49 protein-coding genes and 1 tRNA gene (2 of these 50 cut by a window edge) are annotated in these 57,671 nt (G+C 65.0%); 19 read left to right on the forward strand and 31 right to left on the reverse strand.

What is annotated here, in order from left to right; genetic code table 11:
• The 5 genes from ASC83_RS18830 to ASC83_RS18850 all read right to left on the reverse strand — a co-directional run.
• Positions 1-671: the 5' portion of a TRAP transporter large permease gene (locus ASC83_RS18830; protein WP_056066169.1), read on the reverse strand. It extends 622 nt beyond the left edge of the window; only the first 671 of its 1,293 coding nucleotides appear in the window; it begins with the start codon at positions 669-671; the stop codon falls past the left edge of the window.
• A 52-nt stretch (positions 672-723) separates the two neighbouring features.
• Positions 724-1,212 (reverse strand): TRAP transporter small permease, encoded by a 489-nt coding sequence (locus tag ASC83_RS18835; RefSeq protein WP_056066172.1) that lies wholly within the window; start codon positions 1,210-1,212, stop codon positions 724-726.
• Positions 1,213-1,301: 89 nt separating this feature from the next.
• Positions 1,302-2,279: a TRAP transporter substrate-binding protein gene (locus ASC83_RS18840; protein WP_056066174.1), complete on the reverse strand. Its 978-nt coding sequence runs from the start codon at positions 2,277-2,279 to the stop codon at positions 1,302-1,304.
• 41 nt (positions 2,280-2,320) lie between these two features.
• On the reverse strand, positions 2,321-3,202 hold the full coding sequence (locus tag ASC83_RS18845; protein ID WP_056066177.1) for an SMP-30/gluconolactonase/LRE family protein: 882 nt from the start codon (positions 3,200-3,202) through the stop codon (positions 2,321-2,323).
• An 8-nt stretch (positions 3,203-3,210) separates the two neighbouring features.
• A complete protein-coding gene (locus ASC83_RS18850) occupies positions 3,211-4,029 on the reverse strand; it encodes an NAD(P)-dependent oxidoreductase (RefSeq protein ID WP_056066180.1) in 819 nt (272 codons plus the stop codon).
• Between the two features lie 122 nt (positions 4,030-4,151).
• Here ASC83_RS18850 and ASC83_RS18855 point away from each other — a divergent pair, with 122 nt between their 5' ends.
• The 8 genes from ASC83_RS18855 (at position 4,152) to ASC83_RS24030 (ending at position 14,831) form a co-directional block, all read left to right on the forward strand.
• Positions 4,152-4,880 carry a FadR/GntR family transcriptional regulator gene (locus ASC83_RS18855; protein ID WP_056066183.1) on the forward strand — a complete coding sequence of 243 codons (729 nt, stop codon included), beginning with the start codon at positions 4,152-4,154 and terminating at the stop codon, positions 4,878-4,880.
• Positions 4,881-5,183: 303 nt separating this feature from the next.
• Entirely contained in the window at positions 5,184-6,623 is a 1,440-nt protein-coding gene (locus ASC83_RS18860) for an aldehyde dehydrogenase family protein (RefSeq protein WP_056066186.1), read from the forward strand.
• Positions 6,624-6,867: 244 nt separating this feature from the next.
• Positions 6,868-7,224 (forward strand): DUF2946 family protein, encoded by a 357-nt coding sequence (locus ASC83_RS18865; protein WP_056066189.1) that lies wholly within the window; start codon positions 6,868-6,870, stop codon positions 7,222-7,224.
• Positions 7,225-7,359: 135 nt separating this feature from the next.
• Positions 7,360-9,573, forward strand: coding sequence for a TonB-dependent siderophore receptor (locus tag ASC83_RS18870; RefSeq protein WP_056066564.1), 2,214 nt, complete (start codon positions 7,360-7,362; stop codon positions 9,571-9,573).
• 19 nt (positions 9,574-9,592) lie between these two features.
• Entirely contained in the window at positions 9,593-11,149 is a 1,557-nt protein-coding gene (locus ASC83_RS18875; RefSeq protein ID WP_056066192.1) for a PepSY-associated TM helix domain-containing protein, read from the forward strand.
• A 59-nt stretch (positions 11,150-11,208) separates the two neighbouring features.
• Entirely contained in the window at positions 11,209-12,999 is a 1,791-nt protein-coding gene (locus ASC83_RS18880) for an ATP-binding protein (protein ID WP_056066194.1), read from the forward strand.
• A 570-nt stretch (positions 13,000-13,569) separates the two neighbouring features.
• Positions 13,570-14,124: a pesticin C-terminus-like muramidase gene (locus tag ASC83_RS18885; protein ID WP_056066200.1), complete on the forward strand. Its 555-nt coding sequence runs from the start codon at positions 13,570-13,572 to the stop codon at positions 14,122-14,124.
• Positions 14,121-14,831 carry a hypothetical protein gene (locus tag ASC83_RS24030; RefSeq protein WP_156379563.1) on the forward strand — a complete coding sequence of 237 codons (711 nt, stop codon included), beginning with the start codon at positions 14,121-14,123 and terminating at the stop codon, positions 14,829-14,831. Before ASC83_RS18885 ends, ASC83_RS24030 begins: the two co-directional genes overlap by 4 nt.
• 115 nt (positions 14,832-14,946) lie before the next feature.
• Here ASC83_RS24030 and ASC83_RS18895 read toward each other — a convergent pair whose 3' ends face one another.
• Positions 14,947-16,584 (reverse strand): iron ABC transporter permease, encoded by a 1,638-nt coding sequence (locus ASC83_RS18895; protein ID WP_056066567.1) that lies wholly within the window; start codon positions 16,582-16,584, stop codon positions 14,947-14,949.
• A gap of 121 nt (positions 16,585-16,705) precedes the next feature.
• Here ASC83_RS18895 and ASC83_RS18900 point away from each other — a divergent pair, with 121 nt between their 5' ends.
• Positions 16,706-17,770, forward strand: coding sequence for an ABC transporter ATP-binding protein (locus tag ASC83_RS18900; RefSeq protein ID WP_056066206.1), 1,065 nt, complete (start codon positions 16,706-16,708; stop codon positions 17,768-17,770).
• 84 nt (positions 17,771-17,854) lie between these two features.
• Here ASC83_RS18900 and ASC83_RS18905 read toward each other — a convergent pair whose 3' ends face one another.
• The 7 genes from ASC83_RS18905 to ASC83_RS18935 all read right to left on the reverse strand — a co-directional run bounded on the left by ASC83_RS18905 (position 17,855) and on the right by ASC83_RS18935 (position 23,943).
• Positions 17,855-19,087, reverse strand: coding sequence for a Yip1 family protein (locus tag ASC83_RS18905; protein ID WP_056066209.1), 1,233 nt, complete (start codon positions 19,085-19,087; stop codon positions 17,855-17,857).
• Positions 19,088-19,273: 186 nt separating this feature from the next.
• Complete coding sequence (locus tag ASC83_RS18910) at positions 19,274-20,011, reverse strand: 1-acyl-sn-glycerol-3-phosphate acyltransferase (protein ID WP_056066211.1); 738 nt, start codon at positions 20,009-20,011, stop codon at positions 19,274-19,276.
• Between the two features lie 33 nt (positions 20,012-20,044).
• Positions 20,045-21,340, reverse strand: a complete 1,296-nt coding sequence (locus tag ASC83_RS18915; RefSeq protein ID WP_056066214.1) for a dihydroorotase — start codon at positions 21,338-21,340, stop codon at positions 20,045-20,047.
• Positions 21,341-21,419: 79 nt separating this feature from the next.
• Positions 21,420-22,382, reverse strand: coding sequence for an aspartate carbamoyltransferase catalytic subunit (locus tag ASC83_RS18920; protein WP_056066217.1), 963 nt, complete (start codon positions 22,380-22,382; stop codon positions 21,420-21,422).
• A gap of 12 nt (positions 22,383-22,394) precedes the next feature.
• Positions 22,395-22,919 carry a bifunctional pyr operon transcriptional regulator/uracil phosphoribosyltransferase PyrR gene (gene pyrR / locus ASC83_RS18925; RefSeq protein WP_056066220.1) on the reverse strand — a complete coding sequence of 175 codons (525 nt, stop codon included), beginning with the start codon at positions 22,917-22,919 and terminating at the stop codon, positions 22,395-22,397.
• Positions 22,916-23,347 carry a Holliday junction resolvase RuvX gene (gene ruvX / locus ASC83_RS18930; RefSeq protein ID WP_015015582.1) on the reverse strand — a complete coding sequence of 144 codons (432 nt, stop codon included), beginning with the start codon at positions 23,345-23,347 and terminating at the stop codon, positions 22,916-22,918. Before ruvX ends, pyrR begins: the two co-directional genes overlap by 4 nt.
• Positions 23,344-23,943 carry a YqgE/AlgH family protein gene (locus ASC83_RS18935; protein ID WP_015015583.1) on the reverse strand — a complete coding sequence of 200 codons (600 nt, stop codon included), beginning with the start codon at positions 23,941-23,943 and terminating at the stop codon, positions 23,344-23,346. Before ASC83_RS18935 ends, ruvX begins: the two co-directional genes overlap by 4 nt.
• A gap of 21 nt (positions 23,944-23,964) precedes the next feature.
• Here ASC83_RS18935 and ASC83_RS18940 point away from each other — a divergent pair, with 21 nt between their 5' ends.
• Positions 23,965-25,449, forward strand: coding sequence for a deoxyribodipyrimidine photo-lyase (locus ASC83_RS18940; RefSeq protein WP_056066222.1), 1,485 nt, complete (start codon positions 23,965-23,967; stop codon positions 25,447-25,449).
• A 39-nt stretch (positions 25,450-25,488) separates the two neighbouring features.
• Here the strand turns inward: ASC83_RS18940 and ASC83_RS18945 are convergent, their stop codons facing one another.
• From ASC83_RS18945 to ASC83_RS23685, 7 genes are all read right to left on the reverse strand, one after another.
• Positions 25,489-26,661 (reverse strand): PilT/PilU family type 4a pilus ATPase, encoded by a 1,173-nt coding sequence (locus ASC83_RS18945; RefSeq protein WP_056066225.1) that lies wholly within the window; start codon positions 26,659-26,661, stop codon positions 25,489-25,491.
• 111 nt (positions 26,662-26,772) lie between these two features.
• Positions 26,773-33,015, reverse strand: coding sequence for an Hpt domain-containing protein (locus tag ASC83_RS18950; protein ID WP_056066227.1), 6,243 nt, complete (start codon positions 33,013-33,015; stop codon positions 26,773-26,775).
• A gap of 51 nt (positions 33,016-33,066) precedes the next feature.
• On the reverse strand, positions 33,067-35,355 hold the full coding sequence (locus ASC83_RS18955) for a methyl-accepting chemotaxis protein (RefSeq protein ID WP_056066230.1): 2,289 nt from the start codon (positions 35,353-35,355) through the stop codon (positions 33,067-33,069).
• 21 nt (positions 35,356-35,376) lie between these two features.
• The gene (locus ASC83_RS18960) at positions 35,377-35,904 is read right to left on the reverse strand and encodes a chemotaxis protein CheW (RefSeq protein WP_056066233.1); all 528 of its coding nucleotides are present in this window, start codon (positions 35,902-35,904) and stop codon (positions 35,377-35,379) included.
• A gap of 15 nt (positions 35,905-35,919) precedes the next feature.
• Entirely contained in the window at positions 35,920-36,285 is a 366-nt protein-coding gene (locus ASC83_RS18965; RefSeq protein ID WP_005796104.1) for a PleD family two-component system response regulator, read from the reverse strand.
• On the reverse strand, positions 36,285-36,683 hold the full coding sequence (locus tag ASC83_RS18970; RefSeq protein WP_005796099.1) for a PleD family two-component system response regulator: 399 nt from the start codon (positions 36,681-36,683) through the stop codon (positions 36,285-36,287). The genes ASC83_RS18965 and ASC83_RS18970 overlap by 1 nt, the downstream gene beginning before the upstream one ends.
• A gap of 59 nt (positions 36,684-36,742) precedes the next feature.
• A complete protein-coding gene (locus ASC83_RS23685; RefSeq protein WP_165836572.1) occupies positions 36,743-36,895 on the reverse strand; it encodes a rubredoxin in 153 nt (50 codons plus the stop codon).
• A 115-nt stretch (positions 36,896-37,010) separates the two neighbouring features.
• On the opposite strand from ASC83_RS23685, the gene ASC83_RS18975 reads away from it, so the two are divergent.
• Both ASC83_RS18975 and hemL read left to right on the forward strand, forming a co-directional pair.
• Positions 37,011-37,970: a bifunctional hydroxymethylpyrimidine kinase/phosphomethylpyrimidine kinase gene (locus ASC83_RS18975; protein WP_056066236.1), complete on the forward strand. Its 960-nt coding sequence runs from the start codon at positions 37,011-37,013 to the stop codon at positions 37,968-37,970.
• Positions 37,954-39,264 carry a glutamate-1-semialdehyde 2,1-aminomutase gene (hemL, locus tag ASC83_RS18980; protein WP_056066239.1) on the forward strand — a complete coding sequence of 437 codons (1,311 nt, stop codon included), beginning with the start codon at positions 37,954-37,956 and terminating at the stop codon, positions 39,262-39,264. Before ASC83_RS18975 ends, hemL begins: the two co-directional genes overlap by 17 nt.
• A gap of 100 nt (positions 39,265-39,364) precedes the next feature.
• On the opposite strand, the gene ASC83_RS18985 is transcribed toward hemL, so the two are convergent.
• Positions 39,365-40,144, reverse strand: coding sequence for an IclR family transcriptional regulator C-terminal domain-containing protein (locus tag ASC83_RS18985; protein WP_056066242.1), 780 nt, complete (start codon positions 40,142-40,144; stop codon positions 39,365-39,367).
• 259 nt (positions 40,145-40,403) lie between these two features.
• On the opposite strand from ASC83_RS18985, the gene pobA reads away from it, so the two are divergent.
• Positions 40,404-41,588, forward strand: a complete 1,185-nt coding sequence (gene pobA, locus ASC83_RS18990) for a 4-hydroxybenzoate 3-monooxygenase (protein ID WP_056066244.1) — start codon at positions 40,404-40,406, stop codon at positions 41,586-41,588.
• Positions 41,589-41,631: 43 nt separating this feature from the next.
• On the opposite strand, the gene ASC83_RS18995 is transcribed toward pobA, so the two are convergent.
• From ASC83_RS18995 to ASC83_RS19015, 5 genes are all read right to left on the reverse strand, one after another.
• Positions 41,632-42,138 (reverse strand): c-type cytochrome, encoded by a 507-nt coding sequence (locus ASC83_RS18995; protein ID WP_056066249.1) that lies wholly within the window; start codon positions 42,136-42,138, stop codon positions 41,632-41,634.
• Between the two features lie 41 nt (positions 42,139-42,179).
• Positions 42,180-43,781 (reverse strand): bifunctional phosphoribosylaminoimidazolecarboxamide formyltransferase/IMP cyclohydrolase, encoded by a 1,602-nt coding sequence (gene purH, locus ASC83_RS19000; RefSeq protein ID WP_056066252.1) that lies wholly within the window; start codon positions 43,779-43,781, stop codon positions 42,180-42,182.
• A 95-nt stretch (positions 43,782-43,876) separates the two neighbouring features.
• Positions 43,877-44,110: a Fis family transcriptional regulator gene (locus tag ASC83_RS19005; RefSeq protein WP_056066255.1), complete on the reverse strand. Its 234-nt coding sequence runs from the start codon at positions 44,108-44,110 to the stop codon at positions 43,877-43,879.
• On the reverse strand, positions 44,107-45,153 hold the full coding sequence (gene dusB, locus ASC83_RS19010; protein ID WP_056066258.1) for a tRNA dihydrouridine synthase DusB: 1,047 nt from the start codon (positions 45,151-45,153) through the stop codon (positions 44,107-44,109). Before dusB ends, ASC83_RS19005 begins: the two co-directional genes overlap by 4 nt.
• 210 nt (positions 45,154-45,363) lie before the next feature.
• Positions 45,364-45,948 carry a M15 family metallopeptidase gene (locus tag ASC83_RS19015; RefSeq protein ID WP_056066261.1) on the reverse strand — a complete coding sequence of 195 codons (585 nt, stop codon included), beginning with the start codon at positions 45,946-45,948 and terminating at the stop codon, positions 45,364-45,366.
• A 151-nt stretch (positions 45,949-46,099) separates the two neighbouring features.
• Between ASC83_RS19015 and ASC83_RS19020 the strand changes: the two genes are divergently transcribed.
• On the forward strand, positions 46,100-46,582 hold the full coding sequence (locus ASC83_RS19020; protein WP_056066264.1) for a YqaA family protein: 483 nt from the start codon (positions 46,100-46,102) through the stop codon (positions 46,580-46,582).
• 22 nt (positions 46,583-46,604) lie between these two features.
• Here the strand turns inward: ASC83_RS19020 and ASC83_RS19025 are convergent, their stop codons facing one another.
• The 5 genes from ASC83_RS19025 to ASC83_RS19045 form a co-directional block, all read right to left on the reverse strand.
• Positions 46,605-48,245, reverse strand: coding sequence for a bifunctional aminoglycoside phosphotransferase/ATP-binding protein (locus ASC83_RS19025; RefSeq protein ID WP_056066268.1), 1,641 nt, complete (start codon positions 48,243-48,245; stop codon positions 46,605-46,607).
• Positions 48,246-48,412: 167 nt separating this feature from the next.
• Positions 48,413-49,654, reverse strand: a complete 1,242-nt coding sequence (locus tag ASC83_RS19030) for a diguanylate cyclase (RefSeq protein ID WP_056066271.1) — start codon at positions 49,652-49,654, stop codon at positions 48,413-48,415.
• A gap of 153 nt (positions 49,655-49,807) precedes the next feature.
• The gene (gene rarD, locus ASC83_RS19035) at positions 49,808-50,686 is read right to left on the reverse strand and encodes an EamA family transporter RarD (RefSeq protein WP_056066275.1); all 879 of its coding nucleotides are present in this window, start codon (positions 50,684-50,686) and stop codon (positions 49,808-49,810) included.
• A 153-nt stretch (positions 50,687-50,839) separates the two neighbouring features.
• Positions 50,840-51,934 (reverse strand): redox-regulated ATPase YchF, encoded by a 1,095-nt coding sequence (gene ychF / locus ASC83_RS19040; protein ID WP_056066277.1) that lies wholly within the window; start codon positions 51,932-51,934, stop codon positions 50,840-50,842.
• Between the two features lie 85 nt (positions 51,935-52,019).
• A complete protein-coding gene (locus ASC83_RS19045) occupies positions 52,020-52,892 on the reverse strand; it encodes an MOSC domain-containing protein (protein WP_056066280.1) in 873 nt (290 codons plus the stop codon).
• Between the two features lie 92 nt (positions 52,893-52,984).
• On the opposite strand from ASC83_RS19045, the gene ASC83_RS19050 reads away from it, so the two are divergent.
• The 5 genes from ASC83_RS19050 to ASC83_RS19070 form a co-directional block, all read left to right on the forward strand.
• Complete coding sequence (locus ASC83_RS19050; protein WP_056066284.1) at positions 52,985-54,127, forward strand: FAD-dependent monooxygenase; 1,143 nt, start codon at positions 52,985-52,987, stop codon at positions 54,125-54,127.
• A gap of 28 nt (positions 54,128-54,155) precedes the next feature.
• Positions 54,156-54,884, forward strand: a complete 729-nt coding sequence (locus tag ASC83_RS19055) for a DsbC family protein (protein ID WP_056066287.1) — start codon at positions 54,156-54,158, stop codon at positions 54,882-54,884.
• 56 nt (positions 54,885-54,940) lie between these two features.
• A complete protein-coding gene (locus ASC83_RS19060; protein WP_056066290.1) occupies positions 54,941-56,752 on the forward strand; it encodes a M61 family metallopeptidase in 1,812 nt (603 codons plus the stop codon).
• 73 nt (positions 56,753-56,825) lie between these two features.
• Positions 56,826-57,605 (forward strand): enoyl-CoA hydratase, encoded by a 780-nt coding sequence (locus tag ASC83_RS19065; protein ID WP_056066293.1) that lies wholly within the window; start codon positions 56,826-56,828, stop codon positions 57,603-57,605.
• A 25-nt stretch (positions 57,606-57,630) separates the two neighbouring features.
• A tRNA-Met gene (locus ASC83_RS19070) sits at positions 57,631-57,671 on the forward strand (it continues 36 nt past the right edge of the window).

Genomic DNA, 57,671 nt, shown 5'->3' on the forward strand with positions numbered 1-57,671 from the left:
ACCACGGCGAGGCCTGGTACCGAGGCGCGGAACGAGATCCACACAATCTCCCAGCCCGGGAAAGTGCCTGCGGGGTAGCCGCGCTTGACAGCCACGAAGTAGGCGGCAGCCAGGTTGCAAATGGTCAGCAACAGGGCCGGCACGATGCCTGCAAGGATCAGCGCCGCAATGCTTACCTTGCCCCCAGCCGCCAGCGTGAAGATGATGAGGTTGTGCGAGGTGGGCATGAGCGCGCCCACGAGCGAGGCGTGGGTGGTCACGTTCACCGCGTAGTCAGCGTGGTAGCCCTCCTTCTTCATCTGCGGGATGAGCACGGCGCCCATGGCCGACACGTCGGCCACCGGCGATCCCGAGACACCGCCAAACAGCGTGCAGGCCAGCACATTGCTCATGCCCAGGCCGCCACGCACATGGCCCGCCACGCTCTTGGCGAAGTTGACGATGCGGTCGGCGATGCCGCCGTACATCATGATCTCGCCGGCAAAGATGAAGAACGGGATGGCCAGGAACGAGAACGGGTTCATGCCCGAAATCATTTGCTGGAAACCCACGGCCAGGGGCAGGCCTTCGTACAGGATGGTGGCCAGCGAGGACAGGCCGATCGAGAAGGCCACGGGCACGCCCAGCAGCAGCAGCAGCGTGAAGCTCACGCACAGGATGGTCAACGCCATGATGGTGGAATCTTTGTAGGGACGTTAGGGGGCGGAGGGACAGTGAGGCCGCTCAATGCCAGGCGGGCTCTACTTCCGTGCCACGCAGGATGGCGACGATGTGTTCCAGCGAGAACATGGCCACCAGCACGCCAGCCATGGCGGGCGGCACGTACTTGAAGGCTTCGGAGATGCCCAGCGTGGGGATCTTGTACGGTGCCACCGATTCGGCCAGCACGCCGCAGTTCCAGGCCATGACGATGCCGAACAGCAGCACCAGCGCGTGGATCAGCAGCTCGAGCTTGGTGCGCAACCAATCGGGCGCCAGCACCAGGAACGATTCGAGACCGATGTGGCCCGCATCACGCACGCCCACAGCCATGCCCAGCATGGTCACGTAAAGCACCAGCAACACGGCGCCGCTCTCGGCCCAGGTGGGTGTGTCATTGAAGATATAGCGGCCGATGACCTGGTAGAGCACGGCGCAAACCAGCAGGACCAGCCCTCCCACCCCGAGCTTCAGGCAGGCGCGCGCAATGAAAGCGCAGAGTCGCGTGTACATAGTGGACATTCAAAAACAACAACAACTGGGAACGGGCAGGCGGCGGGCTGTTCCCGGTCCCGCCTGCCCTGGAGGCTCTGGCTTCTGGCTTACTGCACCGCGTCGATGCGCTTGACCATGTCCTGCAGCTTGGGGTCCTTGAGGAACTTGTCGTACACCGGCTTCATGGCAGCCTTGAAGGCCACCTTGTCGATATCCACCACCTGCGCGCCGCCAGCCTTCACCGTGGCCAGGGATTTCTCTTCGCGCTCGTCCCAGATCTTGCGCATGTAGCCCACCGACTCCTTGGCGGCGGCGCGGATGGCCTTCTGGTCGTCAGCGCTCAAGGTGTCCCACACCCGCTTGCTGAACAAGAGGATCTCAGGCGCCATGGAATGCTCGGTCTTGTTGAAGTATTTGGCGACTTCGAAGTGGCGCGAGCTTTCGTAGCTGGGGTAGTTGTTTTCTGCAGCGTCCACCAGGCCGGTCTTGAGCGCGGTGTAGACCTCGCCGAACGGCATGGGGGTGGCGTTGGCGCCCATGGCTTCGAGCAGGGACACCCACAGGTCGCTCTGCTGCACGCGCACCTTCAGGCCCTTGACGTCGGCCAGGGTCTTGATGGGCTTCTTGACGGTGTAGATCGAGCGCGCGCCGCTGTCATAGAACGCCAGGCCCACGAAGCCCTGCGATTCGCAGTCCTTCAGGATCTCGTCGCCAATGGCGCCGTCCAGCACCTTGCGCATGTGCTCCTTGTCGCGGAACAGGAAGGGCATGGTGGGCACCATGGTGGCGGGGCAGATGTTGTTCATGGGCGCGACGTTCACGCGCGTCATGGCAATCGCCCCCAGCTTGGTCTGCTCGATGGTGTCCTTCTCGATGCCAAGCGACCCCTTGGCGTAGACCTTGATGCTGTGCTTGCCGCCGGTGGCCTTGGACAGCGTCTCACCCATGTGGCGCACGGCCAGCACGGTGGGGTAATCCTCGGGGTGGATGTCCGACGAGCGGAACTCGGTGGCCTGCGCGGCCAGGCTGCCGAGCAGGATGCCAGCGGCGATGGCCACGCGGCCAAAGAGGTGTGGAACGTTCATGGTGCTTTGTCTCCGGGGTTGAATCGGTTGGGGTGCCGCGCTCAGGCGGGCGGGTACGGGGCCTCTGCGAGCCCTTGGGTGCCCGGGCGGGTCACGAAGACCGCGCCGCCGTGGGCCACATCGTTGCCCTGCGGCTGGCCGGGGCGGATGGAGGTGATGAAAAGCAGGTCCATGTCGGGCCCACCAAAACTGCACATCGAGGGCTTGCTGACCGGCACGGCCAGCGAGCGGTCCAGCACGCCCGATGGGGTGAAGCGATGCACCATGCCAGCGTCGTTGGCGCAGATCCAGTAGCAACCATCGGTGTCGATGGCCGCACCGTCCGGCCGGCCGGGCAGTTCGCGCATATCCACCAACAGACGGCACGGCCCCAGGCTGCCGTCTTCGTGCAGGTCCAGCGACCATATCTTTTGCACGCTGGGGTGGCTGTCGCTGAGGTACATGGTGGCGCCATCGGGGCTGAACGCCAGGCCGTTCTGGGTGACCAGGCCTTCGATCAGCGGCGCCGAGAGGCCGCGCGCGTCCTGCCGGTACAGGCCGCCAGCGGGTTGCGCCAGCGACATGTCGCGCACCATGGTGCCGGCCCAGAAGCGCCCCTGGCGGTCACAGCGCCCGTCGTTGAAGCGCATGCCAGCTTGCGGGTGCTGCACGGCAGAGATGAGGGTGCAGACCAGAGTGCCGTCATCGGCAGGCTGCAGGTGGAAGATGCCCGTGTCCATGCCAGCGATGAGCCCGCCGCTGGCATGCAGCGCAATGCAGGCCAGCCGCTCCGGCGTCGCCCAGCTCATCAGTTGCCGGTCGGCCCAGCGCAGGCGGCGCAGCGCGCGGCCTTCGATGTCCACCCAGTACAGCGCCTGCTCGACCGTGCTCCACAGGGGGCTTTCGCCCACCTGGTCCTGGTGGTGAGGCAACAGGAGTTCCATGGCCCCACTCACTCGAACGGACCGGTGCGCACAAAAGGCCCGCCCTGGTAGATCACGGCCGGGTCCGTCAGGTCGGGCTGCGGGTCTGCAGCCTCCACCTTGGCGCGGAAGGGCTCGGAGCTGTCCTGCGGGCGGTAGCCGATGTGGCGGGCGAGTGTGTTGTCCCACCAGGTGGTGGTGTTGTCGCCTATGCCATAGATGATGCTGTGGCCCACCACCGGCGCTGTGAGGCTGGCCACGACCAGGCGCTCCAGGTCGTCGTAGCTCATCCAGGTGGCCAGCATGCGGCGGTTGCGCGGCTCGGGGAAGGAGGAGCCGATGCGCAGGCACACGGTTTCGATGCCGTAGCGGTCAAAGTAGAAGCGCGAAAGGTCCTCGCCAAACGCCTTGGACAGGCCATACAGGCCATCGGGCCGCGCCGGGTCGCGCAGGCCCACCACTTCGTCCTGGCGGTAAAAGCCGGTCACGTGGTTGGAACTGGCAAACACAACGCGCTTGACGCCTTGCTTGCGAACGGCCTCATAGAGGTTGTAGGCGCCAATGATGTTGGCCTGCAGGATGGGGTCCCAGGGCTGCTCGGTGGACACGCCGCCCAGGTGCACCACAGCGTCCACGCCCTCCAGCAGCGGCAGCATGGCGCTGGCGTCTTCCAAGCGCGCGGGGCGCAGTTCTTCGCCCGGCGCCTCGCTGCCCAGGTCGGCGATGTCGGACAGGCGCAAGGTGGTGCAGTACGCCTTCAGGCGCGTGCGCAATTCACGCCCCAGTCCGCCAGCGGCCCCGGTCAATAACAAGCGTTGAAAACGGATCGGTGTCGGGTGACAGGGCATGGCTTTTGCGGAGGTTCTTGGTACAGTGGCGTTACACGCAGTTGAACGTCATCAGTTGTCATACAACGAGGAGGCAATGTACTCCTTTCAACCCGTCCAACACATAGGGATAACACCGAGACATGAGCATCGACATCGCCCCACGCCGCAAGCCCCGCACCCTGGCCCTGGAGCTGGTGGACTCCCTGGGTGACCGCATCCGCGACGGGCGCTTGGCACTGGGCGACAAGCTGCCCACAGAGGCCGCGATCATGGCCGAGTTCAACGTCAGCCGCACGGTGGTGCGCGAGGCCATTTCCAAGCTGCAGGCGTCGGGCCTGGTGGAGACACGGCATGGCATCGGCACGTTTGTGCTGGGCCTTGGGCAGGCCCCGGGCTTCAAGATCACGCCCGACCAGTTCAGCACCCTGCGTGACGTGATTGCGGTGCTGGAACTGCGCATCGGCGTAGAAACCGAGGCCGCCGCACTGGCCGCGCAGCGCCGCACGCCCGCCAACCTCAAGACCATGCGCGAGGCGCTGGACACCGTGGCGGCGGCCGTGGACGCCGGGCGCGACGCGGTGGCGGCGGACTTCCAGTTCCATCTGGAGATCGCCCGCGCCACGCAGAACAGCCACTTCGCCGAGCTGATGGGCACACTGGGCAGCATGATCATTCCGCGCGCGCGGCTGGATTCGGTCGAAGCCCCCAACGACGAACGCAGACAGTACCTGCGCCGGGTCAATGGCGAGCACGAGAGCATCTACGACGCCATCGTGGGCCAGGACCCCGACGCAGCCCGTGCAGCCATGCGCACCCACCTGGCCAACAGCCGTGAACGCCGCCGGCGTGCACAGGCCGAGGCTGGCTGAAGGCCAGGGGTCGTGTCGATGCGCCCCACCCCATGCGCCGACCTGTCGCCCTGCGGGTCCGAGGCACCCTGCGGGCTCAGCCGGCAGGAAGTGATCCCATGAGTAGTTACCCGGGGTGCCCAAAAATGCACTGATGTTGTACGATGACATACAACAACAAATCCGCAGCGGCCATGCCATGGCGTGCGGCCTTGCCTGAATGGGCAGCCCCTGTAGCGGCCAGCGCTCCTGGCCACGCAGCCCCGCCACCGGGGCTGTGATTCGAATTTCTTCAACCACCCACCCTTTCACACCACCACCGCCATGCACGCAAACCTGATCGCCGGCAACTGGACCGAAGGCGTCCGCACGTACCAGAACACCAACCCCTCCGACACGCGCGACGTGATCGGCGACTACGCCGTGGCCAGCCGCGAGCAGGCACTCGACGCCGTCGCTGCAGCGCACGCGGCCTTCCCGGCCTGGAGCCTGTCCACGCCCCAGCAGCGCTTCGACATCCTGGACGCGGTGGGCAACGAGATCATTGCCCGCAAGGCCGAGCTGGGCGACCTGCTGGCCCGCGAGGAAGGCAAGACCCTGCCCGAAGCCATTGGCGAAGTGGGCCGCGCGGCCGCCATCTTCAAGTTCTTTGCGGGCGAGGCGCTGCGCCCCGGTGGCGAGATGATCCCGTCCGTGCGCCCCGGCGTGGGCATCGAGATCACCCGCGAGCCGCTGGGCACCATCGGCATCATCACGCCGTGGAACTTCCCCATCGCCATCCCGGCCTGGAAGATCGCCCCGGCCCTGGCCTACGGCAACACGGTGGTCTTCAAGCCCGCCGAGGTGGTGCCGGGCTCTGCCTGGGCGCTGGCCGACATCCTGCACCGAGCGGGCCTGCCCGCTGGTGTGTTCAACCTGGTGATGGGCCGGGGTTCGGACGTGGGCGCCGTGCTGCTGGAAGACGAGCGCATTGCGGGCGTGAGCTTTACCGGCTCGGTCGGCACCGGTCAGCGCGTGGCAGCGGCCTGCGTGCCACGTGGCGCCAAGGTGCAGCTGGAGATGGGCGGCAAGAACCCGTTTGTGGTGCTGGACGACGCGGACCTGAACGTGGCCGTGGGCGCGGCCATCAACAGCGGCTTCTTCTCCACCGGCCAGCGCTGCACCGCCAGCAGCCGCGTGATCGTGACCGAAGGCATCCACGACCGCTTCGTGGCCGCCATGGTCGAGAAGATGAAGACCCTGAAGGTGGATGACGCGCGCAAGACCGGCACCGACATCGGCCCCGTGGTGGACGACCGCCAGCTCGCACAAGACCTGGAATACATCGGCATCGGCCAGCAGGAAGGCGCCAAGCTGGCATTTGGCGGTGAAGCACTGGAGAAGAACGCCGACGGCGCCCCAGGCTACTACCTGCGCCCCGCCCTGTTCACCGAGACCACGCCCGGCATGCGCATCAACCGCGAAGAGATCTTCGGCCCCGTGGTGAGCGTGTTGCGCGCCAAGAACTACGAAGAGGCGCTGGCCCTGGCCAATGACACGCCCTTCGGCCTGGCCAGCGGCATTGCCACCACCAGCCTCAAGCACGCCACACACTTCAAGCGCCACGCCCAGGCCGGCATGGTGATGGTGAACCTGCCCACAGCGGGCGTGGACTACCACGTGCCGTTCGGCGGCCGCAAGAGCAGCAGCTACGGCCCGCGTGAGCAAGGGCGTTACGCGGCAGAGTTCTACACCACGGTGAAGACCGCATACACGCAGGCCTGAGACGGGCGCGACACAAGCCTGCGCCCGCGACGGCACTCCAGCCCCGGAGTGGCGATGCCAAGCGCCTGCACCGCGCCGGCGCGCACCGGCACTGCACAGGTCGTTCGCCAACGGTTTTTCAGGCAAATCGACCGCAATCGCTAGTGAATCATGCGCTGATAGCTATTATTTGTATAGCAACAATAATCCACCGGCTCTGCGCCGCTGATTCCGGCCACGACGGCAGCCGCTATCATCGCGCCCCATGACCGCCCTCCGAACCTTCTCTGCGCTGCGCCTGTGGGTGCTCGCATGGTTCGTGGCGTCGATGGGGGTGGCCATTGCGTCGCCACTGGTGCACCCCCAGGCCTTTGAGGTGATCTGCTCGGGCGCGGGCGCCATCAAGCTGCTGGTGCAGACCGACGATGGCACCGTTGAAATGGGCGCGATGGGCATGGACTGCCCGCTGTGCTCCACCCCCAGCGCCCCGCCCCCCACACCGGTCGCCGCCGTGCTGCCGCCCCACCCCCTGGCCCATGCGCTGCAGCCCGTCGAGGCCGCCCGCATTGCGGCCGTCACTGCAGCCCCCCTGCCCGCACGCGGGCCCCCATCGCGCTCTTGATCTGAAGCTTGTTGGCAGTGCCCGGTACCTGGTGGTCGGGTGCTGCCTCGTTCCCGCTGGTTTCCAGATGGCGCAGCCCTGCGTGCACCCCACGCGGGCGTGGCTGCGCTGTCGCTTCAAGACAAGAGCGTTTTCATGTCCCGTATTTCCTTTGCTTCGCGCAGCGCTGCGGCCTTGCCGCGCCTGCCCCTTTCCCCTCTGTGCCTTGGCGTACTTGCCACCTGCGCACTGTCGTCTGTCGCAGCCCATGCACAGACCAACACCCCACCCACAATGCAGGCCGTGGATGTGGTCGATGCCGCCGCATCGCCCAACGGCAAACTCAACCTGGACACGCCCGTGGACACAGGCAGCCGCATGGGTCTGACGGTGCGCGAGAACCCCGCCTCCGTCACTGTGGTGGACCGCGCCACCATCGACGCACGCGGCGCGCAAGACACGCAGGAGATCCTGCGCGCCGTGCCGGGCGTGGTGGCACACAACGCACCGGGTTCGATGTCTGCGCACTACCGGGGCTTCACCAGCAACTCGGTGGCGCAGCTCTACAACGGCATCAACCCGCAATACGGCAGCGCCACACGCGCGGTCGACAGCTGGATCTACGACCGTGTGGAGGCCATCGGCGGCGCGTCGAGTTTTCTGTACGGCTCGGGCGGCGTGGGTGGCTCCATCAACTACATCACCAAGACGGCAGAGCGCAGTGACTTTGCCGAGGGCCAGCTGCGCCTGGGCTCCTACGACATGAAGGAAGTGTCCGTGGGCCTGAACCGCCGCATCGCCGGCGGCAACGGCACTGCAGGCCCTGCCCACTACGCACGCATCGACCTCAATCACCGCAACGCAGGCAGTTGGACCGAGGGCACCAAGACCCAGTCCACCCAGCTGGCCACCTCGCTGCTGTCGGACCTGGGCGGCGGCTTCAGCCACACGCTGACCTACGAATACCAGAAGGACCATGTGGACCGCCCCTACTGGGGCACGCCGGTACTGAACCCCGCCGTGGGTGCACTGACCATCGACCCCGCCACGCGCTTCAAGAACTACAACAGTGCCGACGGCGTGTACGAGCACCGCGTGCAGTGGCTGCGCTCGGTGGCGCAGTGGCGCGCGTCGGATGCATTGCAGCTCAAGAACACGTTCTACGGGTACGACGCGCTGCGCGACTATCGCAACGTGGAGATCTACACCTTCAACGCTTCCAACACTGCCGTCACCCGCACCTCCCCCTATCTGCAGCGCCATGACCAGACACTCGTGGGTGACCGGCTGGAGGGCACCTACCAGGGCCAGCTTGCAGGCCGAAAGAGCGACTGGGCCTTTGGCCTGGACGTGAGCGTGAACAAGCAGACGCGCTTCCCGTTCGGCCCCTCGGTCACGGTGAGCACGGTCAACCCCTACCACTTTTCCACCGAAAACTTCTTCGACATTCCCGGCATGTCGCCCGTCCTGAACCCGGACAAGGACAACAAGATCACCAACACCGCGCTGTACCTGGAAAACCGCACCCTGGTGGCCTCCGGCGTAAACCTCATCACCGCACTGCGGCACGAGCGCATCGAGCTGGACCTGGTGAACCGCCGCGCCGTCACAGCCACCGCACCCGCCACCTTCAGCCGCAGCTACCACCCCACCACGAGCCGTCTGGGCGTGGTGTGGGAGATTGCGCCCGGCGCCAACCTGTATGCGCAGGCCTCCAACGCGGCAGACCCACCCTCGGGCTCGCTGGCTTCGGCCTCGTTTGCCGATGTGCGCAACAACAGCGAGCTGACCACGGGCCGCCAGGTCGAGCTGGGCAGCAAATTCGACTTCTGGGACGGCAAGGGCAGCGCCACGATGGCAGCCTTTGAAATCCGCCGCAAGAACATCGCCTCGCAAGACCCGTCCAACCCCAACCTCACGGTGCTGGTGGGCGAGCAGTCGTCCAAGGGCATCGAGCTGTCGGCAGGCGTGCGCCCCACGCCGCAGTGGCAGCTGCAGGGCAACCTGTCGCTGATCCGCGCGCGGTATGAAAACTTTGTGCAGGGCGGCGTCTCGCGCGCGGGCAATGTGCCGCAACTGGTGCCGCAGCAGGTGGCCAACCTGTGGGCCTCGTACGCGATCACGCCCACCGTCACGGCCAGCGCGGGTGTGCGCCATGTGGGCAAGGTGTATGGCAATGCGGCCAACACCAAGTTCTGGCCGTCATACACGCTTCTCGACCTGGGCCTGGCCTGGAAGGTCAACAAGACCACCACGCTCACCACCCGCGTGCGCAACGCCACCGACCGCATCTACGCGGCCGAGACGCGCGACCAGGTCTACCTGGGCGCACCGCGCACGCTGGACGTGACGCTGCACACCGCGTTCTGACGCAGGCGGAGCACCGGACATGCCACACGCCAAACGCTGGCTGTACCTCGTCCACCGCTGGCTGGGCGTGTTGCTATGCGCCTTCTTCGCCATGTGGTTCGTCTCGGGCGTGGTGATGATGTACGTGGGCTACCCCAAGCTCACGCAGGCCGAGCGCCTTGCCCATCTGCCGCCACTGAGCAGCACCATGCTGGGCCCCGAGCGCCTGCTGGAACCCGCCGATGCCCTGCAGCGCGCGGGCCTGGTAGGCCCGCTGCAGGACCTGCGGCTGGCAGTGGCCACCGGCGGACGCGCCGTGTACCTCGTGGTGCCCGCAGTACCCACCGGCGACGCCGCGCCACGCCCGCGCAGGGCACCTGCGCCTGCGGTCATCGACGCCATCACCGGCGAGCGGTTGCAGCGTGTGGACGCCACGCACGCCATCGCCTCGGCCCGCGCCTTTGCACAGGAAGCTAACCCGTCCATCGACTACGAGGGCACCATCGACGAGGACGCCTTCACCCACTCGCGTGCGCTGGATGTGCACCGCCCGCTGCACCGCCTGCACCTGGGCGACAGCGCGGGCACCGTGGTCTATGTGTCGGGCACCACCGGCGAGGTGGTGCGCGATGCACCGCTGCAGGAACGCGCCTGGAACTACGCAGGCGCCTGGATCCACTGGCTCTACCCCTTCCGAGGCAATGTCTTCAATGACTACTGGACGGACATCGTGAACTGGCTGTCCATCGCAGGCATCGTGCTCGCGGTGACGGGCACGGTGGTGGGCGTGCTGCGCTGGCGCTTCCGGGGCCGGTACAAGACGGGCGCGCGCACGCCGTACAGGGGTTACATGATGCGCTGGCACCATGTGTTTGGGCTGGTATTTGCGGTCATCGCGTTCACCTGGATCTTCAGCGGCCTCATGTCCATGAACCCGTGGAAGATTTTCGACAGCGGCGCAATGCCACTGCGCCAGCAGGCCATGAATGGCGGGCCCCTGCAAGTGCCCGCGCAGGCAGCAGCCGTGCAAGCCTTGCTCTCTGCGGCGTCGCCCAACACCCGTGAACTGCGGTGGGTGCGCCATGCCGGCCACACGCTGGTGCTGGCCCACAGCCCCACAGGCGCCCCGACGGTGCTGGACGCCATCACCGCCGCCGCGCACGTGTGGGCCCCAGGTGCTGTGGCCGAAGCCGCCGCGCGCCTGTTGCCCCACGCGGTGGTGCGCACCGACACCCTGACCGCCTACGATCTGCACTACTACGACCGCGCTGCCCACACCATGACTGGCGGCGCCGAGAAGCCTTTGCCCGCGCTGCGCGTGGTGTTCGACGACCCGCACGCCACCTGGGTGCACATCGACCCGCACACAGGCGCCGTACTGGGCCGCACCGACAGCCACCGCCGCACGAGCCGCTGGCTGTTTGCCATGCTGCACAGCTGGGACTGGCTGCCGCTGCTGGAGCGCAGACCGCTCTGGGATGTGATGCTCATCGCGCTGAGCCTGGGTGGGGCGGTGATGAGCGTGACAGGCGTCATACTGGGGTGGCGCAGGCTGGGTACGAAACTGCAAGGACCGCAGTGGCGCAGCAGCCGCTAGTGACCAGGGCGCAGTGCGCGCCTATGATGGCTATCGTTGCGCTTGGAAAACTTTTGCCCATGACGGCCCCTAAACCGCCCTCCGCCACCGCCCCCGAGCGTTCTGCCACCAGCAGTGCGGCACCGCACCTCAAGCGGCCATCCAGCCTGCCTTTGCGTGCCATGGTGACATGGGGTACGGCCTTGGTCTTGATCATGGCCTGGGGTACGGTGGCTCTTCTTATGGATGTGTCACGGCGCGATGCCATGAACGCGCAGGTTCGCCAGAACAGCAATCTCGCGCTGAGCCTGGGCGAACAGACCGTACGGGTGATGGCGGCCGTAGACCAAGCGACCCTTCGCATGCGTGACACTGTGCTGGCCAACGACTTTGAAAAGGCAGACTTCACGCGGTTCGCCAACGAGACCGGGCTTGCCCCCTTGATCCTGACTCAGCTCTCACTGGTCGGCTCCGACGGCCGGTTCGTTGGAAGCAACATCGACCCCACCGGCGAGAAAACGGGTCACGTTGACCTGTCCGAGCGTGAGCATGTGCAAGTGCACCTCCATCCCTCCGCGTCGGAGACGGTCCGTCTGCAGCAGACGCCTAGCGGACTGTTTGTGGGCAAGCCCGTGATTGGGAAGGTGTCCGGCAAGGCCACCATCCAGTTGTCGCGCAAGATTCAGGACGCTGGCGGTGGCGTAGCCAGCGTGATTGTTGCCTCCGTGAACCCCGGTTACTTTGAGGACGTCTATCGCGGAGTTCAATTGGGGCGAACTGGTGTCGTGACACTTATCGGAAACGACCGCACCATTCGAGCAAGAGTGATGGGAGGACAGAGCGTCGGAATGGGAAGCGTAGTGCCGCGCAGTCCGGACAACAATGCAGAAGAACGCGGCCCCAGCGGCCACTACGTGCGCTCGAGCGGCATCGACGGTATCGAACGCATTTATGCCTACAGCCGTGTTGGCACCTACCCTCTGATGGTGGTGGTGGCCACCAGCACCGACGAGGCCTTGCAGGAATGGCGCGCTAGCCGCAATGTGGCCCTGTTCACCATGGCGCTGTTCAGTGTGGCGCTGGTGGGTGCAGCGCTGATCTTTGTGCGCAGCGTGCGCCAGTTGGAGAGCACCAACGCCGCACTGCGCATCAGCGAGGCCGAGGCCCGCTCGGCCAGCCAGGCCAAGAGCGAGTTCCTGGCCGCCGTCTCGCACGAGTTGCGCACGCCCCTCACCAGCATCCGCGGCTTCGCAGAACTGATGGAGCTACGGCTGGAGCAGCCCCGCTTCAAGGAACAGGCCAGCCTGATCCGCAAGGCGGCAGACCACTTGAACGCCCTGCTCACCGAGATCCTGGACCTGGCCAAGGTGGAAGCAGGTGCCATGCCCCACATGCCCACCGAACAGAACGTGACCGAGATTGTTCAGTCCACCGCCGACTTCTTTGCCGTCACGGCCGCCAACAAGAACCTGGCGCTCCATGTGCGCATTGCCCCTGACGCCCCCCACACTTTGATGTGTGACGGACTGCGGCTCAAGCAGGTGCTCAACAACCTGCTGTCCAACGCCATGAAATTCACGACCGCAGGCTCGGTCACCATCGAAGTGGACGCCAGCAACGACGCCGTCCGCTTTCATGTGGTGGACACCGGCCCGGGCATCCCGGCGCACCTGCACGAAACGATCTTCGAAAAATTCCGCCAGGGCGACGACCAGGTGAGCTACCAGCACGGTGGCACGGGCCTCGGGCTGGCGTTGTCGCGGGCGTTGGCGGTGCTGATGGGGGGCACGCTCACACTATCCTCTGCGGAGGGCCAGGGGTCGCGCTTCACGCTGACTTTGCCCCGCGAGCCGGGCATGGAGTCTAAGTAACCAGATCTGTGCTGGTGCGATACGTTGAACGTTTTGTGTCCAGTGCTCCGTACAGCACCCGCCTCAGATGCAGTTCGCAGCTGCGATCCAACATTCCCATATCGTTGAAATACGAAGGCATCAGTCGGTTCTCCAATCGAACTCACAGCGCCAACGTCTATGTCAAGACACGTTGCCTTTTTAGGCTGATCAACTGAAGCGTATGTAACGCTCGTTGCCTTTGAATGCGGGACAAGGTGACCAGATGTTCTACCGCACCGTACAGCTTCAAATGAAGCGGTCGCCGCCTAGCCTCTATTGCAATGGCGTCGATGCGTTTTTTGCACCCGGCCCACCACTCAGTAGCCGTTGCAACTGGAGACGAAATAAAGCTGCGTGAGATGCGTTATCGAATCAATACAGAGAACAATGCGCCGCGCGGGAGGGTACTTCCGTCACAACGCCCATTTGAGCAGATGGGCGAGCCAAGGAATAGTGCAGATGAGTCCGCAGTAACGGCTCAACTTGAGGCTCTACATCAGTAAATCTGCTCGCACACTTTAAAAACAGATACGAAAACAAGAATCAAGAATGCCTGACTTAATTGACTATTCATTTCTGAGCGACCTAGAGGGCGGTCGCACCACTAGTGGCTACGTTCCGGCAACTGCGGTGAGCAAAAGCGGTGTAACGATTGCGACCGGTTTTGACTTGGGCCAACGGTCAGAAGCAGACTTGAAGCGACTGGGCTTGCCTGCCAACCTGATCGAAAAATTAAAACCGTACCTCGGCGCCAAGAAGGAGGACGCCAAGAAACTGCTGGATACAACGCCGCTCACAATCACATCCTCCGAAGCAGAATCTATCGACAAGGCTGTTAAATCTGCTCACTTGGCCACGGTAAAAATTAAATACGACGCAGCCTCTAGCGAAAAAAGCTTTATAGATTTGCCAGCAGAGGCTCAAACCGTGATCGCGTCGGTATCCTTCCAATACGGGAAAAATCTGGATGCAGCGACACCGAAGTTCTGGGCAGCCGTCACAAAACAGGATTGGACGGAAGCAGCAAAAATCTTGAGGAACTTCGGCGATGTTTTCCCAACCCGCAGAAAGAAGGAAGCAGCGCTTCTGGAAAACATCAAGTGAACAAATTTCTACTCACTACAGCAGCAACTGTTTATCTCTCGTTGGGCGCATCACAAGCGGCGAGCCATTCCGCTCACAAAGCACTCACCCAGGTAAGCCCCCAGAACGCTGCTGTGGCGGCCGCACTTACGGACCTGAAGGGGGCGCTTTCTGTACCCAGGACGGCTTTGCCATTTGACAACGGGGGCGTGGCAAACAACTGCGCGCAGTATTCCAATCTTTTGTCTACCAGTGCTCCGGACGAATCCACACGCAGTGCGGAAATTCGCAGCGAATACCTGGTGTGTGACGCATTGCGAATGGTCGGCACCCAGCCTTTTATCGTGACCCAAGCCGCCCTGCCTGCCAACGCGGTCAAAGCGCTTTATGAACGCTTGGACCTGCGCACCTTCCCGTCCTCACTGCGCAACCGTGCAGACGGTCCAACCCACACGCCCAAGACTCTCTTGGGTTTGGGCAAAGTGACCATGAACCGAGACACCGTGGAGATCGAAACGGACACGCAATTTTTCAGCCTCAAGATCGTCGGGGTGGTGAGCCGCCCGGCCACCGAAGCGGGTAGTGAACGCCTGCAGAAAGAATGGATTGTGTGGGTTGGCGATGAGCTGAAAGACGGCAACTACAAGTCTTACCGCACATTGATCGTGCGCCCGTCTCGTGACTCGCGTGGTGACCGTTACACAGGAACGCTCTACCCCGTGCAATGACGTCCGACCAACGACAGCGGCGCCTTGGATCTTGGCGATCTGTCGAAGAAGTGGCGAGACCGTTCACCATCGGCCCCCCCGCCTCCCTCTGCCTCGGTGGCTTTGCAGTCTGGCACTACGCCCGGCTGCGCAATGTGCGGCTGAGCAAAATCACCGGCACCAGCCCCACCGCCACCAACGCCAGCGACGGCAAGGCCGCCTCGCCCAGGCGCTCGTCGCGGGCCAGCTGATAGGCCACCACGGCCAGGGTGTCGCTGTTGAAGGGGCGCAGCACCATGGTGGCGGGCAGCTCCTTCATCACGTCCACAAACACCAGCAGCGCTGCGGCGGCGGTAGAGCGCTTGAGCAGCGGCCAGTGCACGCGTGCCAGCAGGCCTGCGCTGCCCATGCCCAGCATGCGGGCAGAGTCGTCCAGGCTGGGCGGAATCCGCGCGTAGCCGCTCTGCATGGATTGCAGGGCGACTGCACAAAACCGCACCAAGTAGGCCCACACAATGCCAAAGGCCGTGGCCGTGACCAGCGCGCCCACGCCCCACTGCGGCATGGCCGCCTGCAGCCAGCCCACGGGCAACAACAGCCCCACGACGATGACGGCGCCCGGCACGGCATAACCCACGCTGGCCAGCTGCACCACGCCACGCGTGATGGCGTCGGGCTGGCGGCGCACCGCAAAAGCCAGGGCGAGCGCGATGGCGACGGCCAACGCCGCAGTGATGCATCCCAAGCGCACGCTGTGCCAGGCCCATTCCATGAACCGCTCCCACGGCAGCACCGACCAGTCGGCCGCCAGCGGCCGCAGCATGAAGACCACCGGGGCGACAAAACCCATGACCACCGGCACCGCACAGACCACCCAGGCGGCCCATCGGCGCGCACCATGCAGCCGCAGCGGCTGCGCCTCGGCCGAGCCAGCGCGCCCGCCGCCGGTGGCAAAACGCATGCGCTTTTGCGCGCGGTGCTCCAGGTGCAGCAGCGCCATCACCACCACCAGCAGCATGGTGGCCAGCTGCGCGGCGGCCAGGCGGTTGTCCATGGACAGCCAGGCTTTGTAGATGCCCGTGGTGAAGGTCTGGATGCCGAAGTAGCTGGCCACGCCAAAGTCGGCCAGGGTTTCCATCAGCGCCAGCGCCACGCCAGCCGCCACGGCCGGGCGGGCCAGCGGCAAGGCCACGGCGCGGATGCGGCGCGGCAGCGGTGCGCCCAGCAGGCGTGCGGCCTCCATGAGGTGAGCAGCACGCTCACCCAGCGCCGTACGCGCCAGCAGGTACACGTAGGGGTAGAGCGAGAAGATGAACACCCACACCGCGCCGCCCAGGCTGCGCACCTCGGGCAGCAGGCGGCCTTCCAGGCCGAAGGTGTTGCGCAGACCCACCTGCAGCGGGCCGCTGAACTGCAGAAAGTCGGTGTAGGCGTAGGCCGTCACGTAGGCCGGCATCGCCAGCGGCAACAGCAGCAGCCATTCAAAGGTGCGGCGGCCCGGAAAGTCGAACAGCGTGACTGCCGCAGCCGCCAGCGTGCCCACCACGGCCGCGCCCAACGCTACCAGCACGCTCAGCCACAGCGTGGTCCACACATAGCCGGGCAGCACCGTGGCTGCCATTTCGCGCAGGATGGCGCCCGTCTGCGCATCGCCCTGCCCGGTGGGCGAGAACGGCAGCCACGACGCCAGCACCGCCAGCACCGGCAAGGCCAGAAAGCCTGCAAACAGGATCAGCGGGATGCTGCGAAAGACAGAAGACGGCGTGCGGCGCAAGGCGATGGGCTCGGCAGAGGAAAGAAAGCGCACACCTGCCGAAAGGCATGGGCACCGCAGCACCCAGGAATGCAAATGCGAATTTTAAGCATTCACTCCACCCCGCCTAAAATGCACAGATATGTTTCTTGAGGTCTCCCAACTCGAAGTGCACTACGCAGGCCGCGCACAGGCCGCCGTGCAAGGCGTCACGCTCAGCCTGAAAGCGGGTGACATCGGCGTGCTGATCGGCCCCTCCGGCTGCGGCAAGACCACCCTGCTGCGCGCCGTGGCCGGGCTGGAGCCCGTGACGGGAGGCGAGATCCGCCTCACCAAAAGCGTGGTCAGCAGCGCCCGCCTGAGCGTGCCACCCGAGCTGCGCCGTATCGGCATGGTGTTCCAGGACTATGCGCTGTTCCCGCACCTGTCGGTGGGCCGCAATGTGGCGTTTGGCATCCACCAGTTGCCCAAGGCCGAGCAGGCCGCGCGGGTGGCCGAGGTGCTGCAGCTGGTGGGCCTGACGGGCAGCGAGCACCGCTACCCGCACGAACTCTCTGGCGGCCAGCAGCAGCGTGTGGCGCTGGCGCGTGCGCTGGCGCCGCGCCCACAGCTCATGCTGCTGGACGAGCCGTTTTCCAACCTCGACGTGGACCTGCGCGAGCGCCTGGCACACGAGGTGCGCGGCATTCTCAAGGCCGCAGGCGCCACGGCGCTGTTTGTGACGCACGACCAGTTCGAGGCGTTTGCCATCGGCGATGTGATCGGCGTGATGAACGAAGGCCACCTGCACCAGTGGGACGATGCCTACACCCTGTACCACCGCCCCGCCACGCGGTTTGTGGCCGACTTCATCGGCCACGGCGTGTTTGCCCCCGCCACGCTGGTGCAGCGCGGCAACAACGTGGTGGCCCAAACACCCTTGGGCGACCTGACTGACCTGGATGAGTGCCCCCTGCCCAGCAGCTACCCTGCGGGTGAATGTGATGTGCTGCTGCGCGCCGACGACATCGTGCACGACGACCACGCGCCCGTGCAGGCGCAAATCGTGCGCAAGTCGTTCCGGGGGTCGGAGTTTCTGTACACCCTGCGCCTGGCCAGTGGCCACACGGTGCTGGCCCATGTGCCCAGCCACCACGACCACGCGCTGGGCGAGTGGATCGGCATCCGCGCCCAGGTCGACCATGTGGTGACGTTTCCGCGTGGCTGAGGCGGTGTTGGAATCAAAATCGGCTGGATGCGCTAGTCGAACATGCCTGAATTGCTATTGAATCAATAGCAATTACCCTCCAACTCAGGACTTGCCCTTGCGCTGCAGGCCTTCCAGCCCGTTCAGGTCCACCTGCGACATCAGGCCTCGCAGCTCTTTCACACCGATCTTGTCGCCCTCAATGCTGACCACAAGGCCGTTCTTCAGGATGATCTTGAACTCTGCGTGGCTGCCATCCTTGTCGTAGCGCTGGTGCAGGGTGCGGCCCCCCTCTTGCCACGTCTTTTCGGCGCTGGTCTGGTCTTCTTTCTCGCCCTGCGCCATGCCCATGGCCATCACCGCCATCTGCCCCAGGCCGCCCACGTCCACGATCTCCAGGCGCAGCTGCTTGTCGTCGTTGCCGTATTGCGCGCTGGCCTGGCTGGTGGGCAAGCCCAGGGCGGCACCGTCCTGCACGTCAAAACCCGTGCGGGGCAGGCCCGCCAGCTTCTCGGGCAGGGCCGCCTTGAGCGACTGGGCCGCAATGGCCTGACCCCCACCCAGCACACCCGCAGCGGCCTTGGCGGCATCGCCCGTGGCGGCTGCGATGGCGGCCGGATCCTGGCTCTTCTGGGCCTCTTCCATCTTGCGGGCGGCTTTTTCCATCTTCTTGCCGGCAGCTTCCAGACCGGCGGTGTCGATGGACACCTTGCCACCGGGCGTGTTCATGGTGATGGCAGGGGCATCGGCACCGCCAAACAGCGCACCGCTGCGCGGCATGAACAGCGCACTGACGGCACCGATGACCACCCCCATCACGATGGCCGCAATGATGACCACCACCGTGTAGCCCACCGACTTTTCGGGCACACTGCGCATGAGCACCGGCAGGCCGGTGTAGAGCAGGTAGATGGAGTACACCGCCGCCAGCAGGCCCAGCATGGCCAGCGATGGCAGCAGGCTGAACACTCCGCCCAGCAGAGCGGCCGTGCTGGCGTACACCGCCACCTTCTGTGCCTGGATGGCGTTCTTCTGCCCGCCAAAGGTGGGCGCCAGCGCATCGATGATGAAACCGAGCACCAGCAAGCCCACCAGGCTCAACCCGTATGACACGACCATGTTCACCAGCCCGGAGACGAAGGGCACGCGGATGGTGACCCCAAAACCGCCAAAACCGATCAGCGACATGCCGATGAAACCGCAGACCGCCGGAATGGCGGCCAGGACCATGGCGTAGCGGGTGAACAGGGTGGCGGTGTCGGCGGCCTCCGCATCGATGGTGGCCCAGGCCTCTTTGGGTTGCAGAAGAATGCTTTTGGCGCGTTCAATCAGGTTCATGGTGCCCTCCCGGCAGTGTGCAAAGGCCTGCGATGACCCGCAGGCAAATGGAAAGCGCGGACGATACGGGACATTGCGCCGGGCAGACCACCCGGACGACCACCTGCAGGGCCCAAAGCGTGGAATATGCACGCTTTTGCCGCACAAAGACAGCTCGTTGGGGACCCAGGGATCCTGTGTGCGTTCTCAGGCCTTGCGCAGCTGATCGACCGTGTCGTGCAGGTGCTGCGTCCAGGTGCGGCGGTCGCGCTCGCCTGCCAGCTCCGGGGGGCCGTAGTGCACCACGGCCTCGATGGGCGGGGCGCTGAGCGTGCGCCAGATCGAGCCCACCAGGGTTTCGTCGCCGATGTAGCTGGGAGCAAAACTGGTGGCGCCCGTGGCCTTGTCGGCAAAGCGCAGGCCTACGGGCTGCACGGGCGCCTTTGCAGCCACGGCGGCCTGCAGCAGGTTGGCGTGGAAGGGCAGCATCTCGCGCCCGTCGCCCGTGGTGCCTTCGGGGAAAACGGCCAGCACCTCGCCGCGCTCCAGCGCCTCCTGCATCGAGCGCACCATGCGCAGCGCATCGCGGCGCGAGCTGCGTTCGATGTAGAGCGTGCCCGCCGCCGTGGCCAGGGTGCCGATCAGCGGCCAGGCCTGCACGTCGGACTTGGAGACAAAGCGGCAGTGCCGCGCCGCATGCATCACCGGGATGTCGAGCCACGAGATGTGGTTGGCCACCAGCATCACCGGGCCAGTCACCGGGGGCTGCCCCAGGATGCGCAGGCTGATGCCCGCATGGGCCAGCAGCTCCAGCGACCACACCTGCACGCGGGCGTGTTGCTGGTCAGGCGACAGCGCCGGAAACCGCAGCGCCACAATCCACAGGCCCTTGGCAATGTGGCCCAGCAGCCGCAAGAGGCGCCAGCTGGCGCGCAGAAACTTCACGGCCGGACCTTGCTATCGCAGCGTCGCGCCGTCTCAGCCGCGGTCAAAAGCGACCTGTCCGCCGACCAGGGTCATGCGCACGCGGCCGGGCAGCTCGTAGCCCGAGAACGGCGTGTGTTTGCCCTGGCTGGCGAGCGCGTCGTCCTGCACCGTCCACGCTGCCTGCGGGTCGAAGATGCAGAGGTCGCCCACGCCGCCTTCCACGATCTGGCCGACGCTGGCCTGCAAGGTGCCCAGCGCGTTGCCCAGCACGCGTGCGGGCTCTGCCGTGACCACTGCCAGCGCGCGCTGCAAAGGCACACCACTGTCTTGCGACCACTTGAGCGCCAGCGACAGCAGGAGCTCCAGACCCGTGGCGCCGGGCTCGGCTTCGGCAAACGGCAGGGTCTTGGCGTCTTCATCCACCGGGGTGTGGTCGGACACCAGCGCATCGATGGTCCCGTCGAGCAGCGCCGCGCTCAGGGCGTCGCGGTCACGTTGCTGGCGCAGGGGCGGCGTCAGGCGCGCGCGGCTGTCGAAGAAGCCGATGTCGTTTTCGGTGAGGTGCAGCGAGTTGATGCTGACATCGGCCGTGACCTTCAGGCCATCGGCCTTGGCGCGGCGTACCAGCTCCACGCCCGCAGCGCTGCTCAGGCGGCACAGGTGCACGCGCGCGCCGGTGGTCTTGAGCAGTTCAAAAATGGTGTGCAGCGCAATGGTCTCGGCCGCCACGGGCACGCCCGACAGGCCCAGGCGCGTGGCCAGCGCACCGCTGGCGGCCACGCCCTTGCCCAGGTGCATCTCTTGCGGGCGCAACCACACCGTGTAGCCAAAGGTGGCGGCGTACTGCAGCGCGCGCTGCAGCACCTGGGTGCTGGCCAGCGGCACCTCGGCCTGGCCAAAGCCCACGCAGCCGGATTCGGTCAGCTCGGCCATCTCGGTCAGCACCTCGCCAGCGAGGTTGCGCGTGAGCGCGCCCAGCGGGAACAGGCGCGACTGGTGCAGCTTCTCGGCGCGGAACTTGAGCATCTCCACCAAGCCGGGCTCGTCGAGCACGGGGTCGGTGTCGGGTGGGCACACCAGGCTGGTCACGCCACCGGCCACAGCGGCGGCCATTTCGGATTCGAGCATGCCCTCGTGCTCGTGGCCGGGCTCGCGCAGGCGCGCGGCCAGGTCCACCAGGCCGGGCAACACGATGCAGCCGGCAGCGTTGATGGTGCGGTTGGGCGCAAAGTCGGGCGGCACGCGGTTGACCCCCACGATTCGGCCCGCCGCCAGCGCGATGTCGCAGGTCTGGTCAAGGCCCGAGGCGGGGTCGATCACACGGCCGTTCTGGATCAGTATCTTCATGATTTCAAGCCAAATTGGCTGCTAGCGCTTGATTGATAAGCCTGAGCAGCTATGAAAACAGGAGTATTCATCCTCAAGGTCACGCCTCGTTCCCTGCGACGATGGACATGACAGCCATGCGTACCGCGATGCCGAAGGTCACCTGCGGCAGGATCACGCTCTGCTTGCCATCGACCACGGCGGAGTCGATCTCCACGCCACGGTTGATGGGGCCGGGGTGCATGACGATGGCGTCGGGCTTGGCCAGTTGCAGCTTTTCCTGCGTGAGGCCGAAGCTCTTGAAATACTCCTGGCTGGAAGGCAGCAGCGCACCGCTCATGCGCTCGTTCTGCAGGCGCAGCATGATGACCACGTCGGCGTCCTTGATGCCCTCTTCAAGCGTGTGGCACACCCGCACGCCCATTTGCGCCATGTCCGACGGCACCAGGGTGCGCGGCCCCACCACACGCACTTCGGCGCAGCCCAAGGTGGTCAGGCCGTGGATGTCCGAGCGCGCCACGCGCGAGTGCAGCACGTCGCCCACGATGGCCACGGTGAGGTTGCTGAAGTCCTTTTTGTAGTGACGGATGGTGTACATGTCCAGCAGCCCCTGCGTGGGGTGGGCATGCCGTCCGTCGCCGGCGTTGATCACGTGCACATGCGGCGCCACGTGCTGCGCGATCAGGTAAGGCGCGCCGGACTCGCTGTGCCGCACCACGAACAGGTCGGCTGCCATCGCGCTCAGGTTGGCGATGGTGTCGAGCAGCGACTCACCCTTGCTGGCCGAGCTGCGCGCGATGTCCAGGTTGATCACGTCGGCAGACAGGCGCTTGGCCGCGATCTCGAACGTGGTGCGGGTGCGCGTGCTGTTCTCGAAGAACAGGTTGAACACGCTCTTGCCGCGCAAGAGGGGCACCTTCTTGACTTCGCGGTCGTTGACGCTGACGAAGTTGGCGGCCGTGTCAAGGATGTGCGTGACGATGTCGCGCGGCAGGCCCTCGATGGACAGCAGGTGGATGAGTTCGCCGTTGCCGTTGAGTTGGGGATTGCGCTTGTGCAGCACGGTCAGGCCTCTTTAGTCTTTGTCTTGGACTTGGAATTGGAAGGTACCGCTGTCGCCTCGCGCCAGGGCAAGCGACTGGGCGGCAGGCAGAGCCACGCGCGCAGCGGCAAAGTCGGCCTGCACGGGCAGCTCGCGCCCGCCACGGTCCACCAGCACAGCAAGGCGCACGCTGGCGGGGCGACCATAGTCGAAGAGCTCGTTGAGCACGGCGCGGATGGTGCGGCCGGTGTAGAGCACGTCGTCCAGCACCAGCACGTCGGCGCCGTTCACGTCAAACGGCAGCGCGGTCTGCGCACTGGCCGACAGGCCACGCTGGGCGAAGTCGTCGCGGTGCATCACCGATGACAACACACCGGCCGGGCCTTCCAGGCCCAGGTCTTTTTGCAGGCGCTCGGCCAGCCAGGCGCCGCCGGAGGCGATGCCCGCCAGGCGCGTGGTGGGGGTCAACATGCTGCGCACGCCGCGCAGCAGTTCGCGGTACAGCGCCTCGGCATCAAGCACCAGGCTGCCGGACGTTCCGGGGGATGGGGTGGTCATGGGAGATTCCTCAAAAACTGTTCCAGGATGATGCAGGCCGAGGCCGCGTCGGCATCCTTGGCACCACCTGCAATGGCTTCGGTGGTGCTGTAGCGCTCGTCCACCTCGAACACCTGCAAGCCAAAGCGCCCGCGCAACTGGCGCCCGAACTTGAGAGCACGCGCGGTGTTTTCGTGGGCCGCACCGTCGGGGTGGTAGGGCACGCCGATCACCAGCGCATCGGGCTGCCATTCCTTGATGCGCTCGGCCACTTGGGCAAAACGGGCGTCGCCCTCGGCCTGGATGGTGCGCTGGGGTGTGGCGCTCTTGAGCATGCGGTTGCCCGAGGCCACGCCCGTGCGCTTGAGCCCAAAGTCAAAAGCAAGAAAGGTCTGGAAATGCGCAGGAACGGCTGGCGGCTGGATGGACTGAGCGGGCGCACCAGTCATGCGTGCCCCGCCTCCGGCGACAGCATCCAGGCCTGCAAGCCCAGAAGCGACAGGGCCCGGTCGTACCGCTCGGGCACGGGCGTGTCGAAGATCACCGACAGATCGGCGGCCACCGTGAGCCAGGCGTTCTCGGCAAGCTCAGACTCCAACTGACCCTCGCCCCAGGACGAATACCCCAGCGTGATGAGCACGCGGCGGGGACCTGCGCCAGTGGAAAGGGCTTCGAGCACGTCCTTGGAGGTGGTCATCTCCAGGCCACCGGGGATGGTCATGGTGGAGGCGTAGGCCGACTCGTCGGTTTCCCCCTTGTCCATGAGCATGGGTTCGTGCAGCACAAATCCGCGCTCGGTCTGCACCGGGCCGCCCTGAAAAACGGGCTCTTTGGTGAGGTCCTCGCGGCGCAGCGACAGGTCCACCTTGTCAAACAGGCCCTTGAGGGTGATATCGGTGGGCTTGTTGATGATGAGGCCGAGCGCACCGCGTTCGCTGTGCTCGCACAGATAGACGACGCTGCGCGCAAAAGACTCATCTTCCAGGCCGGGCATCGCGATCAGGAAGTGATGCGTCAGGTTGATGGGCGCAGAATCGAAAGACATCCCGCAATTTTAACGGTGAACATGCCCCCCTCCCCCGAGCCCACTTACTCCCGTGGCCTGGTCTGGTTCCGCCGCGACCTACGCGCCCACGACCAGGCGGCCCTGTACCACGCGCTGACGCGCTGCGAGCAGGTGTTCTGCGCTTTTGTCTTCGACAAGGACATCCTCGATGCCCTGCCCCGCGCCGACCGGCGGGTGGAGTTCATCCGGGAGTCGCTGGTAGAGCTAGATGAAACCCTGCGCGCACTTTCGGGGCATGAAAGGGGAGGCCTCATCGTGTGGCACGCGGTGGCCAGCGATGCCATTCCGGCAGTGGCCAACGCCCTGGACGTGCAGGCGGTCTTTGCGAACCACGATGACGAACCCCAGGCGCTGGACCGCGACCGCCTGGTGCGCACGCGCCTGGCGGCTGCAGGCAAGGCCTTCCACACGTTCAAGGACCATACCCTGCTCGAGCGCAGCGAAGTGCTGACGCAGACCGGCAACCCGTACAGCGTGTTCACGCCGTACAAGAATGCATGGCTCAAGAAGATCGATGTGTTCCAGCTCAAGAGCTATCCGGTGGAGCGACACGCCCACCATCTGGCCGCGCGACCGGAAGCCTATTGCCAGCCGGTACCCACCTTGCAGGACCTCGGGTTTGAGCCCACAGCGCTGTCCCAGCTGCGCCTGCCCACCGGCGCCCAGGGCGCACAGCAGTTATTCGACGATTTTCTCGGCCGCATCGAGCGGTATGAGGACACGCGCAACTTTCCAGCGGTGAAAGGGCCCAGCTACCTGAGCGTGCACCTGCGTTTTGGCACCATCTCGCCGCGCTTGCTGGCACGCACGGCGCACCGCCTGATGCTGGAGGGCAACCCGGGCGCCACGACCTGGCTCAGCGAACTGATCTGGCGGGACTTCTACTTCCAGATCCTGCACCACCACCGGCATGTGGTGGGCCAGAGCTTCAAACCGGCCTACGATGCCATCGCCTGGGAGACCGGCCCCGGGGCCGACGCCCTGTTTGCCGCCTGGTGCGAGGGCCGCACCGGCTACCCGCTGGTGGATGCCGCCATGGCGCAGATCAACCAGACAGGCTACATGCACAACCGCCTGCGCATGGTGGTGGCAAGCTTTCTGGTGAAAGACCTGGGCATCGACTGGCGCCGCGGCGAGGCCTACTTTGCCACGCACCTCAATGACTTCGACCTGGCCGCCAACAACGGTGGCTGGCAGTGGGCCAGCTCCAGCGGGTGTGATGCCCAGCCCTATTTCCGCATCTTCAACCCGGTGAGCCAGAGCGAGAAGTTCGACCCGGAGGGCAAGTTCATCCGCCGTTACCTACCCCAGCTCGCAGCGCTCCCCACCAAGGCACTCCACGCCCCCTGGCTGGCGCGCCCGCTGGAGTTGCAGCAAGCGGGCGTGCGCCTGGGAGACACCTATCCCTTACCCGTGGTGGAGCACGATGCCGCACGACAACGCACGTTGGAGCGGTATGCCGTGGTGAAGACAGCTGCAGGGTGACAACACACGGACCCACAGACTCAAGCAGGTCGCCGAGGGCTAGCGATGCGCCGTGGGCGGCGGGTCATCCGGCGGGGGCTCCTCCGGCGCCATCTGCATGCCCTCACCGCCCAGCGAGGCACCGGCGGCCAGCCGCAGTCGCAGGCGCACATCGGTGCGGTTGTCGGCGTTGGCGATGGCTTCTTCGGGCGATATCGTGCCCGCCTCCACCATGCCCAGCAGTGACTGATCAAAACTCCACATGCCCTGCTCGCCACTGCGGGTGATGGCGGTCTTGAGTTCGTCGATCTGCCCCTTTTGGATCAGCTCGGCCACATAGGGCGTGAGCAGCATGATCTCGGTGGCGGGCACCAAGTGGCCTGCAAGGCCCGGCACCAGGCGTTGCGCCACCACCGCCCGCAGGTTAAGGGACAGGTCCATGAGCAGTTGGCGGTGCGCGTCCTCGGGGAAAAAATTCACGATGCGCTGCACCGCCTGGTTGGCATTGTTGGCGTGCAGGGTGGACACACACAGATGGCCGGACTCTGCGTAGTGCAGCGCGTGCTGCATGGTGGCCCGGTCGCGGATCTCGCCGATCATGATCACGTTGGGCGCCTCGCGCATGGCACGGCGCAGCGCCTCGTCATACGACAGGGTGTCGAGACCCACCTCGCGCTGCGTTACCAGGGATTTTTTGTGGCTGTGCAGGTATTCGATGGGGTCTTCTACCGTGAGGATGTGCCCGCCAGTGTGCGTGTTGCGATGGTCCAGCAATGCGGCCAGCGTGGTGGTCTTGCCCGAACCTGCGGAGCCCACCGTCAAGACCAGCCCCCCTTTGAGAAACGCCAGCCGCTGGAGGACGGGCGGCAACCCCAGTTCTTCCAGCGTCGGGATCCGCGCTATCACATGGCGGATCACCATGCCGACCTGCCCTCGCTGCATGTGCACGTTCACGCGAAAGCGCTCCCCGTCAGCGGTCTGCAGCGAGAGGTCGCACTCCATCGTGGTCTCGAACTCCTTGCGCTGGGCCTCCCGCAGGACGGAATAGGCCATTTGCCGCACGTCGTCGGCTGACAGGACTTGCTGCGCAATGGGGATGAAGGCGCCCTGCCGCTTGATGGTGGGCGCAGCACCTGCCATCAGAAACAGGTCCGAAGCGCGCTCGCGCGCCACCAGGGCCAGGCAAGCCAGCAGCCGGGGGTCAGGGGAAGGGGATGGTGCCAGCGGGTCCATCACGGTGACTGGGTCCGCCCTGTCCATGCACAGGACACCACAAGGCAAGGCAACAAGAGAGCACTCCCGACCCAGGCTGACTCGCAGGGTCGGGAGTGGGCCAGCATGGTGTCAGGCCTCGGCCGCCGCAGCGATGCGCGCGTAGTGCTGGATCAGGCTCAGCAGCTCTTCGTCCGAATAGGGCTTGCCCAGGTAATGGTTCACACCCAACTCCATCGCGTGCTCGCGGTGCTTTTCAGCAATCCGCGAGGTGATCATGATGATGGGCAGATCACGCAAGGCACCGTCTGCCCGGATGTTGCGCGCCAGATCGAAGCCGTCCATGCGCGGCATTTCGATGTCGGACAGAACCACCGTCGGGCGCTCCTCCTGCAGACGCTCCAGCGCCTGCAGGCCATCGGCCGCCAGGGCCACACGGTAGCCTTCGCGCTGCAGCAGACGCTGCGTCACGCGGCGCACGGTGATGGAATCATCCACCACCAGCACCAGCGGCACCTGACTCGGTCCCGACAACTGCTGAGACACGACGGCCTTACCCGTGCCGCCTGCGGCGGGGGCGTCGGGCGCTGGTGCCATGTCGGCACTGGCCGCACGCACCTGGTCGCCATACACCGTGGCCAAGGCCACCGGGTTGTAGATCAGCACTACGGCACCCGATGCCAGCACGGACATGCCCGCCAGACCCGGCAGACGGGACAACTGCGGCCCCAGGTTCTTCACCACCACTTCCTGGTTGCCAAGCACTTCGTCCACGTGCATCGCAACACGCTGGGCAGCGCTTCGGAAGATCACCACCGGGCGGGTCTTGCCCGCCGGCTCGGTGCTGCGGCTGGACGACTGCAGCAGGGCTCCCGACCAGAAGAACGGGATCTTCTCCATGCCGTCGTCAAACACGCCGGTACGGTAAGCCTCTGCCAAGTCAGGGGCCGAGGTGCGGCGGACAATCTCGACCACGTTGGCCGGAACGCCGATCGCCAAATCACCCGAGCGCAGCATCACCACCTGCGTCACTGCGGTGGTCAACGGCAGCACCATGCGGAATGCCGCACCCTTGCCCGCCTCGGTGGAGGTTTCGATGCGGCCGCCCAGCGCATTGATCTCAGCACGCACCACGTCCATGCCGATGCCCCGCCCTGCCAGACCAGTCACTTCGGAGGCCGTCGAGAAGCCTGGCATGAAGATCAGGTTGGCCGCATCCGCATCGCTCAGCTCCACGCCGGGCTCCACGATGCCCTGAGACACGGCCTTTTCGCGAATGCGCGGCAGGTTCAGACCCGCTCCGTCATCGCGGAACTCGACCGATACGTCATTGCCTTCGTGGTGCAGATCCACCGTGATGGTGCCCGACGACGGCTTGCCGGCCGCCGTGCGCACTTCAGGCTCTTCAATGCCGTGGGCCACGCAATTGCGCAACAAATGTTCGAAGGCGGGCGTCATGCGGTCCAGCACGCCACGGTCCATTTCGATGGAGCCGCCGGTGATGTCCAGCTTGATCTGCTTGCCGGTTTCCTTGGAGGCCTGACGCACCACCGCGTACAAGCGCTCGGCAATCCCCTCGAACTCCACCATACGTGTGCGCAGCAGATCCCGTTGCAGCTCACGCGCCTGGCGGCCTTGGGCAATCAAGTCGTCTTCAGCGCCTTCCATGGCACGTTGCAGATTGCGCTGCACCGTGGCCACGTCGTTGACCGACTCGGCCATCATGCGGGTCAACTCCTGCACCCGTGTGAAGCGGTCGAACTCCAGCGGATCGAAGCCCGCAGCAGAGTCCTTGGACAGCGCCAGACGCGACTGCATCTGGGATTCGGCCTGCACCTCGATGTCGCGCAATTGCTGACGCAAGCGGTCCAGATTGCCCGACAGATCGGTGAGTGAGCTACGGAACTGGCCCAGGCGCGCGTCCAGGCGCGAACGGCTGATCATCACCTCGCCCGCCTGATTGACCAGGCGGTCCAGCAGCTGTGCACGCACGCGCACCGACTGGTTGGCTGCCACCCGCAGGGGCGCCAGCTGGGACGGTCCGGGCAGGCGCACGGCCGGAGCCGTTATCGCCAGAGGCTTGGCAGAAGATGCTGCCGCCGAGGGGACGGAGGCTTCGGCCGCATCCGCCACATTGGCACGCAAGGCGGGGGTGGCTTCGACCGGCAGAGTAACCACCGTGTCGGAAGGACTCTGACCAATGGCACGCAGCGCCTCGAAGTTGGCTTGCAGTCCATCGAAACTGCCTTGCAATGGCTCGATCAGGTCGGCCGTGACGGTTTCTGCGTCCAGCTGCTCGATCGCAGATTCCAGCCGGTGGGCCATTTCGCCCAGGCGCATCGCCCCGGCCAATCGCGAACTGCCCTTGAGCGTGTGCAGGGCTCGCAATACTTCGCTGCGGGCGCTGAGGTTGTCGGGGCGCGACGCCCATTGGCGCAACGCACCACCGAGCTGGGGCAGCAACTCGGCCGCCTCTTCCTCGAAGATGGGGAACAGGTCGGGGTCGATGACGTCGATCGCATCGATGTCGTCGTCCGCGTCCGGGATCGAGGCAATGGCGTGCGCAATGGCATCGTCAATGTGCTGGTCGTGGTCGTGGATGACTGCAGACAGCGCGGGCGCCACATGGCCCACCACGGGGGCAGGCACAGCCGGTGCAAAAGCCTCAGGCTCTGCAGCCACCACGGGTACCTCCGCCACCGGCTCAGGTGCCAACTCGGCCGCAGCAACTTCGGACGCTTCCTGCTCTGCGGCATCGAGGTAGGCCTGCGCATCTTCCTCGGGTGGAGACTGGGTGCTGACCACCTCGGTTTCCAGAATCTGGCGCAGCTGGGCCAGCACTTCCGGGCTGGGCTCTTTGAGGAACCCGGCAGCAAACTGGTGCAACAGGCGACGGATGTCTTCCGCTGCAGCCATGAACGCTGCCGCTTGCTCTTCGGTGCCACCCGACTGCAGCTGCACGTGCTGCAGCGTGTGCTCCAGCACGCGGGCCATTTCGGACAGCGCGGTGAAGCCCACCGTGGCCGAACTGCCGGCGAGCGAGTGCGACAGGGCCACGGCCGTGTCAGGCAGTGGCTCATGCAGCTCCAGCGCCCATTCCTGCAAACAGGTCACCAAGCGACGAGACCATTCATCGGCCTCATTCAGGTACACGTTGTACAGCGGGATACCGATGCGCAGCGTGTCGATGACCTTCACCGCATCGTCGCTGCCGCCTTCTTCCTGCGGCAGGGCATCGAGCAGATGCGCCACTTCTTGCGCGGGCTCCACTTCAGCGATCAGGTCGTCTGGCAACGCTTCGGAACCGGCCACAGCCACGTCCTCGGGGGCAGGTGCAAGCAGTTCGGCAGCCTCGGCCGACTCGGCCTCCAGCAGCTTCTCCAGCTCAGCCACGTCCAGGGCTTCCAACCCATCCGAAGGAATGGGGGCCTCTGTATCCACCACGTTTTGCGGTTCGGCGGCATCGAGCACCAGGTCTTCTGGCAGCAATAGTTCGTCGCCCAGGGCGCCTGCGGGCGCTTGCAGCGGCGCATCGACAGCTTCTGCGTGATCCACTGCAGGCACAGGCGCTTCCGCAGACACAGGTTCCAGGTCAGGCAGCTCCAAGTCGAGGACAAAGTCCACGCTGGACGGATCGACCATAGGTGCAGGTTCGTGGGCAGACTCGTTCAGTGCAGCAGTGAACACCGAGAAGTCGATCTCCTCGGCCACTTCCGGGGCACCGTTGGCGCTCTCGACGGGCTGTTCGGGCACATGTTCGGAGATCTCGGTGGCCTGGAAATCCGGCACCGTCAGTTCTTCGCTGAGCACATCGGCGGAGAGGGCATCCACCGGCTCTGCCACGGCCTCGGCAAGCTCCGGCGCGGCCTGTGGTGCTGTAGGTTCGGGCGCAATACCGCCACCCGATGGCATCGCCAGCGGTACCAGCGTGCCATCCAGGCGCATGGCGTCTGCCGACCGGCGGAAGGACTCAGGGTCCCAGCCTGTCACGCGGCCTGCGGCGATGTCGTCTGCCCAGCTGCTGAAAGCATGCAGCGCGTCGGTGGACAACTGCAACAAGCTCGGCTGCATGGGCTTTTGTTCGGCCAGCCAGACGTTGAGCACCTGCTCCATCGACCAGGCTGCTTCGCCAAAGTCGTTCAGCCCCACCATGCGCGAGCTGCCCTTGAGCGTATGGAACGCACGGCGCAGTGTGGTCTGCTCGCTCAGGTCACCAGGTTCAACCCGTAGCTGCTCAATAGCAGCCAAGCCGTTGACCACCACTTCGCGTGCCTCTTCGAGGAACACGTCGAGCAGTTCATCTTCGACATCGGGCGCTGGAGCAGGCGCAGCCGCAGCCGCCGGAGCGGCTGCTTCCAGCGGTACGGGCGCGGCAACGGCGGGAACGTCAAAGGAGATGTCCGGTGCCAGGCCTGCGGGCTCTGCCGCCACGCTGGCATCGGCGGCGGGGGCCGACTCAAAATCAGGGAACGGCGCAAAGTCCGTAGGCTCGCTGACAGGCTCCTGCACCGGAAAGCGGGGAATCACGTCTGGCACCAAGGTGGCAGAACGCTCTTCCAGCTTGGCAGGCGCTTCTTCCACAGCATCAGAGGCGCGCGCACGGGTTTTACCCATGAGGATGCGCAGTTCGCCCAGTTCTTCGTCGTACACAAAGAGCTTGCGCGCCATGGTGCGCTGGTAGCTCAGCATGTCGATCAGGAAACCCAATGCACCCAGGCTGTTGCCCAGCTTTTCAAACGCGCTTTGGCGTTCTTCTTCGGGCACCTCGTTGATCAGCAGGCGCTCCACCGTGTCGCGCATGCGGACCACCGCCAGTGATGCCTGATCCAGCCCCAGCACTGACAGCACGCCGCGCATCTGCGCAAGATGCCCTGGCACGGTCGCCAGCACACCAGTGTCCTTCGGGTTGCGGAAAAACTGGTCCATGGCCTTTTCGGCCTCGCCCAGGGTCACCCGGAGCTCATCGACCACGCTGCCCATGGTCTGGTTGTCGCTGACCCGGCGGTACAGCTCTTCCATCCATTGTTCAAGGGGTTCGGGTTCGGCACCCGCCGTGACCGCATCCAGACGCTCTGCAAGACGGCTGGCGCGGGCTTCCATCTGTTCGTCTGCCGTGTCCAACTCTTCAAAAGCTGCCTGCAGGTACAGCACGGAGGTAGCCACTTCCATCGCCAATGCGGGCGACGGGGGCTCGCCCGACCGGGTGGTTGAATCCAGGGCACGCGTCAGCGCCTGCGCCAGGTTCTCACTGCCCGGATGGAGCTTGCGCAGCGAATCGCACACCAGGCTGAACTGGTCTGCCGCTGGCTTGAGTTTGTTGCGGTCCCCACCCGCCAGGGCAGACCAGGTTTCCGTGGCCGAGGCAATGCGCTTGCGCGCCTGCGTCAACACCGCCGGGTCAAAACGTCCGAAGCGGGCAGTCTCGTAGTCCACCGGCTTGAAGCGGTCCAGCGCAAAGGCCTGACGGACAGCACGCAATGAGGGCGCTGCGTCCTCTGCCAGATCGGCCACCTTGGCCTGCGAGCAGAAGAACAGCAGGTCCTGCACCAGCCGGTCGGCGATCGTCGGATCGCCCTTGGCCAACGTGGCGTACTGCATGAGCACACGGGATGCCACGCGCTTGACGTACACATCTGGCGGCAAAAGGCCCGAGCCAAACGCATCGAAGAAACCCGCGCAAATTTTCCAGAACGCACGCGCCTGCCGATCTGTTTGTGCGGCCACAAAGCCCAGGCAGGTGTCGCGCAGGCTCAGGGCGGCCTTCAGGTCCCCCGACTTGACGATGCGCAGCACAGCTGCATCCAGCCGCGCCCGCGCCTCGGGACCGTAAGGCAGAGGCGGGCGCGACACCGCACCTTCGGGTTCACGGAAACGGCGCTCCACCGGCCAGAGGTCAGCGGGATGAACGCGATCAGCGCCTGCCAATGCCTGGGCATCGCGGTACTGCGGAAACAGGGCCACGGGCGATACGGCTTTGCCCGCCAGCACGGTTTCCAGGTATTCGATCAGCGCAAAACTGGCGCGCTCAATCACGGCGGCAGCGTCATCGCTGCAGGTTTCGGGGCGCTGAACAAACTTCTGCACCGCCGATTCCATGGACCGCAACACCAGCGCCGGAGGGCCCATGCCCACCATTTCCAGCGCACCACAGGCTTGGTGCAGTTGCTGGCGCGCAATGCGCAGGGGGCCAGCGTCCAGCGCCGCCAGATCGGACTCGCGTGCTACCTCTGCATCACGCACAAAGCGCCGCATCGCCTTGACAGCACCGTCCAGCGATTTGCGCAGCTCGTCAAGCACCCAAGCCAAAGGACCCAGGTCCTGATCTCCCTGGGTCCCGTCGGCGGCCGGTGCATTGTTGACATCAATAGATGACATGGATTCGTCCCCGGCTGCAATGAGCCAGCTGGTTGATGACTAACTGCTGCGTCAGGCGATCTTGAAACGTGCCACCGATTGGCGCAGTTCCTCGGCCATGTGCGAGAGCTCGCGCACCTGTTGCGCTGTGGTGCGGGTACCTTCACCCGTCTGCTCGGTCACCGCAAAAATGTGCTGGATGTTGTCGGCCACTTCGTTGGCCAGAACAGCTTCCCGGGAAGTCGAAGACGAAATCTGCTCAATCAGTTCGGCCAACCGGCGCGACACGCGGTCAATCTCGGTCAGCGCAGTACCAGCGCTGTCGGACAGGCGTGCCCCTTCCACCACACCCTGCGTGGAGCGCTCCATAGCAGCCACGGCATCCTGGGTATCGGTCTGAATGGCTTTCACCAGGGCAGAAATCTGGCGCGTCGCATCGGCCGAACGTTCAGCCAGACGCTGCACTTCTTCCGCCACCACCGAGAAGCCGCGACCGGCTTCACCGGCGGATGCAGCCTGGATGGCAGCGTTCAGAGCCAGCACGTTCGTCTGTTCGGTAATGTCAGAAATCAGCTCGGTGATTTCACCGATCTCCTGCGACGATTCACCCAGGCGCTTGATCCGCTTGGAGGTGTCCTGGATCTGGTCACGGATGGAGTTCATACCGCCGATAGCGTTCTGCACGGCCTGCAGACCCGAGTCCGCGGCTTGCAGCGACTGACGGGCCACCGTGGCGGACTCTTGCGCTTGTGTAGACACCTCGTTAATGCGAGTCGCCATGTCCAGAACGGAGCGGCCGGTTTCGCGAATTTCACGCAGCTGCTCGGTCGATGCCGCCAGCAGTTCGGTCGAGGTGTTGTCCACCTGGGCAGTCGTCTGCGCCACGCGGGTCGCCGTGTTCTGCACGCTGCCCACCAGTTGGCGCAGCTCTTCCACCGTGTAGTTCACCGAGTCGGCAATGGCGCCAGTGATGTCTTCCGTCACGGTGGCTTCTTGCGTCAGGTCACCTTCAGCGACCGACTGCAGTTCGTTCATCAAACGCAAAATGGCGGCCTGGTTGGCGTCGTTGACGCGCTTGGCTTCCTGCTCCTGGCGCTTGGCGTCGCGTTGCTGGTTTTCAGCAGCTGCCTGACGACCACGGCTGTCCAGCAGCTGGACGCGCGAAATGCCGATACCGCACAGCAGCACGAACAAGCCTGCCAGCGCCAGAGCGGCGAACTGGCCGGCGCCCAGACCGGTCTGGGCGGACAGCTTGCTCTGCAGACCTTCCAGCTGGCGGCGCAGTGGCTCGCTGTCGGCAATGATGGCGGACTGTGCTTCGCGGGCAGACACCAGACCTTGCAGGTTGCCCAGAATCGCGCTGGCCTGGGTCCGGGTCTGTTCGTACAGCTTGATCAGCGCTTCCAGTTGTTCGCGGGTCTGCGCGTCCTTGGTGGCCGACAGGCGCAACTCAGGGCTGCCTTCCAGCAGGCCCTGCGCGATTTCCTTGAAGGAGTTCAAGTCCTTGCCCAACAGGAACACGGCCTCAGGGCTCACGCCTTCCATGGTCTGGAACTCGTTGGCAGACTTGCCGATACGCTGGGTCAACATCACCAGCTGGCCTGCGGCGGAGATTTCGGCAGCGGGCGCATTTTGTTGCAGCTTGAGCGAGGAGACCGTTTCAGCGATTTCCAGCAGGTCGGACGACTGGCGGTTGATGGTGCGCAGAGCGTCGCCCACCTGCGTCAGGATCTTCTGCTGACCCATCACCACACTGGCGTTGCGCTCAGCGCGCTCCATCAGGGGGTTGACGGCGTCCAGATCGGGCTTGAAGGGCTCACCCAGCGACTGCACACCCAACTCGTTGTCACCGGCATTCAGGGCGCGCACGTTGCGCGCCAGCACGCCAGAGCTTTCCACCACGTCCGGGAAGGCCTGTGGGCTACCCACCAGTGCCTGCGACACCGACTTGGCAAGACGTTGCGACTGCATCAGCGACTGACCGGTAGCGGCCAATTGCTGTGCGGAACGGTCGGCCTGCTGCAGCACCCAACCGGCGATCAGCGCCAGCACCACCACACCCACGGCCAGCAAGGCCAGCAGTCGGCGCTGATGGCCGGCAGCGGTCGAGCGGCCCAGCAGGGGCAGGCTGATGAGGTCTTCTTCGGCCTCGGGCGCGGTCAACTCGGGCGTGTAGCCGTCGGGATCGCCCTGGACGCTGTTCATGGCTTCGGCCTGGTAGGAGTCGCGCAGTTGCGAGCCATCCAGCGCCCCCGTGGCCAGGAGATCCTGCCCATCGTCGGTCGCGCCGGCGGCTGCGCCGGTGTCAGGCGTGGCGGGTTTCCGGTTGAACAGTTTTCCAAATTGATTGACGACGGACATGGTGCAGCCTTACAGAAAAACTCAAGCACTGATGCTCAGGAAAGCGGGATGTTGGGACAGGATCTGCAAGTTCAGCTCCTGCCAGCGTGTGCCACTGGAATCGATATAGGTGGTGCCGAAGAAGCTGGGTGAATCCTCGGCGGGCGGCTCGGACGACACAAACGCATCCGTGCCGCGCAGACCGGCGAGGCGGTCCACCAGCAAGGCAGCGTTCACGTCAAGCGCCGCATTGAATGCCAGCAGGCTGGCCTCGGACAGGGCTTGCTCGGTGCGTGCTGCGGTGGACCCCAGCAACCCGGCCAGATCCACCACCCCCACCAGGCCGCCGCGCAGGTTGGCCACCCCCAGAAACCAGCTCTGGGTGTAAGGCACCGCCTGCACCGATACCCAGGGGAAGATCTCCCCGGACTGCCCCAGGGGCAGCAAATAGAAATTCCCGGCGGACTCTACAGCCAGCCAGGAGGACACAGACGTACCTTCGGACCTTGCAGCCTGCAAACGGCTGGCAAGTCGGGTCTGGAGCTCCCGTAGGGCTTCGCGGTTTGCCATGAGCGCGCCGCTGCCTCAGTTCAGAGCGTCAATTTTGGCCTGCAGCTCTGCGGGATCCACCGGCTTGGTGATGTAGCCGCGCGCACCCTGGCGCATGCCCCAGACACGGTCGGTTTCCTGGTTCTTGCTGGTGCACATGATGATGGGCACATCAGCGTAAAGGGGGTCACGGGTAATGGCACGCGTGAGCTGAAACCCGTTTTGGCCCGGCATCACCACATCCATCAGGATGAGGTCAGGCTTTTCTTCGGCCAGACGGCGAAACGCCTCTTCGGCATTTTCTGCGGTACGGACTTGCATGCCTTTTTTCTGAAGCAGGTCCGTCAAAAACATCAACTCGGTCTTCGAGTCGTCGACGACCAATACTTTCTGAATGGGCATTACATGGCTCCTTGTTGGGAATTGCCAAACTGCTGCACTGCCTGCAACAGCTGGTCTTTGGTAAACGGCTTGGTGAGATATTCCTGGCAGCCGACCATGCGCCCACGCGCCTTGTCGAACACGCCGTCCTTGGAGGACAGCATCACCACCGGGGTATCTGCGAAACGGGCGTTGCGCTTGATGATGGCGCAGGTCTGGTACCCGTCGAGCTTGGGCATGAGGATGTCGCAGAAAATCAGCTGAGGCTGGTAATCGTTGACTTTGGCCAAAGCATCAAAGCCGTCGTCGGCCAACAAGACTTCGTGCCCCCCCTGCTTGAGAAAAATCTCGGCGCTTCGACGGATGGTGTTGCTGTCATCCACCACGAGCACTTTGAAAGATGCGCCTGTTGTAGTCAATTGTCACTGCTCCCGATGGAGAAAATAAACAACGCAGCAGCGATTGGTGCTGGAGCGCCTCAGATCTGGACCATCTCGAAATCTTCCTTGCGGGCACCACATTCTGGGCAGGTCCAGTTCATCGGGACCTGATCCCAGGGGGTGTTGGGTGGAATGCCGTGTTCGGGAGACCCCTCAGCCTCGTCATAAATCCAGCCGCAAATCAAACACATCCAAGTTTTAAAGTCGGTCACAGCTTAAAGGGCCTTCACATAGAATGCAACGATTGTATCTAGTGATCTCCGCGGCCTGCAGCTTCCGTGCCACCCCTCCAGCAGGATCTGGTCCATGACCATTAAAGCCTCCCCTCCCCCCCCAGAAATCCCAGATATTGACGACGATGACGCGGAGGAAGCGAGCCCGGCCTGTGTGCTGGTGTTCAATGCCAGCGACCCCAGCGGAGCCGGCGGACTGACCGCCGACATCACCACCATCGCCTCGGTCGGCGGGCATCCGATCGCTGTGGTCACCGGGGCCTATGCCCGCGACACCGCTCAGATTTTTGACCACTTCAGCTTCGACGACGAGGCTGTGTCCGAGCAGGCGCGGGCCGTGCTGGAAGACCTGCCCGTACAGGCCATCAAAGTCGGCTTTGTGGGCAGCCCCGAGAACATCAGCACCATTGCCGAGATCACGACCGACTATGACGAAGTCCCCGTGATCGCCTACATGCCCAACCTGTCCTGGTGGCGTGACGAGCTGATCGACGAGTACCTCGACGCCTTTCGCGAGCTGCTGCTGCCCCAGACCTCGGTGTTGGTTGGAAACCACAGCACCCTGTGGCGCTGGCTGCTGCCGGACTGGACGGGCGAGCGCAGCCCCACCGCCCGGGACATTGCCCGCGCAGCGTCCGAGATGGGCGTGCCCTACACATTGGTCACTGGCATCCCCTTGCCCGAGCAGTTCGTCGAGAACGTGCTGGCCTCGCCGCAGACCGTGCTGGGCAGTGGCAAGTTCGAGCTGTTTGACGCCACCTTCTCGGGCGCGGGCGATACGCTCTCGGCCGCACTCACTGCCCTGGTGGCCAGCGGCAACGACTTGGGCGAAGCCACCAGCGAAGCGCTGGGTTACCTCGACCGCTGCCTGGACGCAGGCTTTCGCCCCGGCATGGGGCACATCGTGCCCGACCGCATGTTCTGGGCACAGCCTGAGGACGACGAGACCGACGGCGACGAAGAAGAAACCACGATTGATGAAACACAGGCCCTGGAGGGTTTTGTGATGCCACCCCATGACACCAAGCACTGATCTCAATATTCCCCTGTTCGAACGCGCCAAGGCGCTGATCCCCGGAGGCGTGAATTCGCCCGTGCGGGCCTTCAAGGCGGTCGGAGGCACACCCCGCTTCGTCAAGCGCGCGCAAGGCGCCTACTTCTGGGATGCGAACGACCAGCGCTTCATTGATTACATCGGCTCCTGGGGCCCGATGATCCTCGGCCACGGCCACCCCGCCGTGCTCGACGCGGTGCAGAAGGCGGCGCTCGAAGGCTTCAGCTTTGGCGCCCCCACCGAGCGCGAAGTCGAGCTGGCCGAGGAGATCCTGAGCCTGGTGCCGTCCATGGAGATGATTCGTCTGGTCAGCTCGGGCACCGAAGCGGGCATGAGCGCCATCCGCCTGGCCCGTGGCGCCACGGGCCGCAGCAAGTTCATCAAGTTCGAAGGCTGCTACCACGGCCATGCCGACTCGCTGCTGGTCAAGGCCGGCTCGGGCCTGGCCACGTTTGGCAATGCCACCAGCGCGGGCGTGCCGCCTGAAGTGGTGCAGCACACCCTGGTGCTCGAATACAACAACGTCGCCCAGCTCGAAGAAGCCTTTGCACTGCACGGCAAGGAACTGGCCTGCGTGATGATCGAGCCCATCGCGGGCAACATGAACCTGGTGCGCGCGAGCGTGCCGTTCATGCAGCGCTGCCGTGAGCTGTGCACCGAATACGGTGCGCTGCTGGTGCTGGATGAAGTGATGACCGGTTTCCGCGTGGCCCTGGGCAGCGCGCAAAGCGTGTACGCCAAGAGCATCCCCGGCTTCCAACCCGACATCACCGTGCTGGGCAAGGTGATCGGCGGTGGCATGCCGCTGGCGGCCTTTGGTGGCCCGCGCGCCATCATGGAACACCTCGCACCGCTGGGCGGCGTGTACCAGGCGGGCACGCTGTCGGGCAACCCGGTGGCCACGGCCTGTGGCCTGGCCACGCTGCGCGAGATCCAAAAGCCCGGCTTCTTCGATGCGCTGTCGGCCCGCACCCGCTCGCTGGTCGATGGCCTGCAAGCCGCTGCCACGGCGGAAGGCGTGCCGTTCTGCGGTGACTGCGAGGGCGGCATGTTCGGCTTTTTCCTGCTGCCCGAGCTGCCCCAGAACTATGCCCAGGTGCTCCAAACCGACAGCGCGCGCTTCAACCAGCTGTTCCACGGTCTGCTGGACCGGGGCATCTACATTGCACCGGCTTTGTATGAAGCGGGCTTCGTGAGCGCCGCCCACACCGCCGACGACGTGGCAGCCACCGTGGCTGCTGCGCGTGAAGTGTTCAAGACGCTCTCAAAATAATAGCTAGCAGCGCATATTGCACTAGCGCTTCCTGCCAATTTGGCACCGAATGGCCCTCACAAGGGCCATTTTTCATGGCGGCGAGGCTTGTGGCGGACAGTCACAGGAGTCCGCGCAGTTCGCGGGCGGCCTCCTGCAGCAGCGGCAGCATGTCGCGCTGCAGGCTGCCCTCGTCCATCTGCTTGGGCGACGCCACCACGTTGAGCGCCGCCACCGTATGGCCCTGCAGGTTGCGCAGCGGCACAGCCAGCGCGTGCACGCCCAGCTCATGCTCCTCCACGGCCAGGCAATAGTCGTCCCGCCGCACCTTGGTGATCACCTGCCGCAGCGGGCCTACCTGCGTAATGGTTTGGGGCGTGAGGCGGTGCAAGGGCCGGTTCTTGAGCCAGGCGGTCAACTCCGCCGGGGGCAGCGCCGCCAGCAACACGCGGCCGGTGGACGTAGGGTGGGCCGGCAGCCGCGCGCCCAGGTGCAAGCCATAGGCAAGCACCCGCGACGGCGCGCCATACACGCCGCTGCGCGCCACGATCACCACCTCATCCCCATCCAGCACCACCGCCGAGAATGACTGCTGGGTCTGGGCTGCCAGCCGGTTCAGCGTGGGTTGCAGCACGCGCGGCAGCCGGGCAGACGCAAGGTAGCTGCCCGAAAACCGAAGCACCTTGGGCGCCAGCCAGAAGTAGCTGCCATCCGTCTCCAGGTACCCCAGGTGCGCCAGGGTCAACAGGTGCCGCCGCGCCGCCGCCCGCGTGAGGCCGGTGCGCTGCGCCGCCAGCGTGGCGTTCAGGCGCTGGCGCTCGGTGTCGAAACTCTCCAGCACGGCCATGCCTTTGGCCATGCCTTCGATGAAGTCTGCCTTGGCGATGGGAGTGGAAGCCATGGGGGTGACGGGTTGGGGACCGGGGAATTGAGCGGGGTTCTAACGCCGGGGCTACCGGGGCCCTGCAGCGACTCGGTGCACTCACCACCGGGCCTGACCACCCGCATCACCCCGGAGACTGCGCGATCATCGCACAAAGCATCGACTGATCGCACGCAATCGGCAGCGCCGGATATCGCTTTGATCTGGATCAACCTACGCTCAAGGCCACTGGCTTTCGGTATCCCCCATCTCCCCACCCCATTCCCAGAGGTTTCCCATGCGCACCCAGGTTGCCATCGTTGGTGCCGGCCCCGCCGGCCTGCTGCTCGGTCAGTTGCTTCACAAGTCCGGCGTTGACGCCGTCATCATCGAGCAGCGCAGCCCCGACTACGTGCTCGGCCGCATCCGCGCCGGGGTGCTGGAGAAGGTCTGCATGGACCTGCTGGACCAGGCGGGCGTGAGCGCCCGTGCCCACGCCGAGGGCCTGCCCCACGACGGCATCGAGCTGCTGTTCAAGGGCCAGCGCCACCGCATCGATCTGCACGAGCTGACCGGCGGCAGCCGCGTGACGGTGTACGGCCAGACCGAAGTCACGCGCGACCTGATGGATGCGCGCGCAGCGGCCGGCCTCACCACCGTGTACGACGCACATAACGTGCAAGTGCACGACTTTGACGGCCAGCACCCACGCGTGACGTACGAAAAAGACGGCCAGACCCACGAGCTGGCGTGCGACTTCATCGCGGGCTGCGACGGCTACCACGGCGTGTGCCGCGCCAGCGCGCCGGCCGACCTGCTCAAGACCTATGAGCGCGTGTACCCCTTTGGCTGGCTGGGTGTGCTGGCCGATGTGCCACCGGTGTCGCACGAACTCATCTATGCCAACACCGAACGCGGGTTTGCGCTGTGCAGCATGCGCAGCGCCACGCGCAGCCGCTACTACGTGCAGGTGCCTACGACTGACAAGGTCGAGAACTGGACCATCGACCAGTTCTGGACCGAGCTGGGCAACCGCCTGGACCCCGAGGCCCGCGCCAACCTGGTGACCGGCCCCGCTCTGGAGATGAGCATCGCCCCGCTGCGCAGCTTTGTGGCCGAGCCCATGCGCTTTGGCCGCATGTTCCTGGCCGGTGATGCTGCCCACATCGTGCCACCCACGGGCGCCAAGGGCCTGAACCTGGCCGCCAGCGACGTGGGTTATCTGTGGACCGCGCTGACCGAGTTCTACAAAGAAAAGTCAGCCGTTGGCATCGACACCTACTCCGACCGCTGTCTGCGCCGCGTGTGGCGTGCCGAGCGCTTCTCCTGGTGGTTCACTTCGCTGATGCACCGCTTTCCGGAAACTGGCGAGTTCGGCCAGAAGATCCAGGAGGCTGAGCTGGACTACCTGGTGCACTCCCGTGCGGCCTCGGTGTCGCTGGCGGAAAACTATGTGGGTCTGCCGATGAACTTTGGGGCCTGAGCCCTAACGGGCCTCCAGACCCGGCCGCCATCGCCATCGCCGTTCAGCGGGCGGCGGATGCGGGCTCTGCGGCCGACGCGCCCTGTGCCGCGGCGGACGGCACCGGCAGCGACACCAGCCACTGCGCCATCTCGCGCGCCTGGGCTTCCGTGACTTGCGGGTGGCGCGGCATCAAGGTGCGGCCCCACTCGCCCACACTCCCGTTGCGGATCTTGCCGGCCAGGTAATCGACTGCGTCGGCGCGGTCGCGGTACCGCGCTGCTATCTGCTGGAACGACGGGCCTACGTAGTAGCGCTCCATGCCATGGCAGCGCAGGCAATCGGATGCCTCCACCAGGCGAAGTCCGGCCGGTGCGGAGGGCGGTGATGCAGCGCTGCCTAGCCCGTTTGCACCCGACGCGCCCTCAGCGGCACTCGCAGCGCCCGGCCCCGGCTGCAGCATGCGCCAGCCCAGGTTGAGCATGCCCAGCACCACCAGTGCCATGAACACCATCAGGGCCCACCCCAGCCAGCGGGGCCGGGGTGGCGGGGTCTCATCGTCGCGGTGCATGCGCGCGCACCGCCGCGAGCCCCGTCGCGATACCCATCATCTCAGTGGCGGAAGTGGCGCACACCGCTGAAGACCATGGCCACGCCACGCTCGTTGGCGGCGTCGATCACTTCGTTGTCGCGCATCGAACCACCGGGCTGGATCACGCAGGTAGCGCCCGCATCAACCACCACGTCCAGGCCGTCGCGGAAGGGGAAGAAGGCGTCGCTCGCTACAACCGTCCCTTGCAAGGTCAGGCCTGCGTGGCCTGCCTTGATGCTGGCGATGCGGGCCGAGTCCAGACGGCTCATCTGGCCCGCACCCACGCCCATGGTCATGCCGCCCTTGCAGAACACGATGGCATTGCTCTTGACGTACTTGGCGACCTTCCAGGCAAACAGCAGGTCTTCCATTTCTTCCAGCGTGGGCTGCTTCTTCGTCACGACCTTGAGGTCGATGAGTGACAGCTCGTGGTTGTCAGCGGTCTGCAGCAGCAGACCCGAGCCAATGCGCTTGGCATCCATGGCGTTACGGCCGCGTTCCCAGTCGGTCTTGCCACCGTGTGCGGGCAGCGCGATCTTGAGCAGACGCACATTCGCTTTGGCCTTGAAGATCTCCAGCGCCTCGGCGGTGAAGTCGGGGGCCATCAGCACCTCGACAAACTGTTTGCTCACCTGGGCCGCCGCTTGGCCGTCCACCACGCGGTTGAAGGCGATGATGCCGCCGAAGGCGCTGGTGGGGTCGGTCTGGAAGGCCTTGCTGTAGGCGCTCAGCGCGTCCAGGCCCACGGCCACGCCGCAGGGGTTGGCGTGCTTGACGATCACGCAGGCGGCGGCCTCAAAGCTCTTCACGCATTCCCAGGCGGCATCGGCATCGGCGATGTTGTTGTACGAGAGCTCCTTGCCCTGCAGCTGCACGCCGGTGACCAGGGAGCCGGGGGCGGGGTGCAGGTCGCGGTACAGCGCGGCCTGCTGGTGGCTGTTTTCGCCGTAGCGCAGGTCCTGCACCTTGGTGAAGATGCCGTTGCTCTGGCCGGGGAACTGGGTGCGCGTGGGCACGTAAGTTTCCGACAGTTTTTCTTCTTCGAACATGACGGACGAGAGGTAGTCGCTGATGGCGCCGTCGTACTGCGCGATGCGGTTGAACGCAGCCACCGACAGCGCAAAGCGCAGCTTGTCGCTCAACTTGCCACCGGCCTTCAGCTCGGCCAGCACGGCTTCGTACTGGTCGGCCGAGGTGATCACGCCCACGTCCTTCCAGTTCTTGGCGGCACTGCGCACCATGGCGGGGCCGCCAATGTCGATGTTCTCGATGGCGTCGGCCAGCGTGCAACCGGCCTTGGCCACGGTGGCTTCAAAGGGGTAGAGATTGACCACCAGCAGGTCGATGGTGTCGATGCCGTGCTCCTTCAATGCCGCCATGTGTTCGGGCAGCTCGCGGCGGGCCAGCAGGCCACCGTGCACCTTGGGGTGCAGCGTCTTCACGCGGCCGTCCAGCATCTCGGGGAACTGGGTGACTTCGGCCACCTCGGTCACGGGCAGGCCCTTGTCGGCCAGCAGCTTGGCCGTGCCGCCGGTGGACAGCAGCTTGATGCCCAGCGCGTGCAGCGCTTGCGCGAATTCGACGATGCCGGTCTTGTCAGAGACGGAGAGAAGTGCGTTCATGGTGGTGGTGCGGAGGTTTTGAATGAAAACAGGCTATAGCGCTAGTGCATCATGCGCTGATAGCTACAAAATAAATAGCAACTAGACGCAGTCCATCAGAGCAGCTTGTGCTCGACCAGCTTCTTGCGCAGGGTGTTGCGGTTCAGGCCCAGCCATTCGGCGGCGCGCGACTGGTTGTGGTCGGCCTGCTGCATCACGACTTCCAGCAGCGGCCTTTCGACCACACGCACCAGCATGTCGTACATGCCATCGGGCGTCTCGCCGCCCAGGTCGCGAAAGTAGCCCTGCAGGCTTTCGCGCACGCATTCTTCGATGTGTTTCTTGCTCATGCAACCAATCCCTCTTGTTCTTCTGTGTCGGCATCCACGTCGGTGGCGGCAGGCAGCCGGTCCATCTGTTGGCCCAGGGCATCCAGGTAGTCGGCCACGGCCTGCCACTGCGTGGTGCAGTCTTCGATCGTATTGATATGTGCCCGCAAGGCCTCGCCGCCCGGCAGCGCGCGCAGGTACCAGGCAATGTGCTTGCGCGCACTGCGCACGCCGGTCAGCTCGCCATACAGGCTGTAGTGGTCTTGCAGGTGGTCCAGCAGCAGGCGCCGCACCTCGGCCACCAGCGGTGGTGCCAGGTGTTCGCCCGTGGCCAGAAAGTGGCCGATCTCGCGGAAGATCCACGGGCGGCCCTGGGCTGCGCGACCGATCATGATCGCGTCGGCTCCGGTGACGGCGAGCACGTCGCGCGCCTTTTCGGGCGAGGTGATGTCGCCGTTGGCCACCACAGGCACCTTCACCGCCGCCTTGACGGCGGCGATGGTGTCGTACTCGGCATGGCCCTTGTAGCCCTGCTCGCGCGTGCGGCCGTGCACGGTGAGCATCTGGATGCCCACGCTTTCAAACTGCCGCGCCAATGCCACGGCGTTCTTGTGCTCCTGGCACCAGCCGGTGCGCATCTTCAGCGTGACAGGCACGTTGAAGGGAGCGCAGGCCTCGACCACCGCAGCGGCGATCTCCACCGCCAGCGCCTCGTTCTGCATCAGGGCGGAGCCCGCCCATTTGTTGCAGACCTTCTTGGCCGGGCAACCCATGTTGATGTCGATGATCTGCGCGCCGCGTTCCACGTTGTAGACCGCAGCCTCGGCCATCATCGGCGCATCGGTGCCGGCGATCTGCACGGCAATGGGCCCCGGCTCCCCTTCATGGTTGGCCCGGCGCGAGGTCTTGAGGCTGTTCCACAAATCCTTGCGCGAGGTCACCATCTCGCTCACCGCATAGCCCGCACCCAGCGCCTTGCACAGCTGGCGGAACGGCCGGTCCGTGACGCCCGCCATCGGGGCGACGAACAACCGGTTCGCCAAAGGAATGTGGCCAATTTGCATGGGCGGGGATAGGGAGGGGGAGGCAGCAACAGATGCTGAAAAAGGAGGCGGGATTGTACCTGCTCAAAATTTCAGCAACTGAAATGGAGCACACACCGTATCTATCTGACTGTCGGGCTCCATTGAGTCAGCCCACTGGACGCTTCCCTCGCCCCCCACTCGGGCCCTGTGGCGCAAGCACCGCAGCGTCTCAACGCGCTGAGTGCAGGTTCACCGTGCGGCGAGATCGGTGTCTGCAGCCTGTGCGGGCGGCACACCCCGCTGCGCGAAATGCCACCAGGCATCCGGCAGGTTGTCGAACTGGTGGCGCGCCATGAGCGCCCTCAGCCACTGGCGGTTGTGCAGCACGTCCGGGGAGAAACCGCTGGCGCCCGCCGCCGCCTCCGAGCGCGCAGCGCCCGCCGGAGTGCCCATGTCCACGGCCTGCCCATCGGCCAGCGGCCCGCGCACCACCTTGTGGGCCTTGGTGCCATCCACCACCTGCACCTGCACCACCCAGCCACCGCTGACGGTGTTGCAGATGGCCTGCAGCGCCATGCCCTGGGATTGCAGCTCGCGGCCAATGCGCTCCAGCGCCGGCCGTGCGGTGGGCGCCCTGTCGCAAGGCGTTATCGCGGTGGGCTCCCACAGCGTTGGCCCCCCTTGCAGGCCAGGGCTAGGTACCGCGGCCTGCGGGCTGTGCACGCAGGCCGCCAGCAACAGGGCCATGGCGGCCGAAGACCAGCGGGTCGCGGGCCGCAAAGCCATCGAGGGGTTCAAGCGGCGTGGTTGGGACGTTGTGGGCAATACCAGCATGGGCGACCTCCTGGGGTTGTCATTCAGGGCCAATGTGTTTTCACGATACAAAAGACGCTGCAACCCAGCCATGCGCCGATGGCGCGCGCCCCTGTAGGACAGATCCCCCTGGGGCACATGGAGCCCCACCCGCCCCCTACACTCGACGGCTATGGAAATCTGGATGCACCAGCTGCTCGAATGGCTGGCCCTGCCGCAATTCGGACTGAGCACAGTCTTTGTGGTGTCTTTTGTCTCGGCCACGCTGCTGCCACTGGGCTCCGAGCCCGCCGTGTTTGGTCTGATCAAACTCAACCCCGACCTGTTCTGGCCCGCCATCATCGTGGCCACCCTCGGCAACACCCTGGGCGGCGGCGTGAGCTGGTGGATGGGCCTGGGTGCGCACAAGGCGGTGGACAAGGCACGCGGCAATGCCACCGAGGTGCGGGCGCTGAGCTGGCTCAAGCGCTTTGGCGCGCGGGCCTGCCTCTTGAGCTGGCTGCCGGTGGTGGGCGACCCGCTGTGCGCGGTGGCCGGCTGGCTCAAGCTGCCGTTCTGGCAGTGTCTGGCCTATATGGCCGTGGGCAAGTTCCTGCGCTACCTCGTGATGACGAGCGTGCTGCTGTACTTCATGCCCGGCCACCTGGCCCCGTAGCGGCCCGCCGGTGCCACCGGGGTCAGTGTGGCAGCAGACGGTCCCAGTCCACGGGCACTGTGGTGTCCACGTGCAGCGTGATGGCCTCTTCGTGAGGCTGCAGGGGGTGGGCTCGGGCCCACTGGGCGTCCAGCACTGCCACGTCCGCCTCTGACGCACCGCCTCCGGCCAGCGCGCGCTGGCGTACGCGCTCGCGCAGCACCGGCAGGGGGGCCTCGAACGACAGAATGTGGCAGGGCACTTGCGCGGCAGCGGCCAGCTCCAGGAAAAGTGCGCGGGCATCACGGTCCAGCAAGGTGGCATCCACAATCACGGAGTAGCCTGCCGCCAGCACCTCGCGCGCCACTTGAGCCAGCCGCTGGTGCGTGCGCAGTGTGGCCTCTGCGGTGTAGATGCCGCCCGGTATTCCGTCGCTGGCAGCATCGGGCGCCAGGCCAAACAGGCGCTTGCGCTCCACATCGGCCCGCACACGCACCATGCCACGCTGGCACGCCAAGGCCAGCGCATGGGTGCTCTTGCCCGCGCCCGAAAAGCCATGAGCCAGCCACAAGCTGGCAGAGCACGCCGTGGACCAGCGTGCAGGCCGTTGTCCTGCAAAGCCCGCCGCCAGCTCCAGATACCCCTCCACGGTTTGCGCAGCGTGCCCGCTGCCACTACCGCCACCGGTGGGGTCCATCCGCAGGGCTGCAACCCGCGCCCGCACCAGGGCACGGTAACAGCCGTAGTAACGCAACACCACCAAGCCTGCATAGTCCCCGGTGTGTTCGAGCCACCGGTTCAAGAACCGCCAGGCCAGATCCGCCCGACCATGGGCCGCGAGGTCCATCACCACAAAGGCGATGTCAGCCACGCAGTCGATCCAGCGCAGGGCGGGGCTGAACTCCAGGGCGTCGAACAGCTGGGCCTCACCATCGATGAGCGCAATGTTGGCCAGGTGCAAATCGCCATGGCACTCGCGCACCCGACCGGCTGCCCGGCGCGCCTCGAACGTGGGGGCCAGGGCCTGCCCCTCATGCTGGCACCAGCTGGTCACCTGCGCCAGCAATGGCCCCTGACCAGGCAGTGCGCCTGCCACGGAGGGGAGCAGAGCCGCCAGGCAGTCACCCACCGGCGCTTGCACCGCCGCTGCTGTGCCCCAGGTGGTGGCGCCTGCGGCGACGGCGGCCGTGGCATGAAACTGCGCCACATGGCGCGCCAGCTGGTCGATCTGCGCAGGTGACACACGATGTGCGTCCAATGCGGTAGCGAGCAGTGCCTCCTGGGCAAAACGCCGCATCCACACAGCGGGCTCGGCGCCTGGTGGAGCGCCTTGCCAGGGCACCACCCGCAGCGTGGCCGAAGCATCTTTTGCCGCATCGCTCACCAAGCCGACAACGCCCAGGTAAAGGCCCGGCGCCGTCCGGCGGTTGATGCGCAGCTCTTCCTCGCAGGCCGCATGCCGTAGCGCCCGCGTGCTGAAGTCCAGAAAATCCAGCTGCAGTGGCTTTTTGAACTTGTAGGCGAAGTCACCGGCCAGCAGCACCCACGAGATGTGGGTTTCTATACATTCCACGGGCTCCATCGGGTCTACCGGATGCGGGAAAGCCTGTGGTTGCTGCTGCAGCATGCGCACGCGCTGCTGGGCAGTGGCGAATTCGGCCGACAGGTCAACGGATGGGGACATGGAACGGACGCGGGGCCTGGGCTTCGGCACCCACGCGCCGGCGCAGCACGGTGCGATGCCACCCAACGCGCAGGTGGGAACAGACCCTCAGTGTGGGCGCCGCAGGCCGCTTGTCAACCCGATCAGCACAAACGATAGCCGGCACACCGCCAGCCAATGGCCAGAAACTACAAGAAAGCGTGGCCGCTGGGGATCGACAGGTCCGACAGCTGAGAGTCGCCTTTGGCGATGGGCTCCTCGACCACCACCTGGTTGCGCCCACCCTCCTTGGCCATGTACATGGCAGTGTCCGCCCGCGAGAAGAACTCCAGCACCGACTCGCCCAGCACATACTGGGTCACACCGATGGACACCGTCACGCGGCCTTTGAGCAGGCCCGTCCAGGCGTGCGACTCGACCTGGGCCCGAATGCGTTCGCAGGTGTTGAGCGAGGGCAGCAACGAAGTCGCCGGGAAGATCAGCAGAAACTCCTCGCCACCGTAGCGCCCAAACACGTCGCCACCGCGCACCCCCTGCTGCGCAACGCGCGCAAAGGTGCGCAACACCTCGTCGCCCCCCAGGTGACCCAGCTCGTCATTGATGCGTTTGAAATGGTCAATGTCCAGCACGGCCAGGCACAGCGGAATCCCGCTTTCGTCAGCCAGCTGCTTCTGTTCTTCGAGCGCCGCGAGAATGTAGCGGCGGTTGAAACAGCCCAGCAAAGTGTCGCGCTGCGCATCTTCCTGGATGTTCTTGATCTTGCGGCTGGCCTGGTAGAGGCTGCGGTACAGCCGCTGCACGCGGCCCATGAGCACGATGAACGCAGGAACCGATACAGCCAGCGCCAGCAGGTGCATCAGCTCCAGCCGCAGCAGTGCGTCGTTGCCCTGCTCTGCGTAGTGCGCGGCTGCCACTGCCGCATAAGCGCACAACACCCCGGCCGTCAGCACCAGCAACGTGCGCCGGGGTACGGTAAAGATGCCATAAGCCACTGCCACAAACATGAAGGGGGCCAACAGAATCTGCGTGACAGGCTCCAGGTAGAACAACCCCAGCATGCCACTGATGGAAGCCACCACGATGCCCAGCTTGAGATGGCGCAGCCGCAGTTTGTGGTGCAGGCCCAAACGAAACAAGGCACCAAACACCGCGAAGCCCGCCGCCGTCAGACCGGCCAGCACCCACAGCACCTGGACCCCCACCACGCCCAACGCATAGAACCCCAGCAGGGCCAGGGCGTACAGGCCAATGAGCCCCGCCACAGCCCACCACTTGGACTGCGCACTGCGCTCTCCCCGGGGGCCAAAGCCATCCAGCGCGCGCCGTCCAGGTCGCACGGCGACTGAAGACGAATCGTCGAACTCCAGCACGGCATCGGTCAACGGGAAGGCATCCGTCGCCGAAAACAGGTTTTTGCGTCCAAAAAGCATGTGGTGGCGGGCTCTGGCCTGGATATGTGGGTGGGCGGTGCAGCAACACACGCGCAGCACCCGTCAGACAAATCGCAGGATCTTACGCGTGGCTGACAGAATCGAACTGCGCGTTTTCCAGTAGCCCAGGCGACAGGGACCGCCCCCGGCGATTCAGGCCACCGCCATCCGCTGACGCGTCCACCAGCCCTCCACGCTGTACACCAGCAGCGCGGCCCAGATCAAAACAAAACCCACCAGCCGCGCGGGCTGAAAGGCCTCGTGGTACACCCACACCCCCAGCGCAAACTGGAGGCTGGGCGAGATGTATTGCAGGATGCCCAGCGTGGACATGGGAATGCGCCGCGCGCCAGCGGCAAACAGCAGCAAAGGTACGGCCGTCATGGGCCCGGCCAACAGCAACCAACCCACAGTAGACGCATCGCCCTGCACCAGAGCGCCCTGTCCTTGCCAGCTCCACCAGGCCAGCACCACTGCCGCCAACGGCGCCAGCATCAGGGTCTCCAAGGTAAGCCCCTCCAGCGCGCCCAGCACCGCTACCTTGCGCAGCAGGCCATAGAAGCCAAAGGTCAGTGCCAGCACCAGCGCGATCCAGGGCAGGCGCCCTGCCTGCACGGCCAGCCACAGCACACCAGCCGCAGCCACCGCCACGGCCAGCCACTGCCCGGGCCGGGGGCGCTCGCGCAGGAACACGAAGCCCAGCGCCACATTCACCAGTGGCAAGATGAAATACCCCAGACTGGCATCGACCACATGGTGGTTCTGCACCGCCCACACGTAGGTCAGCCAGTTGCCCGACAACAGCACGGCCGACAATGCAAATGCGCCGAGCACCCGCGGCTGGCGCACCACAGACGCCATCCACGCCCATTGCCTGCGCACGGCCAGCAGCCCCAGCACCACGGCCAGCGACCACAGCGTGCGGTGCATCACCACCTCCAGCGAGGGCACATCGGCCACCTGCTTGAAGTACAGCGGGAACAGCCCCCAGGCGACATAGGCCAGGGCAGCGTAGAGGATTCCTGTATTCATGCGTGAGAAACCATCAAAGAGTGAACAAAGGCATGGCCTTGCCCGGGTTGCTCTGGAGCGGGAAGCCGCCAGAAAAAATCCCTGCCCGCCCGGGGGCAGACAGGGATGACGGGCAACACAGCGCACGCAGGCCCCGAGGAGCCTGCAGCAGGGTCAGACGTTGAACAGGAAGTTCAGCACGTCACCATCCTTGACCACGTACTCCTTGCCTTCGGCACGCATCTTGCCGGCATCCTTGGCGCCCTGCTCGCCCTTGTAGGCAATGAAGTCCTCGAAGGCAATCGTCTGCGCACGGATGAAGCCGCGCTCGAAGTCGCCGTGGATCACACCAGCAGCCTGAGGCGCGGTGTCGCCAATGTGGATGGTCCAGGCGCGCACTTCCTTCACGCCAGCGGTGAAGTAGGTCTGCAGGCCCAGCAGCTTGAAGGCGCCACGGATCAGGCGCGCCAGGCCCGGCTCGGTCTGGCCCATTTCGGCCAGGAACATGTCGCGGTCTTCGTCGCTCATCTCGGCCATCTCGGCCTCCATCTTGGCGCAGATGGCCACCACAGGCGCATTCTGGCTGGCAGCATAGTCCTTGAGGCGGTCCAGGAACGGGTTGTTCTCGAAGCCGTCTTCACTCACGTTGCCCACGAACATCGCGGGCTTGGCCGTGATCAGGCACAGGGACTTGAGCAGCGGCTGCTCTTCCTTGGTGATTTCGACCGAGCGGGCAGGCTTGCCTTCGTTGAGTGCGGTCTGGATGCGGGTGAGCAGCGCCACCAGCTTGGCGGCATCCTTGTCGTTACCCGACTTGGCAGCCTTGGTGTATCGGTTCAGGGCTTTCTCGACAGTGCCCAGGTCAGCCAGGCACAGCTCGGTCTGGATCACTTCGATGTCGGAGATCGGGTCCACGCGGCCCGCCACGTGGATCACGTTGTCGTCTTCAAAGCAGCGCACGACGTTCACGATGGCGTCGGTTTCACGGATGTGGGCCAGGAACTGGTTGCCCAGGCCTTCACCCTGGCTGGCGCCAGCCACCAGGCCGGCAATGTCCACAAACTCGACGATGGCGGGAACGATGCGCTCGGGCGAGATGATCTGGGCCAGCTGCTGGAGGCGGGGGTCCGGCACCTCCACCACGCCCACGTTGGGCTCGATGGTGCAGAAGGGATAGTTCTCGGCGGCAATACCAGCCTTGGTCAGCGCGTTGAAAAGGGTGGACTTGCCGACGTTGGGCAGGCCCACGATGCCGCATTGGAGGCTCATGGCAGGGCTTTCTGATGTTCTGGAGACAAACCGCCGATTTTACGGGCGCGCCCAGTGCCCAGTGCTGATGGCCCAAATCAGACGGTCATTCAAACCGCAAATCGGCAGCAATGCGTTGCCCCACACGCAGCCACTGCCCTGCGCCGCTTCGCACGATGGCGTTCATGCCGAACGTGATGGCGCCGTCCAGCCGCTTATCCTGGCGGTAGGTGCGCAGGGTGTCGCCCACCGACGGATGGCTCTCGGCCGTGGCCGGGTCGATGTCGGGGATGGGGCATCGCGCGCAGGGCTTCACCGGTTGCAGGTGGACGTCGGCGGTGCCATCACCCTCCACATGGATCAGATCCACGCGGTCCTCGTCGTGGGCATCCACCCCCGCCAACACCACGTTGGGCCGGAACCGCTCCATGCCCACCGCGCCGTGGCCGCCGGCCGTGAGCCGTGCGTTGAGATCCTTCAGGGATGCCTCACTGGTCACCAGCAGCGGAAACCCGTCAGCAAACTGGTTGGGAGCCTCCATGCCATCCGTCCACTCCAGGCTGGACAGCCGCCGATGTTCCGGGTCAAACCGCACCAGGCGGCAGGGCTGCCCCAGAAAGTCGCTGAACCACTGGGCCGCCACAGGGCCCATGTCCCACGCAGGCACCGTGTCGCGCCAGACGGTCACCGTGGCCGGGGCCTCCACTGCGTCGATCGCCACATGCAGCGCCAGCATGCCCGGAGCCCGCAGCACCATTTCATCACTCTTGAGCTGGGGCCGGATCAGCGCCATGCGGGGCAGGCTGCGCTGGGTGAGGAACATGCCCTGTGCGTCCACCACCATCCAGGCGCGGTCCAGATCCAGCCCGGTCTCGGTAAGCAGCGCCTGCTGCACCTCGATGCCCGCACAGGATTTGACGGGATACACAAACAGCCGCGCAATGGTGCCGGACAGATCAGACTCGGAAGGGAAACTCACGCCGGGTGCTCCTGAAGAAGGGTGCCAGAAAGGCCAGACCGCAATTCTGCCCTGTCATTACAGGGGGTAAGACCCCTCCTACAATGCCTGTCATGGCCCCAACCTTTGATATCTGTATTCGTGGCACCGGCATCGTGGGCCGAACCCTGGCCTTGTTGCTGGCACGGGAACGACTGAGGGTGGCCCTGGTACCAGCCCCGGCTCCACGCAGCGCGGCGGCCACTGATGTACGGGCCTATGCCCTGAATGCAGCATCCCGTAGCCTGCTCGAATCGCTGCGCAGCTGGCCCGACGCCGAACACGCCACCGCCGTCAAGCACATGCAGGTGCAGGGCGATCAGGATGGCTGCGTGCATTTCGATGCCGCCCCCCAGGGGGTAGAAGCCCTCGCCTGGATCGTGGATGTGCCGGCCCTGGAAGAGCGACTGGCACAGGCTGTGCGGTTTCAGCCATTGGTAGAGGTGGTGGATATCCCAGTGGCTGCGCCCCTGACCGTCGTGTGCGAAGGACGCGCCAGCACCACCCGGTCCGAGTTTGGCGTGCACTTTGACGTGACGCCCTATGCCCAGCACGCCATTGCCACACGGGTGCGCTGCGAACATCCGCATGCGCAGGTCGCACGCCAGTGGTTTTTGCCACAAGGCATCCTGGCTTTTTTGCCGCTGGAGGGAGCCCAGGGGAACTCTGTGGCCGTGGTGTGGTCCGTCCCTGAGGAGCGGGTTTCCGCGCTGATGGCGTTGCCGGCCGACGCCTTTGCGCAGGAATTGCAGACGGCGAGCCAGCAGGCGCTCGGCAGCATTGCGCTCATTGCCGAGCGTGCCACTTGGCCGCTGCAGCTGGCCAAGGCAGACCGCTGGTGCGGTGCTGCATCGACCAATGCGACCAATGGCCCAGCTGCGCGCAGCTGGGTACTGGCAGGCGACGCGGCGCACAACGTGCATCCGCTGGCAGGGCAAGGGCTGAACCTGGGCTTGGCCGATGTGGCAGCCTTGGCCGATGTGCTGCGCACCCGCGACTACTGGCGCAGCGTCGCCGACCTGCGGCTGCTGCGGCGCTACGAACGCCAGCGAAAACCGGCTCTGATAGCGATGGGCCTGGCCACCGATGGGTTGCAGCAACTGTTTGCACGTCCGGAGGCGCCCTGGCAGGCGCTGCGCAACTGGGGCATGAAGGGCTTTGAACACAGCGGCCTGCTGAAGGATTTTTTGGCCCGCCAAGCCATGGGAATGCGCTGAACGCGCGAGTTTGATAGACAGGAATACGATGAAACTGACCACTGCTTTGCTGACCGTTGCGGCAGCCACCCTGAGCCTGAGCGCCACGGCGCAAGAGGACGCCATCCGCAAGGCATTGGCCCAGCGTATTCCTCAGATGGACAAGATCGACGAAGTGCGCCCCACTCCCATGAAGGGTCTGTACGAAGTGCGCATCGGTACCGACCTGTTCTACACAGACGCCAAGGGCGACTATGTGATCCAGGGCGAGCTCATCGACTCCAAGGCGCGCCGCAATCTGACCGAAGACCGCATCAGCAAACTCACAGCTGTCAACTTCTCGGCCCTGCCCCTGAAAGATGCCGTAACCATTGTGCGCGGCGACGGCAAGCGCAAGGTGGCCGTGTTCGAGGACCCCAACTGCGGCTACTGCAAGCGCTTTGAGCGCGACTTGCAGCAGATCAACAACGTGACGGTGTACCTGTTCCTGTACCCCATCCTGAGCCCGGATTCGGCCGAAAAGTCGCGCAACATCTGGTGTTCAAAGGACCAGGCCACGGCGTGGCAAGACCAGATGGTGCGTGACAAGCCCGCACCGGCGGCTAGCTGTGACACCAGCGCGCTGCAGCGCAACCTGGCCTTTGGCAAGAAGTACAAGATCACCGGCACCCCCACCCTGATTTTTGCCAATGGAACCCGCGTGCCTGGCGCCATAGGTGCCCAGGAAGTGGAAAAGCGCCTGGCCGAGGCCGCCAGCGATGCACCCTCCGCCAATTAATAGCCGCTGAAAGCCCCCGACCGACGACTCCGCGCGGCCCTTGCGCGGCACATGCCATGCCCCTCTCCCGCTCAGCCTCCGTCGCAGACATTCACTACCGCGTCGAACCCACAGACCTGAATGCGCATGTGTTCACCGTGACGCTGACGGTGCAGCGGCCCGCGGCATCGCAAGAGCTGTCTCTGCCGGTCTGGATTCCAGGCAGCTACCTGGTGCGGGAGTTCTCCAAGAATCTGCAGGTTCTAACGGCTCGGCAAGGCCAACGCGCTTTGCAACCGGCCCAGCTGGACAAGCACCGCTGGCAAGTGCAATGCACGGAGCGCAAGCCTCTGGTGCTGACCTATCAGGTGTGCGCCTACGACAGCTCCGTGCGCACCGCCTGGCTGGACACCTCGCGCGGCTTTTTCAACGGCACCAGTCTGTGCCTGCGCGTGCATGACCAGGAGAAACAGCCCCACACACTGGAACTGGCACGCACGGCGGCCACGGCGACCTGGGCTGCTGCCACCGGTCTACGGTCCCTGGATGCAGACAAGCAAGGGTTTGGCCTGTACGCGGCGGCCGACTACGATGAACTGGTCGATTGCCCGGTGGAGTTGGGTAACTTCTGGGTGGGGCGCTTCAAGGCCTGCGGCATTGCCCACCAGTTTGTGGTGGCAGGTGCGGCTCCGTCGTTCGATGGCAAGCGCCTGCTGGCCGACACGCAGAAAATTTGTGAAACCGCCATCCGTTTCTGGCACCGCGAAGGCAAGGCGCCGTTCAAAAGCTACGTCTTCATGCTCAACGCCGTGGGAGATGGTTATGGGGGACTGGAACACCGCAACTCCACGGCGCTGATCTGCGGGCGGCGTGATCTGCCCCGCCAGGGCGATGTGCGAGCCAGTGAGGGCTACACCACACTGCTGGGCCTCATCAGCCACGAATACTTTCACACCTGGAACGTCAAACGCCTGCGGCCTGCCGAGTTCACCCGCTACGACTATGCGCGAGAGAACTACACCGAGTTGCTGTGGTTCTTCGAGGGCTTCACGAGCTACTACGACGACCTGCTGCTGCGCCGCGCCGGGCTGCTGGACGACGCAACCTACCTCAAGCTCATCACCAAAACCATCAACCAGGTGCTGCAAACACCCGGCCGGTGGGTACAAACCGTGGCCCAGGCCAGTTTTGACGCGTGGGTGAAGTACTACCGACAGGACGAGAACACACCCAACACCACCGTCAGCTACTACACCAAGGGCTCTCTGGTGGCCCTGTGCCTGGACCTGGCCCTGCGGCGCGAGGGCAAAGCCACGCTGGACGATGTGATGCGCGCACTATGGGAGCGCTGCGCGGGCGGCCCAATGACCGAAGCGGATCTGCGCGCCGTGCTCCACGACCTGGCCGGCCGCCCATTCGACAAGGAACTGGCGCACTGGGTGCACAGCACCGCCGATCTACCCCTGGAGGAGCTGCTGGCCGCCCACGGCGTGGCGCTCAAGGCCGACCGGCCGCAGCTGGCCCAGCGCCTGGGCCTGCGTGCGGCCGAGAACCACAGTGTGCAGATCAAGACCGTGCTGCGTGGCGGAGCCGCAGAGAAGGCAGGAATGTCTGCAGGCGACGAGTGGCTGGGCGTGGAAGTGCAGGGCCAGGGTTGGCGCATCAGCAAGCTCGACGACGTCACTTTCTACGCGGGCACCCACACCACCCTGCAGGCACTGGTGGCCCGCGACGGGCGACTCCTGCGCCTGTCCTTGGAGATGCCACCGCTCCAGGCAGCTGGAGCCCCTGCCAAGGGCCGGCGTAACGCGACCGCCACAGCCATGGCGCCAGACACCATCAGCCTGACGGTGACAGACGCCGCTGCAGTGGGACGCTGGCTGGCCTGACGGCAGCAAAGCCCTACTGCCTTGGGTATATTGCTGCAGCTTTCATAACCAACCATAACCCCCAGGAGATTTCATGGCTTACGAAACCATCGAGGTGCGCATTGAAGCGGACAAGGTCGGCATCATCACCCTCAACCGACCCAAACAGCTTAACGCGCTGAACGACCAACTCATGAATGAACTGGGCGCTGCCCTCAAGGCGTTCGACGCTGACGAGAAAATCGGCTGCATGATCGTCACCGGCAGCGAAAAGGCTTTTGCGGCGGGCGCGGACATTGGCGCCATGGCCAAATACAGCTTCGCTGACACCTACAAGGGCGACTACATCACCCGCAACTGGGAGACCATCCGCTCCATTCGCAAGCCCGTCATCGCAGCCGTCAGCGGCTTTGCATTGGGCGGCGGCTGCGAACTGGCCATGATGTGCGACTTCATCATCGCCGCCGACAATGCCAAGTTCGGTCAGCCCGAGATCAAGCTGGGCGTGATCCCTGGTGCCGGTGGCACGCAGCGCCTGCCCCGCGCCGTGGGCAAGTCCAAGGCCATGGACATGGCACTGACAGGCCGCATGATGGACGCGACCGAAGCCGAGCGCGCCGGACTGGTCAGCCGCGTGGTGGCTTACGACAAGCTCATGGACGAAGCGCTGGGCGCTGCCATCATGATTGCCGGCTTCTCGCAGATCGCCGTCATGGCAGCTAAGGAATCGGTCAACCGGGCCTTCGAGGGCACGCTCGCCGATGGCGTGATGTTTGAGCGCCGCCTGTTCCACGCGCTGTTTGCCACACAAGACCAAAAGGAAGGCATGGACGCGTTCATGAACAAACGCGCCGCTAACTTCACACATCAATAATTTTTGTTCTATAATTCTGGTTTCCGGTCGTATAGCTCAGTTGGTTAGAGCGCAGCATTCATAATG

The organism is Acidovorax sp. Root402 (assembly GCF_001425125.1).
Classification (GTDB): domain Bacteria; phylum Pseudomonadota; class Gammaproteobacteria; order Burkholderiales; family Burkholderiaceae_C; genus Acidovorax; species Acidovorax delafieldii.

Bases quoted from the DNA above. Each gene is read 5' to 3' on its own strand.
- ASC83_RS19060 (WP_056066290.1), top strand. From the start codon at position 54,941: ATGCCCCTCTCCCGCTCAGCCTCCGTCGCAGACATTCACTACCGCGTC.
- ASC83_RS18955 (WP_056066230.1), bottom strand. From the start codon at position 35,355: ATGTCCGTCGTCAATCAATTTGGAAAACTGTTCAACCGGAAACCCGCC.
- ASC83_RS18875 (WP_056066192.1), top strand. From the start codon at position 9,593: ATGCCACACGCCAAACGCTGGCTGTACCTCGTCCACCGCTGGCTGGGC.
- ASC83_RS18900 (WP_056066206.1), top strand. From the start codon at position 16,706: ATGTTTCTTGAGGTCTCCCAACTCGAAGTGCACTACGCAGGCCGCGCA.
- hemL (WP_056066239.1), top strand. From the start codon at position 37,954: ATGACACCAAGCACTGATCTCAATATTCCCCTGTTCGAACGCGCCAAG.
- ruvX (WP_015015582.1), bottom strand. From the start codon at position 23,347: ATGACTGGTGCGCCCGCTCAGTCCATCCAGCCGCCAGCCGTTCCTGCG.
- ASC83_RS18915 (WP_056066214.1), bottom strand. From the start codon at position 21,340: ATGAAGATACTGATCCAGAACGGCCGTGTGATCGACCCCGCCTCGGGC.
- ASC83_RS18975 (WP_056066236.1), top strand. From the start codon at position 37,011: ATGACCATTAAAGCCTCCCCTCCCCCCCCAGAAATCCCAGATATTGAC.
- ASC83_RS18850 (WP_056066180.1), bottom strand. From the start codon at position 4,029: ATGCCCTGTCACCCGACACCGATCCGTTTTCAACGCTTGTTATTGACC.
- ASC83_RS18935 (WP_015015583.1), bottom strand. From the start codon at position 23,943: ATGTCTTTCGATTCTGCGCCCATCAACCTGACGCATCACTTCCTGATC.
- ASC83_RS19050 (WP_056066284.1), top strand. From the start codon at position 52,985: ATGGCCCCAACCTTTGATATCTGTATTCGTGGCACCGGCATCGTGGGC.
- ASC83_RS18940 (WP_056066222.1), top strand. From the start codon at position 23,965: ATGCCCCCCTCCCCCGAGCCCACTTACTCCCGTGGCCTGGTCTGGTTC.
- ASC83_RS18960 (WP_056066233.1), bottom strand. From the start codon at position 35,904: ATGGCAAACCGCGAAGCCCTACGGGAGCTCCAGACCCGACTTGCCAGC.
- pobA (WP_056066244.1), top strand. From the start codon at position 40,404: ATGCGCACCCAGGTTGCCATCGTTGGTGCCGGCCCCGCCGGCCTGCTG.
- pyrR (WP_056066220.1), bottom strand. From the start codon at position 22,919: ATGACCACCCCATCCCCCGGAACGTCCGGCAGCCTGGTGCTTGATGCC.
- ASC83_RS18865 (WP_056066189.1), top strand. From the start codon at position 6,868: ATGACCGCCCTCCGAACCTTCTCTGCGCTGCGCCTGTGGGTGCTCGCA.
- ASC83_RS18995 (WP_056066249.1), bottom strand. From the start codon at position 42,138: ATGCACCGCGACGATGAGACCCCGCCACCCCGGCCCCGCTGGCTGGGG.
- ASC83_RS19055 (WP_056066287.1), top strand. From the start codon at position 54,156: ATGAAACTGACCACTGCTTTGCTGACCGTTGCGGCAGCCACCCTGAGC.
- ASC83_RS18885 (WP_056066200.1), top strand. From the start codon at position 13,570: ATGCCTGACTTAATTGACTATTCATTTCTGAGCGACCTAGAGGGCGGT.
- purH (WP_056066252.1), bottom strand. From the start codon at position 43,781: ATGAACGCACTTCTCTCCGTCTCTGACAAGACCGGCATCGTCGAATTC.
- ASC83_RS19005 (WP_056066255.1), bottom strand. From the start codon at position 44,110: ATGAGCAAGAAACACATCGAAGAATGCGTGCGCGAAAGCCTGCAGGGC.
- ASC83_RS19025 (WP_056066268.1), bottom strand. From the start codon at position 48,245: ATGTCCCCATCCGTTGACCTGTCGGCCGAATTCGCCACTGCCCAGCAG.
- ASC83_RS19020 (WP_056066264.1), top strand. From the start codon at position 46,100: ATGGAAATCTGGATGCACCAGCTGCTCGAATGGCTGGCCCTGCCGCAA.
- ASC83_RS19030 (WP_056066271.1), bottom strand. From the start codon at position 49,654: ATGCTTTTTGGACGCAAAAACCTGTTTTCGGCGACGGATGCCTTCCCG.
- ASC83_RS18905 (WP_056066209.1), bottom strand. From the start codon at position 19,087: ATGAACCTGATTGAACGCGCCAAAAGCATTCTTCTGCAACCCAAAGAG.
- rarD (WP_056066275.1), bottom strand. From the start codon at position 50,686: ATGAATACAGGAATCCTCTACGCTGCCCTGGCCTATGTCGCCTGGGGG.
- ASC83_RS19065 (WP_056066293.1), top strand. From the start codon at position 56,826: ATGGCTTACGAAACCATCGAGGTGCGCATTGAAGCGGACAAGGTCGGC.
- ASC83_RS18855 (WP_056066183.1), top strand. From the start codon at position 4,152: ATGAGCATCGACATCGCCCCACGCCGCAAGCCCCGCACCCTGGCCCTG.
- ASC83_RS19015 (WP_056066261.1), bottom strand. From the start codon at position 45,948: ATGCTGGTATTGCCCACAACGTCCCAACCACGCCGCTTGAACCCCTCG.
- ASC83_RS18965 (WP_005796104.1), bottom strand. From the start codon at position 36,285: ATGCCCATTCAGAAAGTATTGGTCGTCGACGACTCGAAGACCGAGTTG.
- ASC83_RS18845 (WP_056066177.1), bottom strand. From the start codon at position 3,202: ATGGAACTCCTGTTGCCTCACCACCAGGACCAGGTGGGCGAAAGCCCC.
- ASC83_RS18860 (WP_056066186.1), top strand. From the start codon at position 5,184: ATGCACGCAAACCTGATCGCCGGCAACTGGACCGAAGGCGTCCGCACG.
- ASC83_RS18880 (WP_056066194.1), top strand. From the start codon at position 11,209: ATGACGGCCCCTAAACCGCCCTCCGCCACCGCCCCCGAGCGTTCTGCC.
- ASC83_RS18835 (WP_056066172.1), bottom strand. From the start codon at position 1,212: ATGTACACGCGACTCTGCGCTTTCATTGCGCGCGCCTGCCTGAAGCTC.
- ASC83_RS23685 (WP_165836572.1), bottom strand. From the start codon at position 36,895: ATGTGTTTGATTTGCGGCTGGATTTATGACGAGGCTGAGGGGTCTCCC.
- ASC83_RS18985 (WP_056066242.1), bottom strand. From the start codon at position 40,144: ATGGCTTCCACTCCCATCGCCAAGGCAGACTTCATCGAAGGCATGGCC.
- dusB (WP_056066258.1), bottom strand. From the start codon at position 45,153: ATGCAAATTGGCCACATTCCTTTGGCGAACCGGTTGTTCGTCGCCCCG.
- ASC83_RS18870 (WP_056066564.1), top strand. From the start codon at position 7,360: ATGTCCCGTATTTCCTTTGCTTCGCGCAGCGCTGCGGCCTTGCCGCGC.
- ASC83_RS18950 (WP_056066227.1), bottom strand. From the start codon at position 33,015: ATGTCATCTATTGATGTCAACAATGCACCGGCCGCCGACGGGACCCAG.
- ASC83_RS18840 (WP_056066174.1), bottom strand. From the start codon at position 2,279: ATGAACGTTCCACACCTCTTTGGCCGCGTGGCCATCGCCGCTGGCATC.
- ychF (WP_056066277.1), bottom strand. From the start codon at position 51,934: ATGAGCCTCCAATGCGGCATCGTGGGCCTGCCCAACGTCGGCAAGTCC.
- ASC83_RS18945 (WP_056066225.1), bottom strand. From the start codon at position 26,661: ATGGACCCGCTGGCACCATCCCCTTCCCCTGACCCCCGGCTGCTGGCT.